The following is a 57,671-nucleotide window of genomic DNA, read 5'->3' on the forward strand; positions in this document are numbered from 1 at the left end:
AAAACCGGTCTATTTCAATACAACGGCACTCAAATACGTGCATTTCTACGCCTGCCTGTTCGAGCTGTCCGAAAAAGGGATACTGAAAGCCGAAGGCAGGACCGTATGGTGCAGGGAGACCGAAACAGGCGACACTGTGCTGGATTCGGTCATAGAGATGATGGTGCCCCTTTCGGGGAAGAAACTGTCAAGGCTGCAGTACCTGGTACCAAGGAAAGCAGCACCAGTTTACAAGCAGCAACTTGAAAGGATGATTGAAAAGAATCTGCTGCTTAGAGAGGAGATCTTTTTCATCTCCTGGGAGGTGGGCAGCAGTTACAGGGTCATAAAGTACGACATGCTCAAACCGGATATTACCCGTCTTGAAAGGTCGCTGGTTTACGGAAGAAAGCCTGAGAGGGAGACCTGGCTGATGGCAGTCCTTGCCGGAGAGGCAGGATTATTTAACAACATCTTCAGGTCAAAGGAGTTTCGCGCCAGGGCAAAAGAGAGGTACAAAGAACTGCTTAAATCAGACATGCTGGTAAATGACGAAACCATATTCCTGCTGAGGAAAACCCTGAGACGCTCACTCAACGCACAGAAAGCCGCCACCTCCTACTCGGTCGGGTAGAGAACGCCTGTGGCCGGGAACGGCAATGGCCGGGCAGCGATCGGGCAGGCGACGGCAAGGGCCGGGAAGCGGCAGGGGCGGGTAACGCCCATGACTGGACAATTAAGCAACCCGGCAGGGATAAGTCACGACAATGCGGCCACAGTGCCGTTACCAGCCGGATAAGGAACAAAGCCAGGCTGTGTTTCAGGAATGTTTTTACATGAAGCCCCCATCAGCCTTCGGCAGACAAAATATCATTAATAAAAGACCGGATCATGAAAAAAACAAACCTTAACGGCAATAAGGCAATAAGATTGCTGGCCGTTGCAATGTTTATGATGCTGCCGTTGCAGCAACCGGCAGCCCAGCAGAATATCCTGCTGGAAACCGAAGCACGCAGGCTGCTTGAACACTTCATTAACCGCGAAACCGAACATGTGAGGGAAATGCTGGCAGAGGAGGTAAATGCCATGATACCTGAGGGACAACTGGAGGAGATAGCCAATGGCCTGGAAGTACAGCTGGGCAGTTTTGAATACGTCGACAGGGCTCTCTTTGATAAAGCCGATGAATATGAGGTCGTAGTGCTTGTATGCCAGTTCGAAAAAATGGAGATTGGTTTCAGGGTGGTTTTTAACCGAGGCAACATGGTGGCCGGATTTCAGTTTGTGCCCGCCCCGGCCACCAGCTTTTCACCGCCCCCGGTTTATGCCGATTCGTCTCTTTTTGCCGAATATGAAATTGCGATCGACTGCGACGGTATCACTCTCCCCGGAATTGTGACGATGCCTCACGAACAGCAGAATGTTCCCGTTGTGGTACTGGTACACGGGTCGGGTCCGCACGATGCAGACGAGACCATTGGCCCCAACAAACCTTTCAGGGATATGGCATGGGGACTTGCCTCCAGGGGAATTGCCGTACTGAGATATGAGAAGCGAACCCTCAAACATGGCGGAACGTTTGACAGGAACAACTTTACCATATGGGATGAAACAGGGAATGACGCTCTTGCGGCTGTTGCAGCCGCAAGGGAGATTCCCGGGGCCGACCCCGGCAGGATCCATCTCCTGGGGCACAGCCTGGGAGGAATGCTGGCCCCGGCCATTGCCTCAAAAGACCCCGGTATTGCCGGTATAATCATTATGGCAGGCAATTCAAGGCCACTGCAATACCTTGTACCTGAGCAGTATGAATACCTGATGAGCCTTCAGGGGAAACTGACTGACCAGCAGAAGGATGCACTGGAGGAGATTAGGGAGCAGGCCCGGGCGATAAGCGAAAACCGGCTTGAAGGGCTTACCTACCGTGAAACACTGCTCAACCTGCCGCCGGCTTACTGGGCAGACCTGAACAGCTACGACCAGCGTGCCGTGGCATCCGGACTTCCGCAAAGGATCCTTGTGCTGCAGGGCGAAAGGGACTACCAGGTTACAATGGAAGATTTCGCTGGCTGGCAAAAGGCACTGAAGGGCCACCCGGGAGCAAGGCTCATATCCTACCCCACGCTCAACCACCTGATGATGGAGGGAGAGGGCGCCCCAAACCCGGCGGAATACTATGAGCTAAAAAATGTTTACCAGGGGGTGATCGACGATATCGCCTCATGGATCGGCGGCGGATGACCGCCAGCACGGCAGTCTGCAAAGGCTGCTGACCTGCAGGTAGCCAAAGGCTGGCGGTGCTGTTGTGAGGCAGATCACAAGGCGACAGAACGGAATGGTGTCATGCAGGAATGGCGGAGAAGCAGGCTGGCGGTGCGGAGCGGCGATGGCAACGCAAATTTTGGCCGAGAAGATTGCAGACGGAAAGCTGCCTGGTGCTGCGGCGGAGCAGCCATTCGGCAGGGCAAAAGGTGTCAGTGCGCCTCGAGCCAGTTTGAGCCGGTCCCGGTATCGACGGTAAGGGGCACGGACAGGGAGACGACCGACTGCATGGCGTCGGTTACCAGTTCCCGTACCTCATCCAGCTCGGGCCTGTATACATCAAAGACCAGTTCGTCGTGCACCTGCAGTATCATCTTTGTCTTAAGCTTCCTTTTCCCCAGCTCTTCGTGGATCTTTACCATTGCAAGCTTTATAATGTCGGCAGCCGAACCCTGAATCGGTGCGTTTATTGCATTCCTCTCGGCATTTCCGCGCACAAGGGAGTTTCTTGAATTGATGTCGGGAAGCTGCCTGCGCCTGCCCTTTATGGTGACCACATATCCTTTATCCCTGGCATCGCTGATGCACCTGTCCATATATTCCTTTACGGCAGGATAGGAGCTGAAATAACCATCTATAAGCTTTTTAGCCTCCTCCCTGGGTATACTGAGCCTCTGTGACAGCCCGAAGGCAGAAATGCCGTATATGATGCCGAAATTGGCTGTTTTTGCCTTTGCCCGCATCTCCCTGTTCACCTCATCCCTGCCAACAGAAAAAATCTTTGCAGCCGTTGCAGCATGGATATCCTCGTTTTTACTGAAAGCTTCTATCATGCCCTTATCTCCGCTCATATGGGCCATCAGCCGGAGCTCGATCTGTGAATAGTCAGCCGCCAGCAGCAGATGGTCGCTGTCGCGGGCAATAAAGGCTTTCCTGATCTCCCTGCCCCTCTCCTCACGGATGGGAATGTTCTGAAGGTTTGGATTGGTTGAACTCAGACGCCCGGTGGAGGTGACCGCCTGGTTGAATGATGTATGGATCCGCCCCGTGCGCCGGTTAACCAGCTTAGGGAGGGCATCGACATATGTTGACAACAGCTTTTTAAGTCCCCTGTATTCAAGTATCTTAGGAATTATCGGGTGCTTGTCCTTTATCTTGTCGAGCACCTCTTCGTTGGTTGAGAACTGCTTTGTTTTGGTCCGCTTTGCATTGTCGACAATCTTCATCCTTTCAAACAGTATCTCGCCAAGCTGTTTTGGTGACGCCAGGTTAAATTCAGTGCCGGCAAGTTCGTAAACCTCTTTTTCGATCTGCACCAGGTCGTGCGACAGTTTTCCGGAGATCGATTCCAATGATCCCGAATCAAGCCTTACCCCTGCTTTTTCCATAGATGCAAGGACTGTGGCGAGAGGCATTTCAAGCTCTCCGGCCAGACTGACCATCCCTTCTTTTTCGAGTTCCTTTTCAAGTATCTCCTTCAGTTGCCAGGTGATATCGGCATCCTCTGCCGCATATTCCTTTATCGTGTCAGGTTCAACATCACGCATGCTCTTCTGTCCCCGCCCCTTTTTCCCGATCAGCTCCTCAATTGATACCGGGGCATACCCGAGGTAAACCTCTGCAAGGTAGTTCATGTTGTGACGCAGTCCGGGTTCCAGCAGGTAATGGGCAAGCATCGTATCGAAAAGCCTTCCCTTCACCCCTATACCGTATCCGGCGAGCACCAGAATATCAAACTTGATATTCTGACCAACCTTGGCAATCTTCTCGTTTTCAAAAAGTTCCCTGAACTCACCGATAACGGCTTCAGCTTCGGCCCTGCCGGCAGGAACAGGTACATACCATGCCTCATGGGGTTTGCAGCAGAACGAGAGCCCCACAAGCCCGCTCTCATGCGGATCAAGTCCGTCGGTCTCGGTGTCAAAGCAGAACTCTTTCTTCCGCGAAAGCGTATCTATCAATTTCTCACGCTCCTGCCTGCCTTCAGCAAGATGATACTTATGATCAACCGTCTTAATTGTATCCAGTCCGCTACCCCCATCTTCAGTATCATTTCCGGATCCGGTGGAATCATGATCAAACAAAGACCCCTGTACAGGGTCGCCTGAGGGTGGCTTCCCGGAAAAACCCGAAAGGATTCTTTCACCGGCGGTACGGAACTCCAGTTCGGCGAACAGCTTTTTAAGCTTTTCAATATCGGGCGGCTTCAATGCCAGCATTTTCTCATCAAGTTCAACGGGTGCATCGAGGGCTATCGTGACCAGCTCACGGGAAAGCCTGAGCTTTTCGGCACTCTGTTCAATATTCTCCCTCTGCTTGCCTTTGAACTCATCCAGGTTTTCAAGCACCTGCTGAACAGACTTGAATTTGGAAATGATCTTTTTGGCTGTCTTCTCGCCAATGCCCGGAACACCCGGTATATTGTCTGACGCATCTCCCATCATCGCCAGAACATCGATTACTTGTTGCGGATCGTCAATATCATAATGCTTCATCACCTCATCAGGGCCCCATACCTCTGCATCATTACCGGATCTTTTCGGTTTATACAGGAAAATATTGCCGGAAACAAGCTGGCAGAAATCCTTGTCAGGCGTCATCATATAGGTGGTATATCCCCTCTTCTCAGCTTTCCTGGCAAGGGTGCCGATAACGTCGTCAGCCTCGTAGCCGGCAGCTTCTAACACCGGTATGTTGTAAGCCTCAAGGAGGTTTCTGATCCACGGCACGGATCTCTTTATGTCTTCCGGTGTTTCATCCCTGTTGGCCTTGTAGGCGGAAAACATCTCGTGCCGGAAAGTGGGTGAAGGGGGATCGAAAACGACGGCTATATGGCTCGGCTTTTCATTTTTAAGAACTTCATCGAGTGTGTTCACAAAACCGAAAATGGCCGACGTGTTAAGCCCCTTTGAGTTGAAACGGGGATTCCTGATGAAGGCATAATATGACCGGTAGATCAGCGCGTAGGCGTCGAGCAAAAAAAGCTTCTTTTCTGATGGCATAATAATCTTGTTTAAGAATTGCCTTGGTCTTCACGGCCCGTTCGCCGGCAGCCGGCCCATGCACAGGTGTTATGGTATTCAGGGGTTATCTGACGCAAACCACTCTGCATAAGATGTGGAGGTTTCCTGGAGCCGGAGAGAGTGGAGCTCGACGCCGGCAGGCAGCCTCTTCCCGATGCGTCCCGCAAAATCAACTATCATGTTCTCACATGTAGGCTGGTAATCAACAATCCTGAGTTTATCCAACATCGCCCCCATGCTTTTATAGTGCCCCTCAGGCACTTCACTGCTAATGACCAAAGCATGGTCAAATTCACTTATCACGGCTTCGGCGACCATCTTGCGCAGATCGCCGAAATCCATGACCATCCCGTGGGTGGATTCGGCTTTGTTCTTTACCGGATGGCCCGTTACTGTTACAAAGAGCCTGTATGAATGCCCGTGCAGGCTTTTGCACGGACCATCATAATTCCAAAGGGCATGGGCCATCTCAAAATCAAACTGCTTCGTTACTCTGACTCTGGCCATATATGATAATTTTTATGCAAAAGTACTAAAATTAAACGGAGCATTACTGATATTATTGAGGCATGCTCAGGGGCAAAAGTGCAAATTGGGAATGTAATCATGGAAGGCATCGCAGGGCAGGATACAGGGGGGCTGCAGGGAAGCGGTGTGAGGCATGCTGCAAAAGGCGGGAGAGCCGCCAGGCATTCGGTGTGAAGCGCATGTTGCGGAAGGTGAAATTCGTCTGGAAAGCGGTGTGGAGCAGACCTCAGGGTGTCCGTTTCAAAGCCTTTTCTGCAAGTTCGCTTTCAACTGTTGTATCTGACCACTCGACACCGTTTTTGCTGCATTGGTTACCTATGCTCTCTTTGAGCTTCTTGATGTCACTGTAAAATATCTCACCAAGTTTCATCTTTGACGCCACTCCTTCAACGGTGTGAAATACAATCCTGAGTGTTTTGATCTCCACCTTTTTGAGCTCAGACCAGGAAATGATCCTTGACGGTTGGGACCAGGACAGCTTGTACTCAATACCCTGGTTGTTGAGAATAACATAACGGCGGCTTAGGCGGTAAAAAAACCCGTATGTATAGAGAATTATGTTGAAGCCGGCAAGCAGCAGGATAATCTGGAAAAGATATTCGTTGAATAAACGGCCATCGAGAATTCTCCTGATAATGGTTACTGACGAAATAATAATAATTGCAGCTGCAAGGATTAAATTAAAAATACGCCCGCTTTTTGAAAGCTTGTTGTATTCGTCAAGGTTAATAACCAGATCGTCCATAGCATTTAACTGTTTATGGTTAATTATCAGCAGAAGTAAAAGTAAGAAATAATTGGTTTGCCCTGTGCTGTTTTCCGGTTATTTTTTAGAATAATCTTCAGCCATATCTATTTCCGGGGCAGTGGGTGGGCGGAAATACGCAAAACAGCCGGCGGGCGATGCTGCAATAATATCAATTTCCCGGTCAGCGGGCAGGCGGCAATACGCAAAATGGCCGGCGGGCGATGCTGAAGTAATTCTATTTGCCTGCAAAAAGCCTGCCCGGGGCCTTGAATTATCTGTCAGGGAACCGGATCATGCCCTTGACCGCCCCAGGGATTGCAACTGCCAATTCTCTTCAGGGCAAGCCACCCTCCCTTCAGCGGCCCGTGTTTCTTAAGGGCCTCTACCGCATATGCCGAACATGTTGGCGTATACCTGCATGAAGCCATTGTAAGGGGGGATATGACGTACTGGTAGAACCTGACCAGAACAATCAGCAGATACGTAAAAAAGAGCCTAACAATTCTCATGTGCAGTAACAAGTTCCTTTAGTATTTTCCTCAGCTTTAAATCAATATGATCGTAAGCATACATCCTCTCAGAAACATAAATGATCATTATATCAATGTTGCTGCCGGAAGCCTCAAGGCTCTCCAGAACAATCCCCTTGTTACGGCGGTAAGACTCCCTTATAAGCCTTTTGATACGGTTACGCTCCGAGGCTTTTTTGAACCTTTTACGGGGGACCGATATTGCTATTCTGGCCGACACACCTGCATCTTCGCCTGATTCGGACCACAAAAGCCTGAAGGGATAATAAAAAAGGGTATTCCCGTCGCTGAAAAGTCTCCCGATAGCTTTTCTGCTGCAGAGACGTTCAGATTTATGGAATTTTTCCATTGAAGTGGATGACTGTGTTGCCGTGCCTGATGATGTGCGAAGAACTGCGAAAAAAGGGCATGGCCGTCATCTCTATCCGGCACAGCCGTTTTTGTTATATTCCCTGATAAACATTTCAAGTGCCATCGTCATTGAAGGCGCCTCTTTGGTCGGCGCCTCAATATCAAGTCTGAGACCGGCCTTTTTGATAGCCCTTGCGGTATGCGGGCCAAAACAGGCTATCTTGGTATTGTTCTGTTCAAAATCAGGGAAATTCTGATAAAGCGACTTTATTCCTGACGGACTGTAAAAAACCAGCATATCGTAATTGACGTCACTGAGATCGGAAAGATCACTGCTAACGGTTCTGTAAAGGATAGCCTTGGTGTAATTGATCTTGTTTTTGTCGAGCACCCTCGGTATCTCAGGCTTATGCTGATCGGACAAAGGAACCAAAAACCTTTCGCCGGAGTGCTTCTTAACTTCCTGCTCGACAAGATCCTTAAGAACATTTTGCCCGTAAAAAATTTTTCTCTTCCTGTAAACTATGTATTTCTGCAGGTAGAGTGCTATTGATTCAGAAAGGCAGAAATACTTCATGCTGTCGGGTATTACCACCCGCAAATCCTCAGCCATCCGGAAATAATGATCTATTGCAGTGCGGCTTGTAAAGATGACGGCTGTATGCTCAAGCAGATCTATACGTTTCTGCCTGAACTCCTTTGCGGAGACTCCCTCAACTTTTATGAATGGCCGGAATTCAATCTTCAGGTTGTTTCTCTCTGCCATCTCCAGATAAGGAGATTTATCATTCTCGGGTTTAGGCTGAGAAACCAGTATCTTCTTAATCTTCGTCGCCATAATCTCTCGATGGGATGTAATCAGTTTAAACCTTTCCTTAAATCAGAAAAACTTGAAGCATCTTGTAAAGAACAAAAACAGGTAAAAATTCGAATGCACAAAAATACAAAATCAAATAGAAAACAGAAAACTCTTTTTTCATAACTATTTCAAGCCCCCTCCAAAGCTGCAAAACGTAAAAGACCCCGGCCATAATGATTCCTGAATAGATAAGGGGTACATATGCAGAATCACCGGCATAGAGCAGACCAATTATAACAGGCAATAACAACAGCCCTAAAATCTTGTTATAGATTGATACACTGTGGAGGTACCTGGCAAATAAAACAGAACGGTCAAACAAAAAACCATTTAGCCTTAGCACAGCCGATCTAAGGGCAAAAACAAGAATTAAGAACAACGATACTATTATGAACAACATCGCCGGATGAAGGTCGGGCATACCAAAGTTGAAATGATCGGCAATAAAAAGAAGGAAGAGACTACCGTTGATCACGAATATGCTGTGCATCACCATAAATGCATTTTGTGTTGCAGCTCCTCTCGCATTATAGAGCTTTTCTGCCTCCTTGTAACTTAAGGCGGAGACAAGGACCGGCGTGATGAACTGAACATAAATCAGTTTAACCCAGGTCAGCAGCAGAAATGACAGTATTACAAGGGCCGGAACCCATAAGGTGCCTTGAAGCATGCCCGATTCAAGCCGCTCATCATGGCCCTTTTCAATATAGTTGATGTAGGCATCGGCTGAGCGGGACAGGATATCATTTTTTTCAGCAATGAATACAGGCCTTTCATTAAAAGTAGTATCGGCTTCATCTGAATTAACACCAAATACCCCACCTTTTAAAACATACTGCCGGGGTACCGCCTCTCCGCCAGATGTCAGGGTGTAGCCGAAGCCATTATTCTGTTGCAGAAGGTTGTCGCTGCCGGTATTCATCGTTTAATGTCTGCAGTAATTCTGCCGCAAAATTACCAAAAAGAGCTTAAAGAACAATAATTCAGAAATAGTTGACTTCGTTTGTCTTTCCATGCCCTGTCTCAAGAAATGCAGAAAGTATGTTGTTGGCCAGCCGGCTGGCACCTATCCTGAAAAGATGCCGGTTCACCCACTCTTCTCCGAGGATGGAGGCGACAACCCTGGAATATACAACAGCATCAAAGGGCTCTGCTATTCCTCCGGCAGGCTTTATTCCCACCTTCCTGCCAGTGCGCCTCCAATAATCACGAACTGCATCGGCCATGACATAGACAGCATTATAGGTAGCGGCAGGGGAAAGTTTTCCTGTCGAAGTTTTAATGAAATCGGCACCTGAATACAAGGCAAGCAGACTGGCATTTCTTATATCAGTCATATTTTCAAGAAGTCCGGTTTCAAGTATTACTTTAAGATGAGCACTACCTGCAGCCCGCTTCAACTCAACGATCTCACCGGCCGCGCCGGCAAAATCGCCGGCAAGAAACCTGCCTGCAGGCATTACAACATCGATCTCGCCGGCGCCTGCTTCCACAGACATCCGGACCTCCATTATCTTTACCTGCTCAAAAGTCTGCGATGAGGGAAACCCGCCTGCGACTGACGCTATAGATACGCCTCCAACATTAAGATACTTTCTCGCAACATGCACAAGTGACGGCCATATACAGATCGCTGCTACCGGCGGAACATCATTGAAATGGAGACTAAACTCATTTACCTTGCGACAAATTTCAATTGTAGTCTCTTCATTATCACCTGTGTTAAGGCTGGTTAAATCGAGTAATCCAAATATTTTTTTCAGGTAATCTGTAGTAATATACTGACCGGAAGCATCTTTAATACTTTCAACTTCCCTGCCTATACGTTCATAATCGAGCTCCTTAAGGTGCTGTTCAAATATATTCTGCATATATACTTTTATTAATTAATTAAATAAACCCCTTCCCTATTTCTTTAATTTAACGTTCCTAACATTACCCCTTGCATATGAGGCGAATATTCCAATAAAACACAGGCCCGTAAAAAACCAGAATACAATTTTTACGCTGCTGAGAAATGCCCCGGAATTCTCCGCTGTTACAGGTTCACGACCTATGTATAATGCCAGAATGACCATTACTATACCCATGGAGAACATTTGTCCGAGCAATCGCATAGTGCCCATGGTGCCGGAGGCAATACCATAGTACCTGGAGTTTACAGAGCTCATAATCGCATTGCTGTTGGGTGATGAAAAAAGTCCGAAGCCGATGCCAAGCAAAACAAGGGTTGCTATTATTGACCCTATGCCCAAACTGCCCGTAAAACCAAGCAGGAACAGTCCCGCCGTGGTAACCGCCATGCCGGCTGTTGCAATAAGGCGGGGCTCCACACGGTCGGACAACCGGCCGGCAAGAGGAGAAACAACAGCCATAATAACCGGTTGCGAAACCAGGATAATACCTGCCCCGCTCGCAGAATACCCTTTTATATACTGCAGATAAAGGCTGAGTATAAATGCCACCGCAAATGTGGCGCTGTAATTTATCAGTGCGGCTGCATTGGACCAGGCAAATACAGGATTGCCCGAAAAAAGTCTCAGCTGCATAACCGGATACCTGGTATTTATTTCAACGAATACGAATATGACAATCCCGGCAATGCCGGCGCCCAGAAAGGCAAATCCGGCAATTGCAGGCAGGTTGCCAAGCCCATATATAAGTAAAAACAACGAAATGCCATATATTACAGAGCCCTTAAGATCGAATGGTTCGCCTGCTGCACCAATCCATTCACCCCTTATCCTGCTAACGAGGAAATATACACCAGTAATACCTGCCAGGGTAGTAAAAATGAATATGCTCCTCCATCCGAACTGTTCGGTCAGGATACCACCGGCAAACGGTCCTGCTGAAAGGCCAACATATACAGCAGCAATTGTAAGTCCGAATGCCCTGCCCCTCTCTTCAGCAGGGAAAACGGATGTGACTATGGCAACGCCTGTTGCAAACATCATGGCGCTTCCAATACCCTGAATGACCCTGACAAATAAAAGTACCCCTATTCCCGGCGATATCGCCGAACCCAGGGAAGCCACGGTAAAAATGACCATCCCCCAGAGAAAGATCATCCTCCTTCCATATATGTCGGCAATGCGTCCAAAAGGAACAAGAAACACTGCACTTGAAAGAAGATATGCCGTTGGTATCCAGCCAAGTAAAAGCGTGTCTGCATCGAACTCCCTGCCAATGGAGGGAAGAGCAAGGTTGAGCGCTGATCCCATAAAGGGGGTAAGGAAAGCGGAGATAACAGCTGCAAGCAGAATGGCGTTTTTGGATGACCCTTGATTATCAGAATTTCTGTCCATTTGGTATAGCCGATCCTTTTATTACTCCCTGTTTTTGGTATCAATAATGATGGTAACGGGTCCGCTGTTGACAAGTCTGATCTCCATCATGGCTCCAAAATCGCCGGTCATGATCTCTTTGCCTGTTTCTGTGCGAATGCTCCTGATAAATGATTGGTATAGCGGAACAGCTGTTTCGGGGGGTGCAGCACGAATATATGATGGCCTGTTGCCCTTTTTTGTCTTTGCATGAAGAGTGAACTGGCTGATGACCATTACCTCTCCCCCAGCCTGGTTGATATCCAAATTCATGACACCCTGTTCATCATCAAATATCCTGAGCGAGGCTGCTTTTTTCGCAAGCCATTTGGCATCTTCTTCTCCGTCTTCACGTTCTACTCCAAGTAATATCAACAATCCCTCACCTATTGAAGTCTTTATAGTATCATCTATACTTACCGAGGCTTCTTTCACCCTCTGAATAACTGCTCTCATGAAAACTGGTTTTTATGCTCTGCCATAAGCAGGAGCGGCAGCCAAATTAGCAAAAATTATTAACTTCGTGTTCTGACTGTAAGTACCCGTTTTAATAACCCATAAACCAGTATCATGCAAAAAATCATTCTTTCATTTCTGGTGCTTGTCATTCCCCTTGTTTCCAGTGCCGGCAGCATCCCGTTAACCTCATGGCTCATGGTTCAGGGGCCTGATCCTGAACTTCCGGCCTTCTCCGGCACAGAGAACATGGAGGGTAAAACCTTCGGGCATAATGAGCTTTTCAGTTTTAATCCACGTGATTTAAATGATCATTATCCTCAATACAACAAGGTGTTCATTGGTGAAGGACCCTCCGCAAAAAGATGGACAACAGGCCATGCAAACGACACCGGTTTTGTAGAGGCGGGAGTGCCCGGTACAGGCAGTGCATCGAATGCGTGGCTTGCAACCTACATCACTGTTGATCGATGGATGAAAGCGGAGCTGGAAATCCACAGCAGGCAGATGATGGAAGTATACCTTAACGGTAACCGACTGGGCTCCAAGAACACCCGTCAGAAACCGGATGCTGACCCTGCTAAATGGACTTCAGAGGTTGAGCTTACAAACGGTAAACACCTGCTGTTAATCAGAACATCCATTGCCGGTGATGATGAAAGTCCCTGGCTGTTGAGCGCCCGGGTCAACCTGCCTGAATATGCTCAGGAAAATGATCTTTACACTGACCTTACCCCCGGGCAGGGCAAAACCCTCAGCCACCTGCTTGACGGAGTAAAGACAGGCGGAGCGGCTATTTCATCCGGGGGGAAGTATTACACCATCAGCTTCAGCAGAACACTGCCGCCCTCCGACAGGTCGGAAAGGTGGACGGAGGTGAGAAGGGTCGGTGACGGACAAATGATGCACTCCTTCAGACATGCCAGTGTATCGTCATTTACCTGGACACCTGATGACAATATCATCTCGTATCGCACCAGCCGCGACGGAAAATCAACCATCTGGACCCACAACCTGGAAAGCGGTGAAATTATTCCGGTACTCGAAGATGTTGAAAATATGGGTTCGTTTTCATGGACCCCATGCGGTAATTATATCGTTTACAGCATCCGTGAGGAGGGTCCGGAAGAGGAAGGCAGCACAAAAAGAATTATCGGTATGCAGGACAGGATCCCCGGTTTCCGCAACCGTAATTTTCTCCACAGGGTTAATGTCTCCACAGGCATAAGGGAGCGGCTCACACACGGGTTCCTGACAACATCACTCCACGATATCAGTCCCTGTGGGAAATTGATCCTTTTCAGCCAGAGCCGTCCCGACTACCTGGAAAGGCCCTATTCAAAGCAGGACGTATTTATAATGGAAATGGATACACGCGAAACCGATACAATACTGCACAACAAAAGGTGGGCGGTATCGGGTAGTTTTTCGCCTGACGGCAGAAAGATACTGTTCACGGGCGGACCTTCGGCTTTCGGGGGACTGGGTGAGAGCATCCCTGAAGGTATGATCGCAAACAACTATGATACCCAGGCATATATATACGACATTGAAAGTGGTGAAACCGATCCCATTACCAGGGAATTTGATCCGTCGGTTTCGCAGGCTCTCTGGAACAAAGCCGACAACAATATTTACCTGGTTGCCGGTGAAGAGGATTTTTTAAGGCTCTTCAGGTACAACACCCGTAACCGCAGGTTCCAGGTGATCGAGACAGGTGAAGACATTATAAGCGGGCTGAGAGTGGCCGATAACCAGCCCCTTGCCGTATATTCCGGCTCGGGCATGTCATCGCCTCCGAAGGTATCAATTCTTGACCTTCGCAATGGCAGATACCGTGAGCTTGAGAATACCGACAACCATAATTTCAGAAATGTTGTTTTTGGAAACAGCCTTGAATGGGACTTCCATAACAGCCAGGGAGCAAGGATCCCGGGCAGGGTATATCTGCCGCCCGGTTTTGATGAATCCAAAAAATACCCGCTGATAGTATATTATTACGGCGGCACCACCCCAGTTTCCAGAAGTTTCGGAGGGCGTTACCCCTTCAACATGTACGCGGCCTCCGGCTATGTGGTTTATGTGCTGCAACCATCCGGAGCTATCGGGTTCGGACAGGAATTCTCGGCTCTGCATGTGAACAACTGGGGCATAACGGTTGCAGACGAGATAATTGACGGAACACGCAGGTTCCTGGATGCCCACCCTTTTATCGATCCTGAAAGGGTCGGTTGCATGGGAGCCTCCTACGGGGGGTTCATGACCATGCTGCTCACAACACGCACCGATATTTTCGCTGCGGCCATATCACACGCCGGGATCAGCTCCATCTCCAGCTACTGGGGAGAGGGATACTGGGGTTACGGTTACAGCGCCGAGGCAAGTGCGGAAAGCTTCCCCTGGAACAACAGGGAGCTTTATGTTGACCAGAGTCCACTGTTCTCGGCCGACAGGATAAATACCCCGCTGCTTCTTATAACCGGCGATCAGGACACCAATGTTCCGCCGGGAGAAAGCATACAGCTCTATGTCGCCCTCAGGCTGCTCGGCAGGCCGGTTGAACTGGTCAAGGTAGAAGGTGAGGACCACCATATACTAACCTACACGAAAAGAATTGAGTGGAGCAATACCAAGATGGCCTGGTTTGACAAATGGCTGAAGAATCAGTCCGAATGGTGGGAGAACCTCTACCCGGAAAAGAACCTTTAGATCATTTCCGGGACAAATTTCTGGTACCGGGAGGACTGTTACATTCCGGTAACCGGTATGCCTGATTGCAAATAGCCGGTACTGGCGTGGTCATCAAAAAACTTTAAAAAAATAATATTTTTGTGTCTTTCGTATTTTTATTTTTTATTACCTTTAATCAATTTTGAATTAATCTAAAAAAATATGAGAAGTTTATTTTTAACATGCCTTCTGTGGCTGGCATCACTGTTGCCGGTTATAAGCCAGGCCGTGCAGATCGATTTCGTTGAGTACACCCTTGACAACGGACTACACGTGATCCTGCACCAGGACAACTCCACACCCGTGGTGGTAACCAACATCATGTACCACGTGGGTTCAAAGAATGAAAATCCAAACCGGACAGGGTTTGCCCATTTCTTTGAGCATCTGATGTTCGAGGGGACCAAACATATTCCCCGCGGAGAGTTTACCGAATACGTTGAACGGGCGGGAGGTTCTCTTAACGCCTATACCAGTAATGACGTAACCAACTACTTCGTCCTGCTCCCCTCAAACCAGCTTGAACTTGGGTTATGGCTGGAATCGGAAAGGCTGATGCATGCCGTTGTCGACTCGGTCGGCATAGCAACACAGAAAGATGTTGTGATAGAGGAGAAAAAACAGATGTATGACAACCGGCCGTATGGTACAATCCTTTTAGAGACACTGAAAAGAGCCTATTCCGTCCATCCCTACCGATGGGCGCCCATCGGTGATGAAACCCATATAAGGGATGCTGAGGATCATGAATTCGAGGCATTCCACGAAATGTTCTATGTGCCGAACAATGCCGTTCTGGTGATTGCAGGCGACATCGATATCGATGAGACGAAACAGCTGATTGAGGCATACTTCGGGGAGATACCTTCAGGAAAACATGATATTTACAGGCCTTCTGCGGTTGAGCCAAGGAGAAACAGGGAAATTCGCGATACCATTTTTGACAACATCCAGCTGCCACTGGTGCTGCAGGCCTACAATATCCCGGCCAGGGGAACAGAAGAGTTCTACGCGGCAGATATGCTGGCGGCACTGCTGTCGCGCGGACAAAGTTCGCGCCTGCACCAGAGACTGGTCGATGAGCAGCGCGTGGCCCTGCAGGTATCGGCACAATCACTTGCCCTTGAAGATCCCGGACTTTCACTTATACTTGCATTCCCAAACATGGGCACCGACCCCAAAGTGCTTGAGGACGCAATAAACACTGAGCTTGAAAAGGTGAGGACCGAGCTGATCTCAGAGTTTGAGATGGAAAAGCTCAGAAACCAGATTGAGAGCCAGTTTGTAAACTCAAACACAACCATGGCAGCCAGGGCCAACAGTCTTGCCACCTACCATACCATACTGGGTGATGCCGGCAGGATCAATACCGAAATTGAACGCTATATGGAAGTTACCCGCGAAGACATACTTGCCGCGGCGCAGAGGTATTTCACCGAAGAAAACAGGGTGGTACTCTATTACCTGCCCAAACAGAACTGATCAGCCAGGAGGAAACCGGGGCCTGGCAGATCTATGGGCAGCACTCCGGCAGTCTTTAACCGTTAACAAATCAAAACAAAAAACTAAACCTACTGAAATGAAGCGAATTACAAGCATACTAATCCTGGCTTTCTTCCTGATACCCCTCAGCGCCCAGATTGACAGGACCAGGGCACCCGAGCCGGGGCCCGCACCCGTTATCCAGATAGGCGACTACGAAAAGTTCACGATGGACAATGGCCTGCAGGTAATTGTGGTCGAAAACGACAAGGTACCTGTGGTATCATTCCAGCTTACGCTCGATATCGATCCGGTAATGGAACATGATGCAAAGGGTTACATAGGTATGGCCGGCTCTTTGATGAGGTCAGGCACTACAAACCGCACAAAGCCCGAGATCGACGAGGCGATTGATTTTATCGGCGCCTCTCTCAGTACATTTTCAACAGGCATGTTCGGCTCGTCGCTCACCAGGCACACAGAAAGCCTGCTCGACCTTATGTCTGACGTACTCCTTAACCCCGTCTTTCCCGAGGATGAACTGGAGAGGGAGCGTTCACAGGCAATAACGGCACAGGCAACTGTAAGGACCGATGCGGGGGCCATGGTAAGCAACATGTCAACCGTACTGGTTTACGGTGAAGATCACCCTTACGGGGAAGTGACAACCGAGGAGACCCTCAGGAACATCACCAGGGAGATGCTGACAGATTATTACAGCACCTATTTCAGGCCCAATGTCGCCTACATGGTTATTGTGGGTGACATAAGACTCGATGATGCAAAGAACCTTATGGACCAATACTTCAGTGCCTGGCAACCCTCAGAGGTGCCCAGGCACACCTACGAAACACCTGCTGCACCCACCGGCAGGAGGGTTGCAATGGCCGACCGTACCGGCGCGGTACAGTCAGTTGTATCGGTTACCCACCCAGTGGTGCTGAAACCGGGCGATCCCGATGCCATCAGGGTGAGTGTGATGAACAACATCCTTGGCGGCGGCGTCTTCAGCGGCAGGCTGATGCAGAACCTGAGAGAGGACAAGGGGTATACCTACGGCGCCCGCTCCAGTATATCGAACGACAGGCTTGTGGGAAGGTTCAATGCCCGTACAGAAGTGCGCAATTCGGTTACCGACAGCACTATAACGGAGATATTGTACGAGATGGAGAGGCTGAGAAACGAACCTGTTGACCAGGAGAGCCTTGACCTGGTCAAAAACTTCATGAACGGCAGCTTTGCCCGTTCCCTTGAGAGTCCCCGTACAATTGCAAACTTCGCCCTCAACATAGAGAGGTACGGCCTGCCAGCCGATTACTATGCCACATACCTTGAAAAGCTTGGAGAAGTATCCGTTGCCGACGTACAGGAGATGGCCCGCAAATTTCTGCTGCCTGCCAACAGCTATATAATTGTAGGCGGCAACAAGGGAGAGGTAGCCGAAACCCTCAAAAAGTTCAGCGCCACAGGTGAGGTTGAATTCTATGATGCCTTTGGAAGGCTTATTGAGGAGGCCGATGTAGACATTCCCGACGACATGACCGGAAGCATGGTGATCAGGAACTATATCGAGGCTATTGGCGGTGAGGCTGCGATGAAAAACATAAGCGACATTACCATCGAGATGAGTGCAAGCGTTCAGGGGATGGTTATAGAGATGGTCACCCAGCAGAAGGCGCCCAACAAGATAAGGGTAGTCACGAGCATGGGCGGGAACGTGATGCAGGAACAGTTGTTCGACGGCGAGCGCGGAATGCAGGGCACCATGGAGCTGGAAGGCGAAATGCTTGACCAGATGAAAACACAGGCAGTCATGAACCCCGAGCTTACGTACGAAGAGAGGGGATACACACTTGAACTTGACGGAGTTGAGACTATTGAGGGCAGTCCGGCCTACAAGGTAAACATTACTAGTCCCCAGGGCATTACCGTTACCGATTTCTTTGATGTTGCCAGCGGCCTGAAAGTACGTAACGTCATTACCCAGGACACACCCATGGGACCCATGACACAGACAACCGACTTCAATGATTACAGGGATGTACAGGGAATGAAGTTCCCGTTCCTGATGAGGCAGCAGGCCGGCCCGCAGGCATTCGACCTGGAGGTGAAGTCAATAGAGATCAACCAGGGTCTCGGCGACGAGGTTTTCAGCGTCAATTAAGATCTTTGCAGTTTTACGGTAACCTGCTATGCAAATATTCAAAATCCGGAGTAACCCGGCCAGGCTTTAACCCGGCCGGGTTATTTATTTCAGAATTCAAGCGGCAGTCAGTTAAACTACTGATTCTGGCGACCGGCCGGGTTTACTGATTTTTGGGAGGAACTAGCCCGACAAGAGTAAAAAAAGTAAGCGCCGATACCGTTATCCCGAATATGTTCGGGTCAAGTCCGAATGGCAGCGCTACCCCCGTTGCTGTAAGCACCAGCGTGGTGCCGCCACCAAGCAGCATCGACCAGAAGGCGGCCAGGGGGGTGCGCCGTTTCAGGAAAAAGGCGCCTATGACGGGCACCAGCAAACCCGACACCATAAATGCATATGAATAGAGCATCAGCTCGAGCACATTCTCCATCGAGGCAGCCAGCAGCAGTGCCAGCACACCAATAATAAGTGTGAGCAACTGTGAATACCTGAGCATCCTTTTTTCGTTACCCCCGATTTTGAAAATTTTCGACAGGATATCGGTCAGCAGATTACCCGAGGCCGCCATCATGCAGCTGTCGGCTGTCGACATTATTGCCGAGAAATATGCCGACATCATCAGCCCCATCAGTCCCACCGGCAACACAGTACGCAACAGCAGCGGAAGGCCTTTTTCCGGATCGAGCTCTTCACCAGCCATATAGCCAAGATATTCGAACATGCCGTTCTCAAATGCTACCCTCGCGAATAATCCCAGGATCACCCCCATCATGGCCATGAAGGGCCATTCGAATATGCCGGCAATGAACCATGCCTTTCTTGCCTCCTTAACGCTCCGGGTCGAATAGATCCGCTGGTAAAGGGTCATGCCCACGAACCATATCGGCAATATGGTAACGGCCCAGTTGACGATGGTCTGCCATGGCACGTTGCGGAACGACAAAAATTCGGGACCGAGGGTCTCCCTGATGGCGTCCATTCCTCCAATGGCAATATAGCCCGAAGGAATTCCAATAAAGATCAGTCCCCCCATCAGTATGATCCACTGGAAGGTATCGGTATATATCACGGCTTTGATCCCCCCCACCACTGTATACACTACGGCAATCACACCCATCACTATCAGTGCGGTGTTCATGTCAAGGTTAATGAAAGTGGATGATGCAAGCTTGGCACCGGCCAGGATCTGGGAGCTTGTAAAACCAAGGTAACCGATGGCGGATATGATGCCGGCCATCATCGCGACACGGGGACTGTAAAAATGGGCAAAGATCTGCGGAAAGGTGTACAGCTTCTTCTCCTTTCCAAGGGGATGGACCTTCGGGATCAGGATAACAGCGCTCAGCCAGGCGCCGATAAGCCCGGTAAAGAGCATCCATGATCCGGCCAGACCCATTATAAAACCCAGTCCCCCGAGCCCGATGGAAAAACCGCCCCCCACGTCGGTGGCGACTACGGAGAGCCCGACATGAACACTTCCCATACTGCGGCTGCCCACGTAATAGTCATCTGCATCACGGTTGCGCCACAGAAAATAGAAACCTATACCAAGGACAAGGAATATATAGAGTACAAATACAATTATATCAATCCAGTGCATATGTAAAAACAAAACTATAAAAAGAGGATGAGCCTGCCAAGAAAAATTTTACCGCAGAAAAGTGTGATCAGCAATTGGGGGCGGGCAATTGGGGGCCGGGAACATTGTGCCGGCAGGCACAAGCAGGAACCCTCCAGGTTGTCAGGTCAGTCAGCAGATCAGAGGTTGCGCCTTTTAATGATCAGCCATGCGAGTGCGGTGAAGAGTATGGTATATCCCAGCGCCAGTAATACCTGTCCCAAAAGGGGCAGACCCTGCGCAACAAGACCCATCTCGCTTAATGTTAGTGCGTTTGTGCCATCGGCGGTCTCAAAAGCCGTTTCAGATGAAATGCTGAGGAATTCCGGCATCGGGGTGAGCGAGCCAACGGCTTTCATCGGGAAAAAGGGTCGCATATATTGGGGTAAAAACGCACGTATCACCGGTTCTATAGGAAACCGGAGCAGTACAAAAATGATAATTGAAAGTGCGGTGCTCCGTAAAAGCAATACAAGAAGCAGCCCGATAACCATAAAAGATATTGTCTGCAGGAAATACACCAGAAGGATATGCATTCCGGCAAAAACGGTATCTGCAGTGATGCCTGAAGTATATACAGTGCCATAAATCAGTCCGGTGACCAGTACCAGGATAAGGGCATAAAAAGCTATCATGAGCACCACCAGCATTTTGCCGCCCAGAAGTCCGCTTCGTGACAACCCGTCAATAACATGCTGCCTGAAAGTGCGGTAGGAGAACTCGTTGCCGGCCACCATTATTATTAGTATGGCAAGCAGCAGGTTGAACCAGCTCGCTATCCAGGAAAAATAACTCCATACATGTGGGAACCTGAACAGGTTGCCGGTGTCAAAACCGGGAACCGTTATATCGATGCGTGAAGAAACAAACACCACCAGTGAGAAAAGTGCCAGGTGCAGCAAAAGAATAACCTTGAAGGATGTATAGTTGAGCAGCTTTACAAGCTCTATTTTTATAAGTTTTAACATTTTAGCTGATTTTTCGGGTTTATCGCCGGTTTATGGTTACTTCACCAGCTCAAGAAAATGGGACTCAAGGCTCTTTTTAACCGGAACCAGCTTTGAAAGCACAATTCCATTCTCAAATGCAAACCTGTTGATCTCTTCTGGTGGTAGTGGACTGCTGCAGGTAATTATGAGATCATCTCCTTTTTTTTCGATTTTTTTAGCCTTGCCGGCGCGTACAATAATCTCTTCGAAACGCTGAATATCGGTTGCCGATACCATATATACCGGGTCAGACCCGAGAAGCTCATCAACCCTGCCTGAAGCGAGCAGCTCTCCTTCCTTGAGCACGGCAACGTGCGAACAAACCTTTTCAACCTCCCCCAGGATGTGGCTTGCAAGGATCACCGTCTTGCCCTTTTCAGCTTCATCGCTAATGATCTCCCTAACCTCGGCAATACCTTCAGGGTCGAGTCCGTTTGTTGGTTCATCAAGCACCATAACCTCCGGATCACCCAGCAGTACAGCGGCCATTGCCAGCCTCTGCTTCATACCCAGCGAAAGGGTACGGTATGGTGAGTGCTTCCGGTTTATCAGGCCGGTAACCTCAAGCACCCTGTCGATATCGCCTGCCGGGACCTCCTTGATAAGTGCTATGATCTCAAGGTTTTTGACCAGACTGAGGTATGGATAAAAATTAGGCACTTCAATAAGGCTGCCTACCCTCTTTTTCCAGCCGGTGCTGTAACCGTTGCCGAACCATGAAAAGGTACCGGACTGCTGCCGGATAACCCCCATGATGACCGAAAGGGTGGTTGTCTTTCCGCTTCCGTTGGGCCCCAGTATCCCGTATACCTGTCCGCGTCCCACTTCCATATCCAGCATATGCACAGCCCTGATCCTGCCGTAGTGCTTTGTGAGCCCCTTTATTTCAAGAATTTTTTCCATAGAAGACATTCAAATTAATTACAACCGCATACCCCCTGACATGAAAGGCTTTTTGAGCCCCGGAAAACAACAGGATGGCAGCTTATAATAAAGATGACGACGAAAAGGCAAAAATATTACGAAAAAAACCGGGATGCAAGAAATAATTCACTCCCTGCATCCCGGTAATTGTTTTAGAACGGCCTTACCTGCCTGCGATCAGTTCCCCAGCTCTGACATGAATTTAATCCTCATAAGCCTGATGTCCTCTTCGCTGTAATCATCCTCTCCCAGCTCTGAAAGAGCCTCCTCTATTGATTCACTCTCAGCTTCCTCCCTGAAATAATCAAAAACTTCAGCCTGCCTCTCTTCGTCGATAAGTCCGTCTATATAGTAGTCAATGTTAAGCTTCGTGCCTGAATTTACAATAGCCTCTATCTCGGTAAGCAGAGCATCCATTTCCATATTCTTTGAGGCAGCAATGTCGTCAAGGTTCATTTTACGGTCGATCGACTGGATGATTGAGACCTTTACACCCGATTTGTTGACAACCGATTTGACTACCATATCCTGCGGACGAATTATCTCCTTCTCTTCAACATAAGCCTTTATCACATCGACAAACTCCCTGCCGTACTTTTTGGCCTTGCCGGTACCAACCCCGGCAATATTCTGCATCTCTTCGACAGTTACCGGGTACTGGAGAGCCATATCCTCAAGCGAGGGGTCCTGGAAAATTACGAAAGGCGGAAGATTCTGCTTCCTGGAGACCTTTTTACGCAGATCTTTCAGGATTGCCAGAAGTTCAAGGTCGACTGTGCTTGTTTTTCCCCCATTGCTGCCGTTTGAATCTTCCGGATCGTTGTAATCATACTCCTGCTCTTCGACAAGCATGAAAGAAGAGGGATTCTTCATGAATTCCAGGCCTTCCGGACTAAGCCGCAGCAATCCGTAATTCTCAATTTCCTTTACAACGAACTTCGAGATCATTGCCTGCCTGATAACGGCAAGCCAGTATTTCTCATTTTTTCCCTCTCCCTGTCCGAACTCATCAAGCTCATTGTGACCGTACGTCTGTACCGCCTGACTTTTCTTTCCGACAATTATTTCGGCAATGTGTTCAGCCTTGAATCTTTCCTTCACGGCCTGAACTGTGCGCAACACCAGTAATATGTCGTTCTTACCCTCAAACCGGGTTTTGGGATGGTTGCAGTTATCGCAGTTTTCGCAATTGTCATCAGGGTACTCTTCGCCGAAATAGTGAAGAAGGTGTCTGCGGCGGCAAACAGCACTCTCAGCATAAGCAACCGTTTCGAGCAATAACTGCTTGCCTATTTCCTGCTCGGCGATATGCTTGTTCTGCATGAACTTTTCCAGTTTCTGGATATCCTTGTAACGGTAAAAGGTGATGCATCTTCCCTCGCCACCGTCACGGCCGGCGCGACCGGTTTCCTGGTAGTATCCCTCCAGGCTCTTGGGTATATCGTAATGTATGACGAACCTAACATCGGGCTTATCTATACCCATACCAAATGCTATGGTGGCGACTATTACATCAGCCTCCTCCATCAGGAAGCTGTCCTGGTTGGCGCTTCTCGTGGCAGAATCCATCCCGGCATGATATGGCAGCGCCTTTATACCGTTGATCGTTAGTGTCTGTGCAAGCTCCTCAACTTTCTTGCGGCTCAGGCAGTAAATAATTCCTGATTTCCCGTTATTATTCTTTATGAATTTTATGATCTCCTTGGTGGCCTGGATCTTTGGCCGAATCTCATAATAGAGGTTGGGCCTGTTGAATGAGGACTTGAATACATGTGCATCAAGCATTCCAAGGTTCTTCTGTATATCGTGCTGAACCTTGGGAGTGGCAGTGGCAGTAAGTGCAATTATAGGGGCAACACCAACCTCGTTAATTATTGCCCTGATACGCCGGTATTCAGGCCGGAAATCATGCCCCCACTCCGAAATACAATGCGCCTCGTCTATGGCATAGAAAGAGACACGAACCTGTCTCAGGAACTGCACATTTTCAGCCTTGGTAAGTGACTCGGGAGCCACATACAGCATCTTGGTCTTCCCCGAAAGGAGATCCTCCTTCACTTTCTGAATGGCTGCCTTGGTAAGCGATGAGTTCATAAAATGCGCCACACCGTCGTCGGCGCTGAAAGCCCTGATAGCATCAACCTGGTTCTTCATCAGGGCTATAAGCGGAGAAATAATAATTGCAGTCCCGTCAAGCAGCATAGACGGCAGCTGGTAGCAAAGAGACTTGCCTCCACCTGTCGGCATGAGCACGAAAGTATCATTACCATCCATCACGTTCCGGATAATATCCTCCTGATTGCCTTTGAAGCTGGTAAAACCAAAATTCGCCTTCAGGCTTTCAAGCAGTGATATGCCGGAATAAATTCCCATTTCCATCAATTAGTCTTAATAAAAATCCTGACATCCCATCAAAAATCATGCAAACACATGATATTATACAAATATATTACATTAATGAACTATATAAAGTGACAAATGTTATGTTTCTGTTCACTAAAATCTTCAGCAAAGTATTGTTTTGGTCCTTAATTGCGTGAATTATTCAGTAATAACAAAGATCTTTTAATAAAAAATGAAATAACTTTACATTACTAATTTACAAACTTTATTTCACAAAAGCTTAACTTTTTAAATTAATTTAACATTAGATAATCGAGAATTGTGCTTATAAAACATAGTCCTCCTTCAAAAATTCATATTAATTTTGCACCGCCGGGCATTTACCAAAAGGACTATGTAAAGTTCCATCCCGGAGGATCATTGGGTAAAAAGCTATTATATAAGGGTGTCAGAATAAATGTTTCGATATCACGTTCAATTGTAGATATCTCGTCAAAAATACTTTATTTGCAGTATGGTAAAAAAGGTTGATAACGAAATGTCGTTCCTTGACCACCTTGAAGACTTAAGGTGGCATCTGGTCAGATCTATCATGTCGATTATCGTTTTCGCGATAGTTGCATTTATATTCAAGGATTTCATATTCACAAACGTTATCATAGCGCCGAAAACCCCTGAGTTCTTTACAAACCGGAGCCTGTGCTCATTTGGTACCTGGATAGGGATCAAAGCATTATGCATAAACTCCGAGCCTTTCCAGCTGATCAATATCAACATGGCGGGCCAGTTCACGACCCATATAATGGTTTCGATGATACTCGGACTTATACTGGCTTTTCCCTACCTGGTTTTTGAAATGTGGAGATTTATCGGCCCGGCCCTTTACGATAAAGAAAAAATGTATGCAAGGGGCGGTGTGTTTTATATATCAATTCTTTTTATTCTGGGGGTACTTTTTGCATATTATGTCATTATCCCCCTGTCGGTGCATTTTCTCGGCACTTACCAGGTCAGTGCCGAGGTAACCAACCAGATAAACCTTATCTCATACATATCAACAGTCACCGCCATTGCGCTTGCTGTGGGACTGATCTTCGAACTGCCGGTGCTGATCTATTTCCTGACCAAGATCGGACTGGTGTCGCCCGAGTTCCTGAAGAAATACAGAAGACATGCCCTCGTGGTACTGCTGATGCTGTCGGCAATCATTACCCCGCCTGATGTTTTCAGCCAGATACTCGTGGTGGTTCCGCTAATGGTCCTGTACGAAGTGGGCATAAGACTTTCAAAAAGTATAGTTAAAAAGGAGCAACTCGCTGCCCGGGGCGCAAAATAATGATACCGGCCGGAAGTAATTCCGGAAATTGTGTTCGCGAATAACTAAGATAATCAACCGGAAAACTGAGCGTGGAGAAGACAGACAACAATATGATCCTGACAACAAAGGATCTGGTGAAGAGATACCGGAAAAGAACTGTGGTCGATCATGTATCTATCGAGGTCGGACAGGGAGAAATTGTCGGTCTCCTGGGACCTAACGGAGCAGGGAAGACAACTTCGTTCTATATGATAGTGGGATTGATAGTGCCGAATGAAGGGAAGATATTCCTCAATGATGAGGAGATTACAGATGAACCGGTATACCGGCGGGCCCAGAGGGGGATAGGGTATCTCGCCCAGGAAGCTTCGGTATTCAGGAAGCTGTCGGTCGAAGATAACCTGAACGCCGTGCTGGAGATGTCTAAAATACCAAAGGCTGATCGCAGGGAGCGGGTTGAAACACTCCTTGAGGAGTTCGGGCTGCAGCATATCAGGAAAAGCCTGGGCATTCAGCTCTCGGGCGGAGAAAGGCGCAGAACTGAAATAGCCAGGTCTCTGGCCCTTAACCCCAGCTTCATACTGCTTGACGAGCCGTTTGCCGGGGTCGACCCGATTGCTGTTGAGGATATCCAGCAAATAGTGCAAACGCTCAGGGAGAAAAACATAGGAATTCTCATTACCGACCATAATGTACACGAAACCCTTTCTATTACAGACAGGGCATACCTTCTGTTTGAGGGCAGAATACTCAAAGCGGGCAGCGCAGAAGATCTGGCAGCCGACGAACAGGTGAGAAAGCTGTATCTTGGCCAGAACTTTTCTCTTTTACGCTGACCTTCCACCATCAAATAATGAATTTTTCAGGACCGGCTAAGGTTTATTGTTTTTTTTGAGTATCTTTGCGCCTTATTTTGCGGATGTGGCGTAATTGGTAGCCGCGCCAGACTTAGGATCTGGTGCCGAGAGGCGTGGGGGTTCGAGTCCCTCCATCCGCACAAATCATAGCCGCCAAACAACCGGTATCAGGAACGGAGTTTAGGCGGTTTTTTGACCGGGGTGTACCGGCATCAGCTGGTAACTGACCCCGCCTAAAGCAATAAAAATTAAAAATTTAATCTTCTATGCAGGTTACTAAAGAAAACAAGGATGATCTTAACGCGGTTATCAGGATCGTGGTTGACAAGCAGGATTATGAAAAAGAGGTAAACGATAAGCTGAAGGACTACAAGCGCAAGGCTAACATGCCGGGATTCAGGCCCGGGATGGTCCCCATAGGCATGATAAAGCGAATGTATTACAAACCAATCCTCCTGGAGGAGATCAACAGGCTTGTTTCAGAAAACCTCACCAAATTCATTGACAACGAAAAACTTAATATCCTCGGCGAGCCCCTGACCAGCAAGGAGGAGCAGAAGGAGATCGACTTCGATACCCAGGAAAGCTTCGAGTTTGTTTTTGATATCGGAATTGCACCTGAGGTTGAAGCAGATATTACCAGTAAAGACAAGCTCCCCTATTATGTAATAGACGCCAATAAAAAATTGATTGACAAGCATGCCGACAGCTATACCAGCCAGTATGGTGAAATGACAGAGGGAGAAGAGGTTCAGGAAGAGGATGTTGTCAAGGGCAGACTTAGCCAGCTTACCCCGGAGGGTGAGGTGATTGAAGGCGGCATCACGGTCGAAAATGCCTCGCTGTCAATGAAGGTTGTAAAAGACGAGGAGGTGAAGAAGCAGCTTACCGGGGCGAAAGTGGGAGATGTACTGCAGATAGATCTTAAAAAAGCCTACCCCAGTGAGGCAGAACTTACCCGGATGCTTAACATAAGCAAGGAGCAGGTTGAAAGTGAATCGATGCTTTTCCAGCTTACAATAGAAGAGATCAGCAGATGGAAAAAGGCGGAGATCAACCAGGATTTCTTTGACAAGGCATTTGGCGAAGGCGAGGTAACCTCCGAAGAGGAGTTCAGGAACCGGCTGAAAGAGGAGATCGAAAAAGCGTATGCCCAGAACAGCGACTTCAAGCTGTTCCTCGACGCCAGGGAAAAACTTGTGTCGAAGTTCAAGGCGGAACTCCCTGAAGAATTTATCAGACGCTGGCTGCTGGAATCGAATGAGGGGAAACTTAGTGAAGAGGATATTGACAAGGACTTCGAAAAGGTCAGGGATGACCTCAAGTGGCAGCTTATCCAGGATGCACTGATTAAAAAATACGAACTTAAGGTTGAGCCGGAAGAGATAGAGCAGCTTGCCCGACAGCAGGTACTTATGCAGTTCAGACAGTACGGCATGGCCAATGTTCCTGAGGAGCACCTCAACAACTATGCCGCCGAGATGCTGAAAAAGGACCAGGAAAGAAGAAGGCTTTATGAGCAGAGATTCCAGGAGAAGATCACCCAGCTTGTGAAGGAGACGGTCAAACTTGAGGAAAAAAAGGTTAAGGACGAGGATTTTTCAAAGCTATTTGATAAAAAATAATACCCGGCAATCTTCAATTTCTTACTTTTACATGCGTAACCAATAAACTGTATAAAATGAGCAAAGAGAAAGATTTCCGCAAATATGCCACCGGCCATCTCGGGATCAGCGGGTCGAGGATCGACAGCTACCAGTCGCTGCTGAACGCATACATATCGCCTACCATTATCGAGGAGAGGCAGCTTAACATTGCCACGATGGATGTATTCTCCCGCCTTATGATGGACAGGATAATTTTTCTGGGACTACCTATAGACGATTACGTTGCCAACATTGTCCAGGCCCAGCTTCTGTACCTGGAGTCGTCGGATCCCTCAAAAGACATACAAATATATATTAACAGTCCCGGAGGCTCGGTGCATGCCGGACTGGGAATCTATGACACCATGCAGTACATTGGCTCAGACGTGTCAACCATCTGCACAGGGATGGCAGCATCGATGGCCGCCATACTGCTGGCTGCCGGCACCAAAGGCAAGCGTTCGGGGCTTAAGCATTCGAGAATGATGATACACCAGCCGATGGGCGGAGCCCAGGGGCCCGTGTCGGATATCGAGATAACGGTGCGCGAGATCCAGAAGCTCAAGAAGGAGCTTTACGACATCATTGCACACCACACCGGGAAACCCTTCAACCAGGTTGAGAAAGACTCCGACCGGGACTTCTGGATGACCTCCGAGGAGGCTAAGAAGTACGGCATGATTGACGAGGTACTGGTCAGGAACAGCAAGAAGTCGAAATAGCCAGCCCCGGCAGTTCGAACACCATACCCGTGAATTTTTAGTGTTTGCAGGGACCTCGTCAGGTCCCTGTATGTTTTTATCAACTACAGGCGGTTGTCTGTCACCATAAAACCGTCTTCTGTCAAGCTTCTTAATTACTTCAAGTAATGCAGCATATCATTCTGTATTAGTGATATTTAGCTGTTTTTCCTTTTGTCACAATTTTTACTACCATTTGTCACCAAAAAATCGACCGTTGTCAAAAAAAAATGACTGTATCATGTCCTTGATTACTTTTGTGCTGTAATTAATAATTAGTCTAATTTAATACATCTATTAAAATGAAAACAAAAATGATCAATCTGAGCAGCTTTGCTCTAATATTCATGGCTTTCTCCTTTTTCATGGTTTCATGTGAGAAGGATGATATGAGCAGGGGAGGCGGAAGAGCACCCATAAGCGAATCTGTGGTATTTGAAGTAAATGGTTATGATAACTATGTTTGCGGCGAAAAGGAGGTTACTTTGTGGGCAGGCCAGCATATTGATGCCGGTACTGTAAACATTACTGATGACGGTGTAAACCTTTATTTCGAATATAATCTGGATCTGGTAGATGCAGAATTCGGCGAACTGCACCTTTGGGTTGGAACGGATGTTTCAACACTGCCAACAACTCCTACCGGTGTGCCAATTTCAGGACACTTCCCTTACAAGACAGACGACACGGGTGCAACAGAGTTTACATTTGTTGTTCCCTTGGAAGATTTTGTGTGGGAATGCGATGAAACAAAATTTTATTTTGTAGCCCACGCCGAAATATATTACCTCGAAGATGGTGAGAGAACCGGTAACGATGACACAGCATTCGGCGGAGAATATCCCGGCGATTCACCAAGATGGTATTTCTGGGATTACTATGTGATTTGCTGTGACGATAATGGTAATGGTGATAATGATTGCCAGACAGAAACTGCTTTTGGCGGCGACACAGCAGGTGAGGGTGCTGCATGGTGGTATTACTACGATGCTTATGTTGGTGGTGTACAAACTATCTGGGCCGGCCAGACTATTGATGTAGGTACTGTTGAAGTTGTAGATGGAACGGTTACCATTGTATTGACAAACGGCTGGGAGCTTAAGGATGGCAATGAAACTGTTAAGATAAAGGGATACGATGAGATCCCGGGTTCAAGGCCTGCTGCTGGTCTGTTTACAGGAGAAGGCACTTACAAAGGCACCGATCTTGACAATATTAACGTCGGAGAATACGCATTCTACGTCATCCACCTCGACGTTCAGAAATGTGAGCCAGTACGTTAATGACTAACTGTTTTTCTGAATCTGTCAGAGATTTCAGACTTAAACCCGCGGCCGTCACCGCGGGTTTTTTATTCCCCGAAAAGGTCAACTTCATCATCAACACCATTGCAGGTTGTGCCCCGACTGGATGTCGGGCAATACCGGCTTCCCCGAAAAGGGATCTAAAAAAATTTTCATATTCAATGAAAATGAATTAGTTTTACATCCCCCGCAAGGTGATGCTCCAACAGGCGGGTGATTGATAAAACATCTTCAACATGGCTTATTCGAACGATAAAAAATCGGAAAGGTGCTCTTTCTGCGGCAGGACCAAAAAGGAGACCAACCTGCTGATTGCCGGTGTATCCGGGCACATATGCGATTCATGCGCCGAACAGGCCTACGGCATAGTGAAGGAGGAGGTGAAATCAAAGGCCGAACTCGACCTTCAGCACATCAAGCTTCTGAAGCCGATCGAAATAAAGGCCTTCCTCGACCAGTACGTGATCGGACAGGATGAGGCCAAAAAATTCCTTTCGGTGGCCGTGTATAACCATTACAAGAGGCTTATGCAGGGCAATCATCGCGATGATCAGGATGTGGAGATCGAAAAATCGAACATCATCCTGGTGGGAGAGACAGGCACTGGCAAAACGCTGCTTGCACGCACCATCGCACGCATGCTGCACATACCATTTACAATTGTAGACGCCACGGTACTGACCGAAGCGGGATACGTGGGCGAGGATATTGAAAGCATACTTACGAGGCTGCTGCAGGTTTCCGATTACAATGTAGAATCGGCCGAAAGGGGTATTGTTTTCATTGATGAGATTGATAAAATTGCACGTAAAAGCGACAATCCCTCGATAACCCGCGATGTGAGCGGCGAGGGGGTACAGCAGGGCCTGCTCAAGCTGCTTGAGGGATCGGTGGTTAATGTACCGCCACAGGGTGGCCGCAAGCACCCCGACCAGAAAATGATCCCGGTCAACACCAAAAATATACTGTTCATCTGCGGCGGAGCCTTCGACGGCATTGAAAAAAAGATCGCCCAGAGGCTGAACACCAAGGTGGTGGGATACACGGCAGCAGCAAAGGCTGAGCAGGTTGACAGGGAAAACCTCCTGCAGTACATTGCCCCACAGGATCTGAAGTCATACGGGCTGATACCCGAGATCATCGGCAGGCTTCCTGTTCTGACTTATCTCAAGCCCCTTGACAGGGCTACACTCCGCTCCATTCTGACCGAGCCGAAAAATTCGATGATAAAGCAGTATGTCAAGCTATTCAAAATGGACGGCATAGACCTGGAGATAAATGAGGAGGTGCTTGAGTACATTGTCGACAAGGCTATCGAGTTCAAGCTTGGTGCGCGCGGACTGCGTTCAATATGCGAAGCCATAATGATCGATCCGATGTTCGAGATGCCTTCGGGCAAGAATGGAAAGCTCCATATTGATATCAAGTTTGCCCGCGAAAAAATTGAAAAGATCAACTTCAAGAAGCTCAAGGTGGCCTGACCTTCATCCTCATGTACCCTGTTAACCCGAAAAAAAGACTCGGACAACACTTTCTGGCCGACAAAAACATAGCGGCAAAAATTACCCGAGCCCTCACAATGAATGGGTACAGGGATGTGATTGAAATAGGACCCGGCACCGGTATTCTGACATCCTACCTGCTTGATAACAGCAACATAAACCTGAGGCTTGTCGAGGTTGATCCCGATTCCGTCAGTTACCTGAAGGTCCGTTTCCCCGGATCTGATGCGATCATTGAAGAGGAAGATTTCCTTAAATACCCGCTTTCGCGGAATTATACGGAGCCGGTGGCAATCATCGGAAACTTCCCGTATAACATTTCAAGCCAGATATTCTTCAGGATACTTGATAACCGCCATATTGTAAAAGAGGTGGTATGCATGGTGCAGAAAGAGGTGGCAACAAGGATCGTTTCACCGCCGGGGTCAAAGACATACGGCATTCTGAGCGTACTGCTGCAGGCGTATTACCACACAGAAATGCTTTTTACAGTTCCGCCGCAGGTTTTTGTGCCGCCTCCAAAGGTGACTTCGGCGGTTCTGAGGCTGACCCGGAGAATTAAAAAGGATGAACCCGGGAATGAATTACAGGAAACCAAATTAGTGAGGTTTGCCATACCGGATTGCAATGAAGATCTTTTTTTCAGAGTGGTGAAAACGGCATTCAACCAGAGAAGGAAGATGCTCAGGAACTCACTGGCCCCCCTCCTTCCGGAACTTCAGGAAACCGAATTGCTATCCAGGCGGCCGGAGCAGCTTTCGCCAGCCGGCTTTACCGAGCTTACAAACCTTATAGAAACAAAAAAGGCGCAAGGGAAGTGACAGCCAGGCAGCTTATCGAAGAAAGTCACGCCCCGGCAGATCAGAAGGTATGGTTAATCGCTTCAACCGGATTGAGGCGGGATGCTGCATATGCCGGGGCATAGCCTGCAATTATCCCTATAACTGCCGAAACGAACAATCCCAGCCCGATATTACCCCCGGTAAGTGTTATGTTAAAATCGGAGGTGCTGCTAATAAGGACCGTTCCCCCGAAGATGAGCAGCAACCCGATGATTCCTCCGGCAAGCGCCAGCAGTAACGATTCGTAAAGGAATTGCAGCAAAATAAAATAATTCTTGGCCCCAAGGGATTTCTGTATTCCGATTATGTTTGTCCTCTCTTTAACTGAAACAAACATAATATTGGCAATGCCGAACCCGCCGACAAGTATTGAAAACCCCCCGATAATCCATCCCACGAGGTTGATCATCACAAAAATCTGATCAAGTCCCTGGCTTATAGCGCTAACCTGGTTCAGGGCAAAATTGTCGTCTGCCGCCGGCGAAAGCCTTCTTGCCGATCTCAATACCTGTCGCAGTTCATCTATCAGCTCCTGGTTCGACACACCGGGGAGTGCTTTTACCATGATCATCGGGTTTAGCCGGTCTGACCTGATATTATACATTGTCCTGGCAAAATTGAGCGGAATTAGCACCATCTCATCAAGACTCCCGCCCCCAACCATATCCATTCCCTCACGGGTAGCAACACCTATCACGGTTACCCTTCTCCCCGAGATCTGGATTTCACGGCCCAGGGGATCCATACCACCGAACAGCCGCTGCGAGATCTCATGGCCGATAATGGCAAGGTTGCGGCCGGTGGCAGATTCAAACGGGGTAAAGTACCTTCCGCGCTCAAGCTCAAAATGCCGTATAGTCTCAAATTCGTGAGAATTTGCCCATATCCCGGTATTTTCAAGGTAGGTCCCATTATACCTTACCATCCCGCCGGTGGAAACCGAGAAAACAACCGCCTCAGCATTCTGCGACCTTCGCCGTATCTCCTCATAATCACGTAAGTCGGGAACAGGCCGCCTCATATAGACCCACCATGCATAATCGGCATCAAAGGCCCATGGCCATTTCTGAACATAAATAACATTGTCACCAAGCTGTGCAATATTCTCCCTTATATTTCTTTCCAGCGAGTCTACAATCGTAAATACCGATATAATGGCGAATATTCCAATGGTTATTCCCAGAAGTGAAAGCAGGGTGCGAAGCTTGTTCACCATCACATTGCTAAAGGCAAATATCAGACTCTCCTTTAGTAACTTTATTAAAATCATTCTGTTATGTAGTTATGCAATAATCATGAAAAACATCAGGGCTAAAATAGTTTCCGGCAAGTAAAAATACATGAATTTTTTAATGCACGTGCAATATATTTAACTTTTTATATAACTTTGCAGGTAGAAAATAATTTCCTGTTAATGAGCACTTTAAGAAAATTCTCCTCGGCATTTATCTCAGTCTGGCACAAGGGATCCCTTGAAAAGATAGCAGAGGCACTTAAGAAACTTGATATCCGGATATATTCAACCGGAGGAACGGCCGATTTTATTGAAAAGTACAATATTCCCGTCATCCGTGTTGAAAGCCTTACCGGTTACCCCTCAATCCTTGGAGGGAGGGTCAAGACCCTGCACCCAAAGATTTTCGGAGGCATACTGGCAAGAAGTGATGTGGATTCTGACAATATTGAACTTGAAAAATACGGTATTCCCAGGGTTGACCTGGTCATAACAGACCTGTACCCATTTGAAGCAACAGTGGCTGAAGGGAGATCTGAAACAGAGGTTATCGAAAAGATCGACATCGGCGGTATTTCACTGATAAGAGCGGCTGCCAAGAACTTCAGGGACGTCCTGATAATTCCATCGAGGGATCATTACCCGGCACTCCTGGAAATTCTTGAAAAGAAGGAGGGGTCAACAACCCTCGAAGAGAGAAAAGAAATGGCCGGCGAGGCATTCAGGATTTCATCACGTTACGATACCGCTATTTATAACTGGTTTACCGGGACCGAAAGCGACAGTTTCTCCGTTAACTTCCGAAACGGCCGTAAGCTGAGGTACGGTGAAAACCCCCACCAGAGTGCCGTTTATTATGAAGATGAAGGGTTCCCCTTCAAACAGCTTCACGGCAAAGAGATATCATACAATAACCTGCTTGATATAGATGCCGCCTGTCAGCTGATCGCCGAGTTCGACGAAACAACATTTGCAATACTGAAGCATAATAATGCTTGCGGACTTGCTTCAGCAGATGATCTGTGCAGTGCCTATAAAGCGGCTCTTGCCGGAGATCCCGTATCTGCATTCGGCGGCGTGCTGGTCACCAACCGGGAAATAGACAACGCCACGGCGGCCGAGATGGACAACCTTTTCTTTGAAGTGATCATTGCACCCGGTTACAGTGATGAAGCGCTGGAGATACTGAAAGGAAAGAAAAACAGGATAATTCTTATAGCTGAAAATGTCACGCTGCCTGATAAGGTCATCAGAACCGTTACCGGGGGTGTCCTGGTGCAGGACAGTGACACACGCACGGAGTCTGCATCAGGGCTAAAAGTGGTTACACAAAATCCGCCCGGCGAAAGGGAAACATCCGATCTTCTGTTTGCCAACAAGATAGTAAAGCATACAAAGTCAAATGCAATTGTACTGGCAAAGAACAGTCAGCTCATAGGAAGCGGAGCGGGCCAGACTTCCAGGGTTGACGCCCTGAAGCATGCAATTGAAAAAGCCAGGACCGGAGGTTTCGACCTGAATGGCGCCGTAATGGCATCTGATGCGTTTTTCCCGTTCGCCGATTCCGTTGAAATTGCCGGTGAAGCAGGTATAACTGCAGTAATACAGCCGGGTGGATCGGTAAGGGACAAGGACTCGATTGATTTTTGCAATCAGCACAATATGAAGATGGTCTTTACAGGTGTAAGGCACTTCAGGCATTAGGCAGGTTAAACATACTGCCTTGAATAGATTATTTACCAACTCTTTAACCACTATATAATATGGGCCTATTTTCTTTTTTGACGCAGGAACTTGCTATTGATCTCGGTACTGCGAATACCATTATCATCCACAATGATAAAATTGTTGTAGACGAACCCTCAATTGTTGCAATTGACCAGAAAACCGGAAAGCTGATTGCCATTGGCGAGAAAGCCAGGCAGATGCACGGGAAGACGCATGAAAACATCAAAACGGTAAGACCTTTGCGTGATGGGGTAATAGCCGACTTCAACGCAGCAGAGCAGATGATCAGGGGGATGATCAAGATAATCAACAACAAGCCCAGGCTGTTCAGCCCGTCTCTTAAAATGGTGGTATGCATCCCTTCGGGCAGTACAGAGGTGGAGGTCCGCGCTGTGAGGGACTCATCCGAACATGCCGGCGGAAGAGACGTGTTCCTGATCTTTGAGCCCATGGCAGCCTCCATAGGCATCGGAATAGACGTCGAGGCCCCCGACGGGAGCATGATAGTGGATATTGGCGGAGGCACCACAGAGATCGCGGTTATCGCACTGGGGGGAATTGTCTGCAATAAGTCCATCAGGGTTGCAGGCGACAGCTTTACGAGCGACATACAGGCCTACATGAGGCACCAGCACAATATAAAAATTGGCGAACGTACAGCCGAAGATATAAAGATAAATGTGGGCTCGGCCCTGCCCGACCTCGATAATCCGCCTCCTGACTATATTGTCAGAGGACCGAACCTGATGACTGCCATGCCGGTAGAAATACCGGTCTCCTACCAGGAAATTGCCCACTGCCTTGATAAATCTATTTCCAAGGTCGAGTCGGCCGTGCTGAGCGTTCTGGAACAGACACCGCCTGAGCTTTATGCCGATATCGTAAACCGGGGTATCAATATGGCAGGCGGAGGGGCACTCCTGAGAGGACTGTCAAAGCGTCTGACCGACAAGATCAATATACCGTTCCACGTGGCAGAGGACCCTCTTCATGCTGTTGCAAGAGGAACGGCAATTGCACTGAAAAACGTTGATAAGTTTTCATTCCTTATGAGATAAAAATGAGGGAACCGGCAAATGCGCAATCTGATAAGATTCATACTGAACAACCATTTCGCCCTGCTGTTCATTCTTCTTGAAGCAACAGCGCTTGTGCTGGTTTTTCAGAATAACAATTATCAGAACACTGTTGCATTCAATGTTTCAAGAAACATAAGCGGTTTTATCAATACGAGGATCCACACACTTACCCAATACTTAAGCCTTCAGGAGGCTAACCAGGCTCTCCACGAGGAGAACCGCATGCTGAGAAACGAACTGCTTTCTTCATACCGTATTGCAACACCACTGCCTGAGGAAGCCGGGCCAACAGGAGAATGGGAAAGACGCTACAACTATATACCCGCAAATGTTATTGCCAACTCGGTCAATAAGCAATACAATTACATAAGCCTTGACCGGGGAGCTCTTCACGGTATCGAGCCAGAAATGGCTGTTATCTCGGGAAGCGGCGTGGCTGGAATCGTTACTGGTGTGTCAGATAATTTTTCAACGGTATTACCCCTCCTGAATAGCGATCTGAGAATCAGTTCTAAACTTAAGAATACCGGATACTTCGGTTCTCTGTTCTGGGACGGCACAGATCCGGAAAAGGCAACTCTGACAGATATCCCCCACCATGTTATTCTCAACAGGGGCGATTCGGTTGTGACCTCAGGGTTTTCGGCCATCTTTCCGGAAGGGATAATGGTGGGGACCATTACCGATTTTGAAATTTACGGGGGAAACTTCTGGGCTGTAACAGTAAGGTTGTCCACCGATTTCAGAAAACTAAACCATGTTTATGTGATTCAGGATCTGCTCAGGGAAGAATTACTTGAACTGGAAGAAGCTTCAGAATATGATTAAGGTAATCCTGCGTAACATATTGCGTATCATAGTCCTTGTATTGTTCCAGGTATTTATTCTGAACAATATCCAGATCAGCGGATTTGTGAATCCCTATTTCTATGTGCTTTTTATAATCCTTCTGCCTTTTGAAACACCGGGGTGGCTGCTCCTCAGCCTTGCATTTGTGCTGGGATTATCGATTGACCTATTCTCGAATACGCCCGGAATGCATGCCTCTGCTACGGTATTCATGGCATTTGTCAGGCCTTCGGCTCTGGGATATTTTGCACCCCGTGACGGATATGTCACGGGCACATTTCCAAGAATATATTACTACGGTTTTTCGTGGTTCTTTCAATATGCAGCAATACTCATACTTTCTCACCATTTTTTTCTGTTCTATATTGAGGTCTTCAGATTGAGCGATTTTTTTCACACTTTTACACGGGTAATCCTAAGCAGTGCATTTACACTGTTCCTTGTGGTGATTAGCCAGTATTTTATCTACCGCCGGTAACCTCCAGGCTGCCGGGGAAAACTGTTTATAACTTTTATAATTCCTGATATACAATGAAGGACCATTACTCTGACAGGAAATATATTATCGGCGCAATGATGGTGCTTCCGGTGCTTTTCTTTCTGGTAAGGCTCTTCATATTACAGGTACTGGATCCCTCCTATAAGCTTAGTGCCAGTAGTAATGTACTCAGGAATGTGACCCAGTACCCTTCGCGGGGCCTTATATATGACCGGAACGGGGAACTGCTGGTATATAATGAGCCGGCATATGACCTTATGGTGGTCCCTGCCCAGCTTGCTCCGTTCGATACTGTTGAATTCTGCACCATACTTGAAATTTCGAAAGAGTATGTCGATAACGAAATTGCCAGAGCCCGCGAATACTCAAGGTTCCGGTCATCGGTTTTTCTGAAGCAGATATCGGCGCGCACATATGCCGTTCTTCAGGAGAAACTATATAAATATCCGGGGTTTTATGTGCAGCCCAGAACACTCCGGAAATACTCCAATGATATTGCCGCCCACGTACTCGGTTATGTAGGCGAAGTTGACAGAAGGATGATAGCAGAAAACCCGGGTTACGTAATGGGTGATTATATCGGTATCACAGGTGTTGAGAAAACATACGAAGAGGTACTCAGGGGGCAGAAAGGTGTTAATGTTTTCCTTGTTGATGTACACAACCGGGTAATGGGCTCATACCAGGAAGGCCGTTTTAATGTGCCGGCAGTAGTGGGCAATGATTTGACCCTTTCACTTGATGCCTCGCTCCAGGCTTATGGTGAAAAGCTGATGAGGAACAAAGTCGGAAGCGTGGTTGCAATTGAGCCTTCAACCGGTGAGATCCTTTCGCTGGTTTCAACACCCACCTACAACCCCGAACTTCTTGTTGGCAGGGTACGTACCGGTAACTTCAGGCAGCTTTCATCAGATACGCTGAACCCACTGTTCAACAGGGCGCTGATGGCACACTACCCTGCGGGTTCAACATTCAAGGTAGTGAACGGTCTTGTGGCACTCCAGGAAGGGATAATTGACGACGTGATCAGCCATACCTGCCCCGGACATTATTCAGTTGGCAGGCTGACGGTGCGCTGCCGGCACCATGTAAGTCCGGTAGCAATGGCCGCTGCAATACAGGTATCATGCAACACTTACTTCTGCCACATCTTCAGGGATCTGCTTGACCATCCGAAATACGGATCAGTCACTGCCGGATTCAATGTCTGGCACAACCATTTAAGGTCATTCGGACTTGGAGAGAAGCTCGAGACAGACTTTCCTAACGAACTCAGGGGATTCGTGCCTCCGGCAACCTATTACGACAGGTTCTACGGTGAGAACAGGTGGCGCTCCCTGCAGGTGGTATCGCTTGCACTGGGGCAGGGTGAACTCTCTGTCACCCCCATACAGATGGCTAACATCAGTGCAATCATAGCCAACCGTGGTTTCTACATAACCCCCCATATCCTGAAAGATGTCGCCGGGTCATACATCGACCCCATATATCGCGATAAGCTTTATACCACTATTGATTCTGTGAATTTTGAGCCTGTGATTGAAGGCATGTACAGGGCGGTTAACGGTCCTGAAGGAGGTACGGCAAGGATTGCACAGGTTCCCGGTCTCGATATCTGCGGGAAGACAGGAACCGCCGAAAACCCGCACGGGGATGACCACTCTGTTTTCATAGCATTCGCTCCAAGGGATAATCCGCAGATCGCCATAGCGGTCTACGTTGAGAATGCTGGCTTCGGAGCGGCTATGGCTGCGCCCATTGCAAGCCTGATGATAGAGAAATACCTTAATGGTGAGATTGCTGCCAACAGGAGATGGCTGGAGCAAAGAATGCTTGAGGCAGATTTTATTAACCGTTTAGTTGCCTCTACCGATGAGCAGGAGCAATAGCATATGGATCAACCTTGACTGGCTGACTGTCATTATCTTCATGGTAATGCTGCTTATCGGCTGGGTAAGCATATATTCCTCAGTATATGACGAAACACACAGCAGTATTTTCGACACCTCCCAGCGTTACGGCAAACAGCTTATCTGGATCATTGCGGCCCTGGTGATAGCCTTTGCAATAATGCTTACCGATATTAAGCTCTTCCTTTTCTTCTCATACTTCTTCTATGGTTTCACAATTCTGCTCCTCCTGGCTGTGCTGTTTTTCGGCACAGAGGTGAATGCATCAAAATCCTGGTTCCAGTTCGGGGGAATTCAAATACAACCTGCAGAATTTGCCAAGATGGCCACAGCCCTGGCAATTGCGCAATATCTCAGCAACACCAAACAGAAGATACATGATGCAGAGGTGCTTTTCAAATCTTCCGCTATCATACTGCTCCCGGTAATGCTTATATTGCTGCAGCCGGATGTCGGTTCATCACTTGTCTTTTTCTCATTCCTCCTTGTGCTCTACAGGGAGGGATTGAACGGATGGGTATTGCTGTTCTTTTTCCTTCTGGGTGTGTTGTCAGTCCTGGCCCTGCTGATGACCGAAACCGCCATGCTCGGTATGTTATTACTTACATCATTTGCCGTACTGGCTTTAATTGTCCGCAATTTTAAGTTAACGGCCAGGGGCCTGCTGATATTTGCACTGGTATCGGGAGCAGTAACAGGTATATACCGGCTTTTTAGCCCTGATACCCTGATCGACATCCAGCTTATAGTGGCTGCAGCATCGGGTACGCTTGTGTTGCTTATTATAACTCTTATAGGAAGGGTCAGTAATGCTCCTGTTGTGCTTGGTTTTCTGTTTACGGCCATTATATACACATATTCTGTTGATTATGTCTTTGATAATGTGCTTATGCCGCACCAGAAGAGCCGGATAAACATAGTTCTCGGCTTTGAGGATGATCCTATGGGCCAAAGTTATAACATAAACCAGTCAAAAATAGCCATTGGCAGCGGGGGACTCACAGGAAAGGGATTCCTGCAGGGCACCCAGACAAAGTTCAACTTCGTGCCTGAGCAAAGTACTGATTTCATTTTCTGCACAATTGGCGAAGAATGGGGTTTCGTGGGTTCAGTGGTTTTGCTGGCGCTTTTTGTGATCTTCCTTCTCAGACTGCTGATAATTGCCGAGAGACAGCGATCATCGTTTGCACGTATCTATGGCTACTCGGTCATTGCCATCTTTTTTACCCACCTGGTCATCAACATAGGAATGACTATCGGGGTGGTGCCTGTTATTGGTATTCCCCTGCCATTTATCAGCTATGGAGGATCCTCAATGTGGGCATTCACGCTGATGCTCTTTATACTGCTTAAGTTTGATGCAGGAAGGATGGAGTACATGAAATAATGGTCATCAGCATCACACATAGCCGGGGCTATGGAATTCATTGACCTCTATATCATGTTTCTCCTCTATATAGGCAACCAGCTGGGGAAAATATTCCAGGAAATCATCCCTGAAAAGATGATATTTTTTTCGCAGCTCAGCAATTGCAAAAGGGGTCTCGTTAGGCAATGAGGTCCGTTTGGTCATCCTCCTCAGCACACCCTCAATACCTTCAATGCTGGTATAGGATTCCAGCCAGTTGTTAATTATAAAGAACGGCAAAAAAGTCTTTATCTCATTGGGAAGGATAAAATAGTTGCTTACCAGTATCTCGTACATATTGACAACATACTGAGGAAGAGGGTGTTTAGAAAACATGTGCCACTCGCTCGCCAGGAAATGATCATAAAAAATATCGACGATAACTCCTGAATATCGCCTGAACTTTTTCCTCAGGTGACTCTTGCTCCTGTTTACTACCGGATGGGCGTCTGTAAAGCTGTCAATCTTACGGTGCATCAGGATCCCCTTGCGGACAAGATCGGGGTATTTCTCGTAATTCCGGCCTTTTACATAATCACCTATAAAATTCCCGATTTTGACTTCGTCAGAGCTGCCTGAAAGATATATGTGAGCCAGAAAATTCAATTTGCCTGATTGATAAAGAGTTAAAAGTCGAACAATTCTCCCAATAAAGATAATGATAAATGAGTGAAACAATTAAACATGCGAATATGTTTTTTTATATTTACAAATATTAATCATTTAAACCCGTCTTTTATGCCAAAACAAAACGTAATCATAATCGGTGCCGCAGGAAGGGATTTCCATAACTTCAACACCTGGTACCGTAACAATGAGAATTATAACGTCGTGGCATTTACTGCTGCACAGATACCAGGAATTGAAAGCAGAAAATACCCGGCTGAGCTCGCAGGCGAAAATTACCCTGAAGGAATCCCGATCTATCCGCAGGATGAGCTGGCCCTGCTGATACCTGAACTTAATGCAGATATATGCACCTTTTCCTATTCTGATATATCCTACCAGGAGGTCATGTCGGTGAGTGCCATTGTAAATGCAGCGGGAGCTGATTTCCTTCTGCTCGGCCCTGCACATACGCAGCTTAAAAGCAAAAGGCCGGTAATTGCAGTAGGTGCAGTCAGAACAGGTTGCGGAAAAAGCAAAACATCGGGAAGAATTGTCAGGATCCTTAATGACAGGGGCATTAAGGTAGTTGCCATAAGGCACCCGATGCCATATGGCGACCTTGAACTTCAAAAAGTACAGCGTTATGAGTCTATCGAAGACCTGGAAAAAAACAATTGCACCATTGAAGAAATGGAAGAATATGAGCATTATGTGACAGGAGGAAATGTTATATATTCAGGTGCCGATTATCAGGCCATTCTTGATGAGGCTGAAAAAGAGGCAGACATAATATTGTGGGACGGAGGAAACAACGACTTTCCGTTTATCAGGCCAGACCTGATGATCACGGTCACCGATCCGCACAGGGCAGGTCACGAGCTCAGCTATTTCCCCGGGGAGGTAAATCTAAGAAAGGCCGACATTGTGGTGATAAACAAAATAGACAGTGCAAACCCCGATAATGTCCAACTGCTTCGGGAAAACATCAGGAAGGTAAACCCCGGTGCGGTTGTTGTTGATGCCGCATATCCCATATTGGCAGCCGACCCTGAAGTGATAAGGGGGAAAAGGGTCCTGGTTATCGAAGACGGACCAACCACCACTCACGGCAACATGAAAGTGGGGCCGGGAATATTCGCTGCAAGAAAGTTCGGCGCCAGTCAACTCGTTGATCCCAGGCCCTACCTTGTTGGCAGGCTGAAGGAGACCTTTGAGACATATCCTGATATAGGCACCCTGCTGCCGGCCATGGGTTACGGCAAGGAACAAATAAAGGACCTCGAGCAAACGATCAACAATACTGATTGCGATTCGGTGATAATAGCAACTCCCATTGACCTGGGAAGGATTGTCAGGATAAACAAACCGGCAACGAAGGTAAGTTACGACCTGCAGGAAATAGGCAAACCCGACCTGGATGAACTGATAGGCAGCTTTCTTGAAAAAGAGGGGAGTATTTAAAAATAAGCACTATGGGGAAGTTGAATACCTAAAATTGACGCTGTTGGAAAAAGGGCTTGTAATAAAAACGACCGGAAGCTGGCACACGGTGCTTGATGAAAACAAAAAGAAAGTGCCTTGCAGGATAAAAGGGAGGCTGCGAACCAGCAGCATTCGCAGCACCAACCCGGTGGCTGTGGGCGACAACGTTGTTTTCTACCGGCTTGAAAGAGAGACCACCGGGGTCATAACCGAAATACTCGACAGGAAAAACTACATCATACGTAAGGCATCAAAGCTGTCGAAAGAGACCCACGTGCTCGCCGCCAACCTTGACCAGGCATTCCTGATGATCTCGCTTACAAGGCCCCGGACAACTCTCAGGTTTATTGACAGATTCCTTGCTACGAGCGAGGCCTATGAGATTCCCGCGGTAATAATTTTCAACAAAACCGATCTTTACGACGAAGAGCTGACAGCCGAAATGGAAGAGCTGGCAGATTTATACAGTAAGATTGGCTATGAATCGGTCAGGACATCGGCAGTTGAGAGGAAAGGGGTTGATGAGCTCATTTCAAAAATGAAAGGCCGGATGAGCCTGGTGGCAGGCAATTCGGGGGTGGGCAAATCATCTATCATAAATGCAATGGACCCTTCACTCAACCTTAAAACCCGGCCGGTTTCCGAATATCACAAAACGGGAAGGCATACCACAACATTTTCAGAAATGTTTGAACTGACAACGGGTGGGTACATCATAGATACCCCCGGAATAAAGGGTTTTGGCATAATAAAGATGGACAGGGACGAGATCTTTCACTTTTTTCCCGATATTTTTTCACTTTCAAAAAATTGCCGGTATTATAACTGCATGCATACAAACGAACCCGGTTGTGCGGTAAAGCAGGCGGCAGCCGGGGGCAGCCTGGCAATGAGCCGGTATGAAAGCTATTTAAGCCTGTACTACGAAGACACGGGGAAATACCGTACCTCAAGCTATTGAACAACACCGCGTTTCAATTACCCCGGGCAAGCATGCAGGGACGATAGTGAAACCTTCGCAGGACAGTGCAGGACAGGCGCGGGACATTGCAGTGCTGGCTGTTGGAATTACATGGCGCACGCAGACCAGGACAGGCGCGGGACATTGCAGTGCTGGCCGGAAGCAAGGCGGGACAGAAGCAGGTCATTGCGGAGCAGGCTGGATGCATATCGCCAAAATTATGCCGGTTGTGCTCCTGGTAAGCCCTTTTTTGTTTTCAGTTAATATTTTTTATCTTTCCCGGATATTACTGGAATATGAACCGGATCTACCTTTCACTCGCAGCCGTTTTCCTGGTTTTGGTCGCAGCCAATATCTACTATTACCACAATATTTACAGGCAACAGGTGAGTTTCCAGGAGAATATGCTGGTCCGGCAAACTGAAATATGCAGCTGGGAGATTGAGCAGCATGTTTCAAATTTCATGAATGAACTCAACTATATCCTCTTCACCGAAGACATGTCTGAATTTTTCCGTGATCCCGAAATAATGGAAAGCAGCATAATGAAGATGGATGTATTCTTTTCGAAATACAAACAGCTTATAACCAGTATTTCTCTATACGATAATGAACGCAATGCCTATAATGTTTTCAGAGACAGGAGCAACAACCTGGTAACCGACATATATGTTTCCCGGGTGCAGCGTGAGCTTTACGAAAAGGAGAAAATGGAAGACATCTCGGGAGAATCAGTTTTCGTGTTACCGGCGTTCAGGGACAACAGGGTTGCGGCAAACCTGGTAATACGAATAGATACAAGGCGGTATATCGAATCTGTTTTTGCAAATTTTCATATTGAGGAAACCCTCTGGCAGTGGCTGATCAACAGAGATGGCGAGATCATTTTCAGCAACTTCGGACCCGATCTTCCCGACATGGCTACGAGAGAAAATTTTGCTGAAATATGGCCGGAGCCCAACACGCCGGCAACCATAATACACAGGATTGATGACGCAGACAGAAGGCTCAGGGTAATTTCAGCCTTCTATCCTGTCAGACCCATGCAGCAGGATATGCTGGTAGTCTTCTCTCTTGACACCAGCATTGTTCTATCCTACATCATAAACAGCATTCTGACAATAGCAGCTGCAACATTCGTCGTTCTCATGGTCGTGATATTGTTCTTTACCTGGTTTATAAGGAACGAACGAAAAGACAGGTTGCGGTCGCAGGAATCTGAAAAGGCCATCAGGGAAATATTTGAATCACTGCCGGTTGGTATAATAATAAAAAGCTCTGAGGGAAAGGTGAAGATGATCAACAGTACTGCGGCCGGAATTCTCAGCCTGGATGACCCGAAAAGTGTCATGGGCAAGGACTTTTCAAATATGTTTTTCCTTTCCCGTCATTACCCCGGCGATAAAGAACAGAATTACGAAGAGAGGACCAGTGAATACGTTTACTATGATTCCGGCGAGAACGAGGTGATCGTATATAAAAAGGAAATACCGGCAATATTTCTGGGGGAAAAGGTATGGGTTGACGCATTTATCGATATCACTCCCATTGAGCAGGCAAGAAAAAAAGAATATATTTTCGGAGAAGCGAAGACCGAGTTCCTTAAACGGGTCAGCCACGATATCCGAAATCCGCTCAACGGTATACTCAATATAACCAATGCGTTGGAGTCTGAAATGAAACCGGAGGATGAGACGCTTGAAAAAACAGCGCTGATAAAACGTTGTTGCGAAGACATACTTTTGGTTGTTAATGACATCCTTGATTACTCAAGCCTGGAACTCAGCAAAACCATTGTGGAGGAGATCCCGTTTGTCCTTCCCGCCGAGATTGATGTTGCAGTAAGACCATTATCGGTCAAAGCTGAGGAGAAAAACCTGGTTCTTACAACAACCATTGCTGAAAATGTTCCCAAGAACATCATCAGTGATCCGTTTCACCTGCGCCAGGCACTTACCAACCTGTTGAGCAACTCCCTCAAATACACCAGCGAGGGTGAGATCAGGCTGAAAGTTGAAACCAGGAAGCAGAAAGGATCAAATATAATCCTTGATTTTATCATTGAAGATACCGGCAATGGTATCGGACAGGAACTGGCTGACGCTATTAACAGTGAAGGAGACCTCTGCGAGAACCTCTCTCTGCAAAGCCCCGGTCTGAAGAAGACCTGCCAGCTCATAAAGCTGATGAAGGGAGATATGAAGATCGAAAGCCCCCTTTATTCAAACCCCGAAACAGGGGGACCGGGAACAAGGATAACTTTTTCCGTGCAGGCATACTCGAATGACATATCCGGAAAACGCCTCCTGATTGACCATATTACCGACTATAAGGATATAAAAGCGCTGGTCCTTGCCGATCCCGGAGAAGAAAAGCCGGAAATTAACAAGATGCTGCGCAAAATTGGCATTGCCTGTGATACAACAACATTCAACGAGAGTACCATAGATACGCTGAAAAGCTACAGCAATGATGACCCTTCAATAAACTATTCAATCATAGTAATAGTGGATTCTGAAAAGAGCAATGGTTTCTCGATTGCCCGCAGCCTTCATGAGAACCATCTTGACGAAAATTACCTGATCATAATTACAAGCTCTGTAAATAAACCGGGTAACTTTGTCAAAACCAAGCGTTTTGGTGCAGATCATTACCTTATCGAACCATATGATGCTTCGGAAATATTCGATATCATTCAGAATAATTTCCTTCATGTTGCCATACCATCTGCCAAAACACAGCATCTGAAGAAAACAAAACCGGGTCTCAGGATCCTTGTTGCAGAAGATAACCATGTTAACCAGATAGTTGCGCAATCCCTTTTCAAAAGTATTGGTTATGAGATCGATCTCGTCTCAAACGGAAAAGAAGCCGTTGAAAAAGTGCGGGAAAAAGAATATGATATAGTATTTATGGATATCCGCATGCCCGTAAAAAACGGCCTTGACGCAACGTATGAGATCCGTAAACTAGGTTACACCATGCCTGTAGTCGCCATGACCGCCAATGCTTCAGAAACCGATAAAACCGAAGCAATTGAAGTGGGAATGAACGATTTTGTGCCGAAACCCGTTCGCATTGAGCTGCTGAAAAACATCATTATAAAAAACTTTTCAGAATAAAAACCAGGACAGTTTATCACCACTGTCCCTGCGTAACTGTTATTGACTTATTGTGAGTAATTATCTATTTTTGTAATAACCGGACCATTACCGGCGAAATACCACTAAATTACAGAACTGATGGATGATAAAACAATAAATACCCCAGGAAGCATAACCAAGGAAGAGGACCTCATCAATGTTGAGCACAACATTCTGCCCAACACACTCGTGCTTGAGAGTGCCCACCCTTTCCCCGGATACCACGGCAGCAACCTGCCCGAAAATCCCGCACCAAACAGCATCTATATAGTTACTGCCCGGCGTTATGACGGTGAAGACCTGTTGAGAAAGGGCAGGAAGGTCAGGAAGATCTTTCCGTCAACCTGTGACATCAGTTACGGAGAAGTACGCTTTCGCGGAAATGATTACCAATTCATTCGTGCCAGGGGCCTGGATTGTTTCGGATGTGTCCTGAAGCTGCAGGAAGCCCTCAGCGAAGAAGGCGTTGAATTTATGAAACAAAAGAAGTTCAGTGGTGAAGCGCTGATCAGACTGCAGAAATTTTTCCGGCTTGAGAAAGTCGATGACCATATATACAGGGATCTGGATGAACCCAGAATGCACTATTTTGAAATACCTGAAAAACCGGAATGGGAGTTTTTCAGGAAAATTACTTTCTACATAAGGGGTAACGTTGAAAACTATACTTATGACGCTGCATTGGGCGCCCTGTATCTTAAAGACATTGCCGATGTGGTGCGGATTTATGGAAAAGACATTACAATTGAGCAGATGCAGTTTATCAGGAAAAAATACCTGTATGAAATAGCTCATCCCGATCACCTCGAATAACTCTGCCGGAACATTTACTCCAGCTCTTTTTGGCAGCCCCAGGGTTGCCAATCGGGCCGGGCAACCGGAATATTCAAGGGTCGCCGGTGAAGATCACCGGGGTATCCTGCGGTAAAGTTTGTCAGACCGCCTGACAACAGAGGGAGTCCTGAAGGCACAATTCCCGCCCTTGCCTACCACAGATGCAGGACCGTCATCATCTCTCATCCCACCGACCTTCATCTCAATCACACCTGTGGTCGGCCCGATTATCAGGATCTCATCACCTTCTCTGACCTGCCCGTTTTCTATAAGAAACTCCGCCACCCCGAGTTTAGCGTAATAATTTGTTGCCTTGCCGGCGTATATTTTCCTGGTGGCGGCCTTCGAACCGTAAACATCGCTCCATTCGCCAAGTGGCTGACCCAGATACCAGCCATCCCAGAATCCCCTGTTGAACACGGTACCCAGGCGCTTTTTCCATTCACCGATACGGGCCTCATCATATGTTCCGTCAAAAACGGCATCCAGCGCCTCTGAGTAGCATTCGGTAACCGTTTTTACATATTCAGGTGAACGGGCACGACCCTCTATCTTAAGAACCGTTGCACCGGCGGCAATAATCTTGTTCAAAAAATGCACTGTCAAGAGGTCTTTTGGCGACATAATGTATTCATTATCAATCTCCAGCTCGCGCCCGCTTTCCTTTTCCCTTACCGTATAGGCCCTCCTGCAGATCTGAAGGCATGATCCGCGGTTTGCAGACAGGCCGGCTTCATGAAGGCTAAGATAGCATTTGCCGGAAATAGCCATACAGAGTGCGCCGTGAATGAACATTTCGAGCTTCACCTTTTCACCTGTGGGACCCGTAATATTATCACGTTCAATTACATCTGAAATTTTTCTTACCTGCTCAAGATTTAACTCCCTTGCGAGGACAATCACCGATGCATACCGTGAAAAGAATCTGACCGCCTCGCTGTTGCCAATATTGAGCTGGGTTGAAAGATGCATTTCCATTCCTTCACGGAACGCATGTTCCATTGCAGCAACATCTGACACAATAAGGGCAGAAACACCCTGTTTTTTTGCCTCTGACACGATTTCACGCATCATGCCATGATCATCATCATACAGCATGGTATTTATTGCCAGGCACGATTTAACACCGCTTTTCCGGCACAACCGTACAATAGTGCCCAGATCACCTGCCGAAAAGTTTCCGCTGGACCGGGATCTCATATTCAGCCTGTCAACTCCGAAATAGACAGCGCCTGCACCGGCCTGCAGGGCAGCCTGCAGTGATTCAAAAGAACCTGCGGGCGACATTATTGTCACATCCTCCCTTCTGATATTATCTGCCAGATCTGACATTCAACATTCCTCTATCTGAATAAACTACCCCGCGACAGTGCCCCGAAGCATTAAATGATATTTGTTGCAACCAACCCGGAGGGTTGGGAATATGTTCCAGCGAAGCGGGTGAAACCGGCGAAGCCAATTGAACCACATTGGTCACTGGCCAGCATGCAACATCACTATCCTGATGGTAGTGCCGGCATTCAGGGTTGACTGGAGCACAAAGATACGTCCTCCGTGATACTCTTCAATAATCCTCTTCGACAACGAGAGCCCAAGACCCCATCCCTTCCTCCTGGTGGTGTAACCCGGCTTGAAAATGGTTTTGAACCTACCCCTTGGTATACCCTTTCCCGTATCGCTTATATCAATATTCACCTTTCCGTTTGCAGGGGAAAGTGATATTTTCACATTGCCTTCTCCATTTATAGCATCAAGCGCATTCTTGAACACATTTTCAATAACCCATCCGAAAAGTTCTTCATTAACAGGCAGCACAACCCTGGCAGAAGGGTCATAATCCTTCTCAAACGAAATTGACTTTGGCGCCCTTTCCCGAAGATAGTCCACCGTGTTATCAAGGATAGGGACAATATCCTTCTCCTTAAGTGCCGGTCTGGAACCGATCTTCGAAAATCTTGCAGTTATCTTCCGGAGCCTGCTGATATCCTTTTCCAGCTCACCCAGCATCCCCTCTTCATAGCCCTTCTCCCTTATCAGCTCCAGCCAGGCCATAAGCGACGAAGTGGGAGTGCCGAGCTGGTGTGCAGTCTCTTTTGACATTCCCAGCCATACCTGGTTCTGCTCAGCCTTGCGTGATACACTGAAAGCATAATAGGCAATCAGCAGGTAGAGGAATATTACAAGCAACTGTATCCATGGATACCATACCAGCCATACCAGCAACCTTGAATCCTTGTAATAGATGAATTGCTGCAAACCATCATCAAACTCTATGACTATAGGATCATTCTTGCTTTTCATGGTGGCGAGCTGCCTGCGGAGATATTCCGGATTATCAGTGCGCGAGGGATTGAGGTTACGGAACTGCAGGATATTATCGTCATCATCGACAACCATAACAGGTACTGTTTCATTGTCAAGGATCACTCTCAGCAAGAAGGAGTAATCGGTAAGCTCCGATTCCATATCGGTTATAGCCCTTGTGGCCTCAGCCCATAATTCCATCTTTTTCCTCTCCTCACGGGCGAGGCTTTTTACAAGGCTGTCTGTTACAAGAAGCGAGGTCACCCCAATCAGGACCGCCAGAAAAAAAAGTCCCAGTTTCCATTGCTGCTTTTTCAGGTATATCTGCATCCTGCCAAATATAATAAATTATTTACCGGGCTTCTCCTCCTCATCCCATTCTATCCTGAACCGGGGCCTGTTTTCCTGTTGCCTCCGGTCAGGACCGGCTTCCCTTACGGAGGTGTCACGTGCCCTTTCATCTTCCTCTTCCCAGATTATCCTGAAACCGGTGCTGCGTTCCGGTGTAACTTTCTCAACCCTTTCCTGCCCGCCCGAGCCAAACCATCCAAACTCCTCATTAAGAATCTGTCTTAGATTACTTCTTTCAGCGGCAATATTATCCCTTATGACTTCACGCACCGCCCGGTGGTCAAACGTAACCCGGTAATCATCAGTATTTCCTGAAACCGCAAGGTATAAGCTTGTCCTGCCAAGTCCGTCATCCTCCACTATGCCGTACTTTTCAGTTTCCGGCCTTGATCGCCTGGCCTTACCGTAAAGAACATCCGATAACAGCACCCTCATGCGGTAATCAAAATTACCGTCAAAATCGTGTGTTCCCGCGCCGCTTATATTGAAAGCCGTCGAGTTGATGTCCATTTGCGGGATGGTCAGAAGCCGGTTACGGATAAATATCTCATTTTGCAGTGTTGAGAAACGGATATGTTGCAATTCGGAAACATCTATAAACCGCGAAAGTCCGAGAACTGGCTTAAAATCTATGAGTTCGCCATTTTCTATTACCAGCCTGCTGTCGGCGATGATCTTCTCACTGAAAACCCGAAGCTCATTGTTCCATTCAGAAACCAGTCCGACACTTCCTGAAAGGCTTCCCTTAAGATTGCTTCCGTCAATGAAGTTCTGCCCGAAATTGCCGAAAGTATCAAACATTCTGTTAATATCAACATCTTTGAGATCTAGTTGCGACTGCACCATAAAATCGCCATTAAGCCTCTGATAAATAACCCCATTGCCAGAAACCGATCCTTCCATTGATTCAAATTCAATAGAATTAAGGACCATCATACCAGGCCGGTAACTTAGTTTCCCGCTGAAATCAGCAGAGGAGAACTTCCTGAAATCCAGCCGTTCGATAATAAAATCGAGGTTAAGATCAACATTGCCCGGAAACTGCAGCGGCTCGGCAGCACCTGTTCCTTCACCGGCTGAAGGAATAATGTAGTTATCGAGGTTAATGCCGTGTGATCTGAAATGGCCACCAATTTTCATTACCTGGTCCTCACCAAGCAGCCAGGCAAGGCCATTCTCTATTTCCCCCTGCAGGTGAAAATGGTCCTCTCCAATATTGAACATCAGACCACTGGTTCTTAGAACCTTTCCGAAACCAAACGTACCTTCAATACCGGTGGCCCTGTATTTTCCATCCGACAATTCAATCGTTCCGTTGCTCAGGGCCAGATCACCGCCCAGGTTTAGCCCGCGCAACAATCCGATATTGAACGCACTGTTGTTTCCAATGTTTCCGGATCCTGAAATACCGGTTTTAATGCGGCCCGACATGAGATTTATGTTTGGCGGCTGATAAAAACCTGCCAGTTCTTCAAGAAGTATATCGGCTGTCAGGCTGAAATCAACTTTTGGCGAAGAGAAATCTGACAAGGTGCCTTTGCCGTGTAAAGTTCCTCTTCCCAGGGTGGAGGAAAAACTGTTCACAACAACAGATGAAGAAGTCGCATTACGTCCGGTACCATTTGAGTAGTATCCTCTGACCCGTGCCTTGTCAATACTGATGCCGGATTTCCTGTGAAGCATTCCCCCGTTTTCTGAACTGAATGCCGCCGTGACTGCGGGAGAGGTCGTTTTTGTCACAACTCCGTTAATGGAAGCATCAAAGTCAAACTCACCTGAAAAAAGGTATTCGCCTGAGGAAAAGGCAGAGCTTGCCGGAAGCATTCCGGCTGCCGAGGCGAGATCAATATTGTAGCCCCTTACATTCAAATCGATAATACTTTCAGGATAGCTTTGATACTGGCCCGATGCCGTCAGGCTTATATTCTCAAGCATTATCGTCCCGTTTTCAATAACAAAAAGGCTGTCAGCCACATTAACAGCCACTCTGGCCTCAATTTCCCGGCTTCCGGTGAAGACGATCCCCCCGTATCTGATCTCCCTGCTGCTACCTGAAGCAATGCCACTTAACCTGTAACGGGAACTCCCAATCTGCCCCTTCATATACATCCTGTCAACGCTTAGGTCAAAACCAACATTTTTCAGGTTGTTAAGGAACTTAATCCGATAATCATTGAATCGCACATCCTGAAGGTCTATACTTAAATTCCCGGCAGAAGAAGTGTCCTCTTTCCAGAAACGATAATTCTCCTTCTGATTGTCATTTACAGCCAGGATAAGCCGGCCGCCGTTGGCATGTATACTGTTTATGGTATAGACTCCCCTGAAGATGTCTTTCATGTTAAAGCGCATGTGCAAATTCCGGGCAGTAAAAAGGGTGTCTCCTTCGCCGGGTTCGCTGTTCCCCGTTCTGAAATCATCAGGGGCCATGATCACAATATCACGAAACTCCACTGATGCATGAGGAAATCTCCTGAGTACGGAAAATGACAGATCGCCGACCACTATAACAGTATTGACATTACGGTTAATGCCCTCGACAATCATCCGCTTTACATCATCCTGGTACCGGTGGGCAATTATCAGACCCGCCACTCCGACTGCAACAATGACACAAATCAGTACTGCCAGAAAATATTTGAAAACTCGCAACATTAAGATGGTATTACCAGGATTTACGAATAAACGCAATTCTCAGGCCAAAAGTATTGACATATCAGATCATATTTTGTTGCTGACACCTCAAAGAAGGAAGGAGGCATCATCATCCGGACCAAGTTCGACCGGGTTGCTGCCATATTTGAATACCCTCATATTTCGGCTGCCGATTAGCCTTATGGAACCATTTTCGATCAGGAGCATAGTGCCTTCCCTTAGCCCGACAACATATTTCTGACGGTTTAATTCGGTATACTCGGCAATTCTCATTTCACGGGTCTCTCCGGCATGACCATCGGGATTTGCATCAAGATAGTGCGGATTTATCTGGAATTTCACCAGGTTGAACATTTCAAAAGAGGAGGGCTGGACAACAGGCATATCATTTGTAGTACAGATGGTGGGGCACGCCACATTGGCTCCGGCGCTCCATCCGATATAAGGTGTTCCTGACATTACACACTCCCTTATAAGTTCAGGAAGCCCGTGCCGGTGCAGCTGTTCTGCAAGCCTGAAGGTGTTACCGCCACCAACAACAATCGCTTCTGCGTCTTTGACTGCAGCGGCGGGATCGCTAAAGTGATGTATCGAAACAACGTCATGGCCGGCCTGGTTGAAGCGTTCCTTAACCTTCTTTTCATATTCATCCCACGTGACCGTAACCCCGGCCCAGGGAATAAAAAGCGCCTTTACCGGTGATGTGCCAAGAAAATCCCTTATATTGCCCAAGGGATACTGCAGGTATTCCTCCCCGGCATTGGTTGAATTACTTATAAGCAGTAGCTTCATAATAATCTGTTGACTTTATTTATTATTCCGGCAGGTTCTCAAAATTTGCCGGATTCCTGGAGACAGGAACTGTACGGTTTTGGTGCCCGAATATGTCTATCAGCAATATCCTGCCTGACAGGATATCGTCACTTCCGGTTATCACCCTGATAACCTCGTTGGCGACATACGCACCGGTCACACCGGGAAGGATGCCTGGCATTCCAGTTATGTTCTTATCGTCGTCCGGATCTTTTGAATGACCTTTGGGGCTGATGCACCTGAAGGAGGGTCCGCCATTATAATTGAACACCGAAATCCTGCCTTCCAGCTTGCTGCACACACAACCCAGAACCATAACCTTTCCATATTTCAAACATGCATCATTGATCAGGTAGTGCGCCTCCCTTTTATTTGTGGCATCCACAACAATGTCATATCCGGGCACAATGGATCCAGTATTGTCATTCTTAAGCTGTACATTAAGCATGTTGAACTGGACCAGCGGATTCATCGCAGAAAGCCTTTTTCGGGTAACAACTGCCTTAAGCTTTCCGATATCATCCATCCCGTAAAGCACCTGGTGGCTGAGGTTAACCTCCTCTATCACATCATGATCAAGAAACCCAAGGGTGCCAACTCCCATGGCAGTCAGATACTGTAATACCTGCGATCCAAGTCCCCCGATACCTACGACAAGCACCCTGGCATTCCGGATCTTCTCCTGGCCTGTTGCCCCGATACCCGGTAGCATTATCTGAAGCTTGTATCTTTTCTTTTCCAGTTCGGTAAGTGAGTTCAATTCTCCCATAGAATTTTTTTTTCTTTATACAAAAATAGTCCGATTCTGAATAAATAACAACAAAAACCCCGGGGCGTGAGCCTCCGGGGTCAAAGATGTATCATGAAATTCAGAAGCTTAGCAGGGAAAACCCTATGGCAAACGGGTACAATTCCGGCCCTTTCCCATCCTGGAACAGGGCAACCGGATAATAATTTGCATAAAGATTCATCGACCTGTAACCTGCGCGTAAAGTTATTCCATATCTGAAAGGCGAAAGATAGAAATCATCCCTGACTCTCTCCCGGCTTCTGCTGGAATTATCTTTGTAAACAACACGTGTATTTGATCCGATATTAACACCGCCGGTAACACCCGCGGCAAAATGAGCCCGGCGCGCACGGCTAGTATGCCTGGTCTGAAACTCCAGGAGAAGGGGAACATTCAAATATATGGCCCTTAACCTTGACCTGTCGACACTGATTCCCGGGTCGTCATACCATACCGGGACTATTTCACGATTTTCCTTGATTATGCTTACATCGTTGGAAAAACGGTAGTTGTTATACTCAAATCCAACCCCGGTTACCAGCCCGATATTATTATCTGAAATGGCAAGGCTGTACTGCAGCACGTTAATTCCAAGGTTCACCGAACGGGCAGCGGCCAGCTCCATATAATCCATATCGGCGCCAAGTGAAGTTGAAAAATCAGAATTTACGTAGTTATTCAGTCCGATGTCCAAACCCCTCCAGTGACCCCTGAACGGCCTGCTGCGACGGTATGATTCTGGACGGTCCATCCTCCCCCGGTCAGAAATACTTATGTCGGTTTTCCCGTTTGCCTCAATTATGGTTATATCCCTGTTGCCCAGCGATATGGTTGTGGTGTCATATCTCCTGGCCTGTGCAGTCCTTCTTCCGGGCTCATCGCCCTGCATTACGGCTGTATCAAGCGTTCCTTCTTCCAGCATCTCAACCCTGTTTATCATCTCCTCGCCTGTTTGTGCAGTTATATGCCCGGCATGTAATACCGTACTTATAGTTACACTTAAGATAACTATATTTATTATTTTGCTTTTCATAGTTATAAAATTAAATTGATTTATATGAAATTGTTTGTAACCGTAGGACGTAAAGACTGCCTTTTTTGTTACAGCTAATCATGATTAACTGAAACTGTCCGCTCGAATGCCACTAGCCGTGAGTTGAATGCAAGGGAAACAACTTGCCCGTCAGGGTCAAGTTCCCTTTCAAGCCGCATTTCAGTCCCGGTAATGGAGTTTATGCCTTTCACTCCGGCATCTGCAACATCCCAGAATGTAAGCCTCTCCTTTACCTCATCATCGGCAACCCGGGCAACCAGGTTTGTCAGCCTGCTGACCAAAGAACCCGTTGCTGCCGCTTCCCGGCCGTCAAAAACAAAAGAAGGAGTGTACAGCCCGGCGAGATCAGGATGGTTCTCTGCCGGCTGGCTGTGCTTAAGCAAAACCGGGCCCTGCGAACGAACGGTAAGAGGTGCAATGGTGAACAGTTCGCGTGAAAAGTGAATTTCTTCTGAAGGCGCCTCTGACAACTCAGATTCAACTATTTGCTGAGTTAATAATATCTCATGGTCTGCAGGTATGATTCTTACATTTTCAAATATTATTTCTTCAGAGCGGACTCTTTCAGCAGGCCACGATGCCATTCTTCTTTCCGGGGCCAATGCGGGAGTATCGTTCCTGAACAGATGACCGGCAAAAAACCCGGCCGATATAAGGATTGCTATTGTAGCAGCAATTGAAACTGAACGGTACAAGAGCCTTCTTATATGCCCGGCACCTTTCTTGTGCGGCAATGCATGTTTGAGGATACTCTTCTTGTACTTGAATATAACAGACTTATCAGGTTTAAGTTTTAGCAGTTCGAATAACTTTGCATCCTTAATATATTCAGGGTTGCCCTCAAGGAACCCTTTCAGTGCATCAAGCGAATCTTCATCAAGATCACCCTCTGCTGCAGCTATGCAAAACTGCTCAAAGTTCCCGTGGGTTACCTTTGCAGCCAGACCTCCCTTTTTAAGATCCTCTTTCCTGATGAATTCAACAGAGGGAGCTTCAAGAGTAATACCGGCCAGATCGGTATCAGCTTCAAGACCGGGATTCGCCTCAAGGAACTGCATAAGCAATTCCTCCTCTTCCCTGGTAAGCTTTCCCTCTGCCATATCGAGAAGGTAAGCTTCGTAATTTTTTCTGTTGAGCTGCATATTAATTATATATTGATGATCCGCGCACTAAATCAGAACCTCCATCCTGCCAATATACTTTTTCAAAAACACCCTGCCGCGATAGATATAAACCTTTACCTGTGATTCGCTGAGTCCGGTTATGCCGGCAATCTCTTCATAAGAATACCCTTCATAATCCCTGAGCATTATAACGGACCTTTGTACTGCAGGCAGTTTTGTTACAGCTTCATGCAAGACTTCATTCAAATCGGTGTACTGACCGTTATCTGAATACATTTCCTCCCTGATATTTTCGAAATTAACCCGGGATTTCTCTTTCCGTATTGCATCTATCATAGTATGAT

The 57,671-nt window shown here is 47.4% G+C and carries 46 protein-coding genes and 1 tRNA gene (1 of these 47 running past the window's edge); 23 read left to right on the plus strand and 24 right to left on the minus strand.

Going from position 1 to position 57,671, the window contains the following annotated elements:
• The coding region (locus tag EA408_08175) for a hypothetical protein (protein ID TVR71613.1) at positions 1–613 on the plus strand (613 nt) is incomplete at its 5' end.
• A gap of 257 nt (positions 614–870) precedes the next feature.
• Positions 871–2,220 (plus strand): alpha/beta fold hydrolase, encoded by a 1,350-nt coding sequence (locus EA408_08180; protein TVR71614.1) that lies wholly within the window; start codon positions 871–873, stop codon positions 2,218–2,220.
• 233 nt (positions 2,221–2,453) lie between these two features.
• Here the strand turns inward: EA408_08180 and polA are convergent, their stop codons facing one another.
• The 10 genes from polA to EA408_08230 form a co-directional block, all read right to left on the minus strand.
• Complete coding sequence (gene polA / locus EA408_08185) at positions 2,454–5,243, minus strand: DNA polymerase I (GenBank protein TVR71615.1); 2,790 nt, start codon at positions 5,241–5,243, stop codon at positions 2,454–2,456.
• 78 nt (positions 5,244–5,321) lie between these two features.
• Positions 5,322–5,771, minus strand: coding sequence for a 6-carboxytetrahydropterin synthase (locus EA408_08190; protein TVR71616.1), 450 nt, complete (start codon positions 5,769–5,771; stop codon positions 5,322–5,324).
• 247 nt (positions 5,772–6,018) lie between these two features.
• Positions 6,019–6,537, minus strand: coding sequence for a hypothetical protein (locus EA408_08195; GenBank protein TVR71617.1), 519 nt, complete (start codon positions 6,535–6,537; stop codon positions 6,019–6,021).
• 281 nt (positions 6,538–6,818) lie between these two features.
• Complete coding sequence (gene yidD, locus EA408_08200; protein TVR71618.1) at positions 6,819–7,049, minus strand: membrane protein insertion efficiency factor YidD; 231 nt, start codon at positions 7,047–7,049, stop codon at positions 6,819–6,821.
• The gene (locus EA408_08205) at positions 7,036–7,419 is read right to left on the minus strand and encodes a ribonuclease P protein component (protein TVR71619.1); all 384 of its coding nucleotides are present in this window, start codon (positions 7,417–7,419) and stop codon (positions 7,036–7,038) included. The genes yidD and EA408_08205 overlap by 14 nt, the downstream gene beginning before the upstream one ends.
• Positions 7,420–7,491: 72 nt before the next feature.
• Positions 7,492–8,259 carry a uroporphyrinogen-III synthase gene (locus tag EA408_08210; GenBank protein TVR71620.1) on the minus strand — a complete coding sequence of 256 codons (768 nt, stop codon included), beginning with the start codon at positions 8,257–8,259 and terminating at the stop codon, positions 7,492–7,494.
• A gap of 37 nt (positions 8,260–8,296) precedes the next feature.
• Positions 8,297–9,202: a DUF4271 domain-containing protein gene (locus EA408_08215; protein TVR71621.1), complete on the minus strand. Its 906-nt coding sequence runs from the start codon at positions 9,200–9,202 to the stop codon at positions 8,297–8,299.
• Positions 9,203–9,263: 61 nt separating this feature from the next.
• Positions 9,264–10,151, minus strand: coding sequence for a deoxyribose-phosphate aldolase (gene deoC / locus EA408_08220; GenBank protein TVR71622.1), 888 nt, complete (start codon positions 10,149–10,151; stop codon positions 9,264–9,266).
• A gap of 36 nt (positions 10,152–10,187) precedes the next feature.
• Positions 10,188–11,588: an MFS transporter gene (locus EA408_08225; GenBank protein TVR71623.1), complete on the minus strand. Its 1,401-nt coding sequence runs from the start codon at positions 11,586–11,588 to the stop codon at positions 10,188–10,190.
• Between the two features lie 21 nt (positions 11,589–11,609).
• The gene (locus EA408_08230; GenBank protein TVR71624.1) at positions 11,610–12,062 is read right to left on the minus strand and encodes a D-tyrosyl-tRNA(Tyr) deacylase; all 453 of its coding nucleotides are present in this window, start codon (positions 12,060–12,062) and stop codon (positions 11,610–11,612) included.
• A gap of 114 nt (positions 12,063–12,176) precedes the next feature.
• Here EA408_08230 and EA408_08235 point away from each other — a divergent pair, with 114 nt between their 5' ends.
• The 3 genes from EA408_08235 to EA408_08245 all read left to right on the plus strand — a co-directional run bounded on the left by EA408_08235 (position 12,177) and on the right by EA408_08245 (position 18,438).
• Positions 12,177–14,771, plus strand: a complete 2,595-nt coding sequence (locus EA408_08235; protein TVR71625.1) for a S9 family peptidase — start codon at positions 12,177–12,179, stop codon at positions 14,769–14,771.
• Positions 14,772–14,954: 183 nt separating this feature from the next.
• The gene (locus EA408_08240) at positions 14,955–16,274 is read left to right on the plus strand and encodes an insulinase family protein (GenBank protein ID TVR71626.1); all 1,320 of its coding nucleotides are present in this window, start codon (positions 14,955–14,957) and stop codon (positions 16,272–16,274) included.
• Between the two features lie 97 nt (positions 16,275–16,371).
• Entirely contained in the window at positions 16,372–18,438 is a 2,067-nt protein-coding gene (locus tag EA408_08245) for an insulinase family protein (protein TVR71627.1), read from the plus strand.
• Positions 18,439–18,580: 142 nt separating this feature from the next.
• Here EA408_08245 and EA408_08250 read toward each other — a convergent pair whose 3' ends face one another.
• The 4 genes from EA408_08250 to recQ all read right to left on the minus strand — a co-directional run bounded on the left by EA408_08250 (position 18,581) and on the right by recQ (position 24,321).
• Positions 18,581–20,017, minus strand: coding sequence for a sodium:solute symporter family protein (locus tag EA408_08250; protein ID TVR71628.1), 1,437 nt, complete (start codon positions 20,015–20,017; stop codon positions 18,581–18,583).
• Positions 20,018–20,175: 158 nt separating this feature from the next.
• Positions 20,176–21,003: a hypothetical protein gene (locus EA408_08255; GenBank protein TVR71629.1), complete on the minus strand. Its 828-nt coding sequence runs from the start codon at positions 21,001–21,003 to the stop codon at positions 20,176–20,178.
• A 36-nt stretch (positions 21,004–21,039) separates the two neighbouring features.
• A complete protein-coding gene (locus EA408_08260; protein TVR71630.1) occupies positions 21,040–21,927 on the minus strand; it encodes an ATP-binding cassette domain-containing protein in 888 nt (295 codons plus the stop codon).
• Positions 21,928–22,125: 198 nt separating this feature from the next.
• A complete protein-coding gene (recQ, locus tag EA408_08265; GenBank protein ID TVR71725.1) occupies positions 22,126–24,321 on the minus strand; it encodes a DNA helicase RecQ in 2,196 nt (731 codons plus the stop codon).
• Between the two features lie 484 nt (positions 24,322–24,805).
• On the opposite strand from recQ, the gene tatC reads away from it, so the two are divergent.
• From tatC to rsmA, 8 genes are all read left to right on the plus strand, one after another.
• The gene (gene tatC / locus EA408_08270; GenBank protein TVR71631.1) at positions 24,806–25,627 is read left to right on the plus strand and encodes a twin-arginine translocase subunit TatC; all 822 of its coding nucleotides are present in this window, start codon (positions 24,806–24,808) and stop codon (positions 25,625–25,627) included.
• 92 nt (positions 25,628–25,719) lie between these two features.
• On the plus strand, positions 25,720–26,445 hold the full coding sequence (gene lptB, locus EA408_08275) for an LPS export ABC transporter ATP-binding protein (GenBank protein TVR71726.1): 726 nt from the start codon (positions 25,720–25,722) through the stop codon (positions 26,443–26,445).
• A 79-nt stretch (positions 26,446–26,524) separates the two neighbouring features.
• Positions 26,525–26,609, plus strand: a tRNA-Leu gene (locus EA408_08280).
• A gap of 123 nt (positions 26,610–26,732) precedes the next feature.
• Positions 26,733–28,091, plus strand: a complete 1,359-nt coding sequence (gene tig, locus EA408_08285; GenBank protein ID TVR71632.1) for a trigger factor — start codon at positions 26,733–26,735, stop codon at positions 28,089–28,091.
• Between the two features lie 56 nt (positions 28,092–28,147).
• On the plus strand, positions 28,148–28,834 hold the full coding sequence (clpP, locus tag EA408_08290) for an ATP-dependent Clp endopeptidase proteolytic subunit ClpP (GenBank protein ID TVR71633.1): 687 nt from the start codon (positions 28,148–28,150) through the stop codon (positions 28,832–28,834).
• A gap of 383 nt (positions 28,835–29,217) precedes the next feature.
• The gene (locus EA408_08295) at positions 29,218–30,135 is read left to right on the plus strand and encodes a hypothetical protein (protein TVR71634.1); all 918 of its coding nucleotides are present in this window, start codon (positions 29,218–29,220) and stop codon (positions 30,133–30,135) included.
• Positions 30,136–30,392: 257 nt separating this feature from the next.
• Positions 30,393–31,637: an ATP-dependent Clp protease ATP-binding subunit ClpX gene (gene clpX / locus EA408_08300; protein ID TVR71635.1), complete on the plus strand. Its 1,245-nt coding sequence runs from the start codon at positions 30,393–30,395 to the stop codon at positions 31,635–31,637.
• Between the two features lie 11 nt (positions 31,638–31,648).
• Positions 31,649–32,479: a ribosomal RNA small subunit methyltransferase A gene (rsmA, locus tag EA408_08305; GenBank protein TVR71636.1), complete on the plus strand. Its 831-nt coding sequence runs from the start codon at positions 31,649–31,651 to the stop codon at positions 32,477–32,479.
• A 40-nt stretch (positions 32,480–32,519) separates the two neighbouring features.
• Here rsmA and EA408_08310 read toward each other — a convergent pair whose 3' ends face one another.
• Positions 32,520–33,770, minus strand: a complete 1,251-nt coding sequence (locus EA408_08310; GenBank protein ID TVR71637.1) for an ABC transporter permease — start codon at positions 33,768–33,770, stop codon at positions 32,520–32,522.
• Between the two features lie 144 nt (positions 33,771–33,914).
• Here EA408_08310 and purH point away from each other — a divergent pair, with 144 nt between their 5' ends.
• Genes purH through rodA form a run of 6 tightly spaced genes read left to right on the plus strand, consistent with a single transcriptional unit; the run spans position 33,915 to position 41,186 of the window.
• A complete protein-coding gene (gene purH / locus EA408_08315) occupies positions 33,915–35,438 on the plus strand; it encodes a bifunctional phosphoribosylaminoimidazolecarboxamide formyltransferase/IMP cyclohydrolase PurH (protein TVR71638.1) in 1,524 nt (507 codons plus the stop codon).
• Positions 35,439–35,497: 59 nt separating this feature from the next.
• Positions 35,498–36,520 (plus strand): rod shape-determining protein, encoded by a 1,023-nt coding sequence (locus EA408_08320; GenBank protein ID TVR71639.1) that lies wholly within the window; start codon positions 35,498–35,500, stop codon positions 36,518–36,520.
• A gap of 18 nt (positions 36,521–36,538) precedes the next feature.
• The gene (gene mreC / locus EA408_08325; protein TVR71640.1) at positions 36,539–37,369 is read left to right on the plus strand and encodes a rod shape-determining protein MreC; all 831 of its coding nucleotides are present in this window, start codon (positions 36,539–36,541) and stop codon (positions 37,367–37,369) included.
• Positions 37,362–37,868, plus strand: coding sequence for a rod shape-determining protein MreD (locus EA408_08330; protein TVR71641.1), 507 nt, complete (start codon positions 37,362–37,364; stop codon positions 37,866–37,868). Before mreC ends, EA408_08330 begins: the two co-directional genes overlap by 8 nt.
• A 53-nt stretch (positions 37,869–37,921) precedes the next feature.
• On the plus strand, positions 37,922–39,778 hold the full coding sequence (gene mrdA, locus EA408_08335; GenBank protein TVR71642.1) for a penicillin-binding protein 2: 1,857 nt from the start codon (positions 37,922–37,924) through the stop codon (positions 39,776–39,778).
• The gene (gene rodA, locus EA408_08340) at positions 39,762–41,186 is read left to right on the plus strand and encodes a rod shape-determining protein RodA (protein ID TVR71643.1); all 1,425 of its coding nucleotides are present in this window, start codon (positions 39,762–39,764) and stop codon (positions 41,184–41,186) included. The genes mrdA and rodA overlap by 17 nt, the downstream gene beginning before the upstream one ends.
• 12 nt (positions 41,187–41,198) lie before the next feature.
• Here rodA and EA408_08345 read toward each other — a convergent pair whose 3' ends face one another.
• The gene (locus EA408_08345; GenBank protein ID TVR71644.1) at positions 41,199–41,813 is read right to left on the minus strand and encodes a DUF479 domain-containing protein; all 615 of its coding nucleotides are present in this window, start codon (positions 41,811–41,813) and stop codon (positions 41,199–41,201) included.
• A gap of 132 nt (positions 41,814–41,945) precedes the next feature.
• Here EA408_08345 and EA408_08350 point away from each other — a divergent pair, with 132 nt between their 5' ends.
• The 4 genes from EA408_08350 (at position 41,946) to EA408_08365 (ending at position 48,215) form a co-directional block, all read left to right on the plus strand.
• Positions 41,946–43,277 (plus strand): GTPase, encoded by a 1,332-nt coding sequence (locus EA408_08350; GenBank protein ID TVR71645.1) that lies wholly within the window; start codon positions 41,946–41,948, stop codon positions 43,275–43,277.
• 43 nt (positions 43,278–43,320) lie between these two features.
• On the plus strand, positions 43,321–44,259 hold the full coding sequence (gene rsgA, locus EA408_08355; GenBank protein ID TVR71727.1) for a ribosome small subunit-dependent GTPase A: 939 nt from the start codon (positions 43,321–43,323) through the stop codon (positions 44,257–44,259).
• 296 nt (positions 44,260–44,555) lie between these two features.
• On the plus strand, positions 44,556–47,381 hold the full coding sequence (locus EA408_08360) for a response regulator (GenBank protein ID TVR71646.1): 2,826 nt from the start codon (positions 44,556–44,558) through the stop codon (positions 47,379–47,381).
• A gap of 120 nt (positions 47,382–47,501) precedes the next feature.
• On the plus strand, positions 47,502–48,215 hold the full coding sequence (locus tag EA408_08365; GenBank protein TVR71647.1) for a hypothetical protein: 714 nt from the start codon (positions 47,502–47,504) through the stop codon (positions 48,213–48,215).
• A 93-nt stretch (positions 48,216–48,308) separates the two neighbouring features.
• On the opposite strand, the gene EA408_08370 is transcribed toward EA408_08365, so the two are convergent.
• From EA408_08370 to EA408_08405, 8 genes are all read right to left on the minus strand, one after another.
• Complete coding sequence (locus tag EA408_08370; GenBank protein ID TVR71648.1) at positions 48,309–49,568, minus strand: U32 family peptidase; 1,260 nt, start codon at positions 49,566–49,568, stop codon at positions 48,309–48,311.
• 141 nt (positions 49,569–49,709) lie between these two features.
• Entirely contained in the window at positions 49,710–50,870 is a 1,161-nt protein-coding gene (locus tag EA408_08375) for a sensor histidine kinase (GenBank protein TVR71649.1), read from the minus strand.
• 18 nt (positions 50,871–50,888) lie between these two features.
• A complete protein-coding gene (locus tag EA408_08380; GenBank protein ID TVR71650.1) occupies positions 50,889–53,546 on the minus strand; it encodes a hypothetical protein in 2,658 nt (885 codons plus the stop codon).
• Positions 53,547–53,633: 87 nt separating this feature from the next.
• Positions 53,634–54,338, minus strand: a complete 705-nt coding sequence (gene pepE / locus EA408_08385) for a dipeptidase PepE (protein ID TVR71651.1) — start codon at positions 54,336–54,338, stop codon at positions 53,634–53,636.
• Between the two features lie 22 nt (positions 54,339–54,360).
• Positions 54,361–55,128, minus strand: coding sequence for a HesA/MoeB/ThiF family protein (locus tag EA408_08390; protein TVR71652.1), 768 nt, complete (start codon positions 55,126–55,128; stop codon positions 54,361–54,363).
• Between the two features lie 100 nt (positions 55,129–55,228).
• Positions 55,229–56,182, minus strand: a complete 954-nt coding sequence (locus tag EA408_08395; protein ID TVR71653.1) for a PorT family protein — start codon at positions 56,180–56,182, stop codon at positions 55,229–55,231.
• A 74-nt stretch (positions 56,183–56,256) separates the two neighbouring features.
• Positions 56,257–57,345 carry a hypothetical protein gene (locus EA408_08400; GenBank protein ID TVR71654.1) on the minus strand — a complete coding sequence of 363 codons (1,089 nt, stop codon included), beginning with the start codon at positions 57,343–57,345 and terminating at the stop codon, positions 56,257–56,259.
• 27 nt (positions 57,346–57,372) lie between these two features.
• A protein-coding gene (locus tag EA408_08405) for an RNA polymerase sigma factor (protein ID TVR71655.1) crosses the window boundary here: on the minus strand, positions 57,373–57,671 show its 3' portion. It continues 187 nt past the right edge of the window; only the last 299 of its 486 coding nucleotides appear in the window; the start codon falls outside the window, past its right edge — the gene reads right to left on this strand; the stop codon is at positions 57,373–57,375.

Source organism: Marinilabiliales bacterium (genome assembly GCA_007695015.1).
GTDB lineage: Bacteria > Bacteroidota > Bacteroidia > Bacteroidales > PUMT01 > PXAP01.

Excerpts from the sequence above, each read along its gene's own strand:
- EA408_08180 (TVR71614.1), top strand. The coding sequence starts at position 871 with ATGAAAAAAACAAACCTTAACGGCAATAAGGCAATAAGATTGCTGGCC.
- polA (TVR71615.1), bottom strand. The coding sequence starts at position 5,243 with ATGCCATCAGAAAAGAAGCTTTTTTTGCTCGACGCCTACGCGCTGATC.
- EA408_08190 (TVR71616.1), bottom strand. The coding sequence starts at position 5,771 with ATGGCCAGAGTCAGAGTAACGAAGCAGTTTGATTTTGAGATGGCCCAT.
- EA408_08195 (TVR71617.1), bottom strand. The coding sequence starts at position 6,537 with ATGGACGATCTGGTTATTAACCTTGACGAATACAACAAGCTTTCAAAA.
- yidD (TVR71618.1), bottom strand. The coding sequence starts at position 7,049 with ATGAGAATTGTTAGGCTCTTTTTTACGTATCTGCTGATTGTTCTGGTC.
- EA408_08205 (TVR71619.1), bottom strand. The coding sequence starts at position 7,419 with ATGGAAAAATTCCATAAATCTGAACGTCTCTGCAGCAGAAAAGCTATC.
- EA408_08210 (TVR71620.1), bottom strand. The coding sequence starts at position 8,259 with ATGGCGACGAAGATTAAGAAGATACTGGTTTCTCAGCCTAAACCCGAG.
- EA408_08215 (TVR71621.1), bottom strand. The coding sequence starts at position 9,202 with ATGAATACCGGCAGCGACAACCTTCTGCAACAGAATAATGGCTTCGGC.
- deoC (TVR71622.1), bottom strand. The coding sequence starts at position 10,151 with ATGCAGAATATATTTGAACAGCACCTTAAGGAGCTCGATTATGAACGT.
- EA408_08225 (TVR71623.1), bottom strand. The coding sequence starts at position 11,588 with ATGGACAGAAATTCTGATAATCAAGGGTCATCCAAAAACGCCATTCTG.
- EA408_08230 (TVR71624.1), bottom strand. The coding sequence starts at position 12,062 with ATGAGAGCAGTTATTCAGAGGGTGAAAGAAGCCTCGGTAAGTATAGAT.
- EA408_08235 (TVR71625.1), top strand. The coding sequence starts at position 12,177 with ATGCAAAAAATCATTCTTTCATTTCTGGTGCTTGTCATTCCCCTTGTT.
- EA408_08240 (TVR71626.1), top strand. The coding sequence starts at position 14,955 with ATGAGAAGTTTATTTTTAACATGCCTTCTGTGGCTGGCATCACTGTTG.
- EA408_08245 (TVR71627.1), top strand. The coding sequence starts at position 16,372 with ATGAAGCGAATTACAAGCATACTAATCCTGGCTTTCTTCCTGATACCC.
- EA408_08250 (TVR71628.1), bottom strand. The coding sequence starts at position 20,017 with ATGCACTGGATTGATATAATTGTATTTGTACTCTATATATTCCTTGTC.
- EA408_08255 (TVR71629.1), bottom strand. The coding sequence starts at position 21,003 with ATGTTAAAACTTATAAAAATAGAGCTTGTAAAGCTGCTCAACTATACA.
- EA408_08260 (TVR71630.1), bottom strand. The coding sequence starts at position 21,927 with ATGGAAAAAATTCTTGAAATAAAGGGGCTCACAAAGCACTACGGCAGG.
- recQ (TVR71725.1), bottom strand. The coding sequence starts at position 24,321 with ATGGGAATTTATTCCGGCATATCACTGCTTGAAAGCCTGAAGGCGAAT.
- tatC (TVR71631.1), top strand. The coding sequence starts at position 24,806 with ATGGTAAAAAAGGTTGATAACGAAATGTCGTTCCTTGACCACCTTGAA.
- lptB (TVR71726.1), top strand. The coding sequence starts at position 25,720 with ATGATCCTGACAACAAAGGATCTGGTGAAGAGATACCGGAAAAGAACT.
- tig (TVR71632.1), top strand. The coding sequence starts at position 26,733 with ATGCAGGTTACTAAAGAAAACAAGGATGATCTTAACGCGGTTATCAGG.
- clpP (TVR71633.1), top strand. The coding sequence starts at position 28,148 with ATGAGCAAAGAGAAAGATTTCCGCAAATATGCCACCGGCCATCTCGGG.
- EA408_08295 (TVR71634.1), top strand. The coding sequence starts at position 29,218 with ATGGTTTCATGTGAGAAGGATGATATGAGCAGGGGAGGCGGAAGAGCA.
- clpX (TVR71635.1), top strand. The coding sequence starts at position 30,393 with ATGGCTTATTCGAACGATAAAAAATCGGAAAGGTGCTCTTTCTGCGGC.
- rsmA (TVR71636.1), top strand. The coding sequence starts at position 31,649 with ATGTACCCTGTTAACCCGAAAAAAAGACTCGGACAACACTTTCTGGCC.
- EA408_08310 (TVR71637.1), bottom strand. The coding sequence starts at position 33,770 with ATGATTTTAATAAAGTTACTAAAGGAGAGTCTGATATTTGCCTTTAGC.
- purH (TVR71638.1), top strand. The coding sequence starts at position 33,915 with ATGAGCACTTTAAGAAAATTCTCCTCGGCATTTATCTCAGTCTGGCAC.
- EA408_08320 (TVR71639.1), top strand. The coding sequence starts at position 35,498 with ATGGGCCTATTTTCTTTTTTGACGCAGGAACTTGCTATTGATCTCGGT.
- mreC (TVR71640.1), top strand. The coding sequence starts at position 36,539 with ATGCGCAATCTGATAAGATTCATACTGAACAACCATTTCGCCCTGCTG.
- EA408_08330 (TVR71641.1), top strand. The coding sequence starts at position 37,362 with ATGATTAAGGTAATCCTGCGTAACATATTGCGTATCATAGTCCTTGTA.
- mrdA (TVR71642.1), top strand. The coding sequence starts at position 37,922 with ATGAAGGACCATTACTCTGACAGGAAATATATTATCGGCGCAATGATG.
- rodA (TVR71643.1), top strand. The coding sequence starts at position 39,762 with ATGAGCAGGAGCAATAGCATATGGATCAACCTTGACTGGCTGACTGTC.
- EA408_08350 (TVR71645.1), top strand. The coding sequence starts at position 41,946 with ATGCCAAAACAAAACGTAATCATAATCGGTGCCGCAGGAAGGGATTTC.
- EA408_08360 (TVR71646.1), top strand. The coding sequence starts at position 44,556 with ATGAACCGGATCTACCTTTCACTCGCAGCCGTTTTCCTGGTTTTGGTC.
- EA408_08365 (TVR71647.1), top strand. The coding sequence starts at position 47,502 with ATGGATGATAAAACAATAAATACCCCAGGAAGCATAACCAAGGAAGAG.
- EA408_08370 (TVR71648.1), bottom strand. The coding sequence starts at position 49,568 with ATGTCAGATCTGGCAGATAATATCAGAAGGGAGGATGTGACAATAATG.
- EA408_08375 (TVR71649.1), bottom strand. The coding sequence starts at position 50,870 with ATGCAGATATACCTGAAAAAGCAGCAATGGAAACTGGGACTTTTTTTT.
- EA408_08380 (TVR71650.1), bottom strand. The coding sequence starts at position 53,546 with ATGTTGCGAGTTTTCAAATATTTTCTGGCAGTACTGATTTGTGTCATT.
- pepE (TVR71651.1), bottom strand. The coding sequence starts at position 54,338 with ATGAAGCTACTGCTTATAAGTAATTCAACCAATGCCGGGGAGGAATAC.
- EA408_08390 (TVR71652.1), bottom strand. The coding sequence starts at position 55,128 with ATGGGAGAATTGAACTCACTTACCGAACTGGAAAAGAAAAGATACAAG.
- EA408_08395 (TVR71653.1), bottom strand. The coding sequence starts at position 56,182 with ATGAAAAGCAAAATAATAAATATAGTTATCTTAAGTGTAACTATAAGT.
- EA408_08400 (TVR71654.1), bottom strand. The coding sequence starts at position 57,345 with ATGCAGCTCAACAGAAAAAATTACGAAGCTTACCTTCTCGATATGGCA.